This window comes from Bacillus manliponensis (assembly GCF_000712595.1).
GTDB classification, from domain to species: Bacteria; Bacillota; Bacilli; order Bacillales; family Bacillaceae_G; genus Bacillus_A; species Bacillus_A manliponensis.
Window position 1 is genome coordinate 1 of sequence record NZ_JOTN01000015.1, and the last position, 57,671, is coordinate 57,671.

At 36.2% G+C, this 57,671-nt stretch carries 55 protein-coding genes, 1 pseudogene and 4 other annotated features (1 of these 60 running past the window's edge); of the genes and pseudogenes, 42 read left to right on the forward strand and 14 right to left on the reverse strand.

The genetic code is table 11. From position 1 onward, the window contains the following. Positions 1-151 precede the first annotated feature (151 nt). Positions 152-982: a BC_2427 family protein gene (locus tag BAMA_RS16150; protein WP_034641128.1), complete on the forward strand. Its 831-nt coding sequence runs from the start codon at positions 152-154 to the stop codon at positions 980-982. Positions 983-1,349: 367 nt separating this feature from the next. On the opposite strand, the pseudogene BAMA_RS16155 reads toward BAMA_RS16150, so the two are convergent. Further along, positions 1,350-1,730 (reverse strand): annotated as a pseudogene (locus BAMA_RS16155) (hypothetical protein); the annotation flags it as partial. Positions 1,731-1,816: 86 nt separating this feature from the next. Between BAMA_RS16155 and BAMA_RS16160 the strand changes: the two are divergent. From BAMA_RS16160 to BAMA_RS16205, 10 genes are all read left to right on the forward strand, one after another. Then, positions 1,817-2,464, forward strand: coding sequence for an HD domain-containing protein (locus BAMA_RS16160; RefSeq protein WP_034641129.1), 648 nt, complete (start codon positions 1,817-1,819; stop codon positions 2,462-2,464). Beyond that, entirely contained in the window at positions 2,461-4,353 is a 1,893-nt protein-coding gene (locus BAMA_RS16165; protein WP_034641130.1) for an ABC-F family ATP-binding cassette domain-containing protein, read from the forward strand. The genes BAMA_RS16160 and BAMA_RS16165 overlap by 4 nt, the downstream gene beginning before the upstream one ends. A gap of 76 nt (positions 4,354-4,429) precedes the next feature. Beyond that, the gene (locus BAMA_RS16170) at positions 4,430-5,161 is read left to right on the forward strand and encodes a Bax inhibitor-1/YccA family protein (RefSeq protein ID WP_034641131.1); all 732 of its coding nucleotides are present in this window, start codon (positions 4,430-4,432) and stop codon (positions 5,159-5,161) included. Positions 5,162-5,318: 157 nt separating this feature from the next. Next, a complete protein-coding gene (locus tag BAMA_RS16175; RefSeq protein WP_034641132.1) occupies positions 5,319-5,657 on the forward strand; it encodes a single-stranded DNA-binding protein in 339 nt (112 codons plus the stop codon). A 62-nt stretch (positions 5,658-5,719) separates the two neighbouring features. After that, positions 5,720-6,847 carry a conserved virulence factor C family protein gene (locus tag BAMA_RS16180; RefSeq protein ID WP_034641133.1) on the forward strand — a complete coding sequence of 376 codons (1,128 nt, stop codon included), beginning with the start codon at positions 5,720-5,722 and terminating at the stop codon, positions 6,845-6,847. A 3-nt stretch (positions 6,848-6,850) separates the two neighbouring features. Then, complete coding sequence (locus BAMA_RS16185; protein ID WP_034641134.1) at positions 6,851-7,234, forward strand: thiol-disulfide oxidoreductase DCC family protein; 384 nt, start codon at positions 6,851-6,853, stop codon at positions 7,232-7,234. An 83-nt stretch (positions 7,235-7,317) separates the two neighbouring features. Further along, a complete protein-coding gene (locus BAMA_RS16190; RefSeq protein WP_034641135.1) occupies positions 7,318-7,752 on the forward strand; it encodes a BrxA/BrxB family bacilliredoxin in 435 nt (144 codons plus the stop codon). 48 nt (positions 7,753-7,800) lie between these two features. Then, positions 7,801-8,577 carry a class I SAM-dependent methyltransferase gene (locus tag BAMA_RS16195; protein WP_034641136.1) on the forward strand — a complete coding sequence of 259 codons (777 nt, stop codon included), beginning with the start codon at positions 7,801-7,803 and terminating at the stop codon, positions 8,575-8,577. A gap of 363 nt (positions 8,578-8,940) precedes the next feature. After that, positions 8,941-9,155 (forward strand) — a binding site (T-box leader). Positions 9,156-9,201: 46 nt separating this feature from the next. Next, complete coding sequence (argS, locus tag BAMA_RS16200; RefSeq protein WP_034641137.1) at positions 9,202-10,890, forward strand: arginine--tRNA ligase; 1,689 nt, start codon at positions 9,202-9,204, stop codon at positions 10,888-10,890. An 82-nt stretch (positions 10,891-10,972) separates the two neighbouring features. Next, positions 10,973-11,161 carry a hypothetical protein gene (locus tag BAMA_RS16205; protein ID WP_034641138.1) on the forward strand — a complete coding sequence of 63 codons (189 nt, stop codon included), beginning with the start codon at positions 10,973-10,975 and terminating at the stop codon, positions 11,159-11,161. Between the two features lie 248 nt (positions 11,162-11,409). Here the strand turns inward: BAMA_RS16205 and BAMA_RS16210 are convergent, their stop codons facing one another. From BAMA_RS16210 to BAMA_RS16220, 3 genes are all read right to left on the reverse strand, one after another. Beyond that, complete coding sequence (locus BAMA_RS16210; RefSeq protein ID WP_034641139.1) at positions 11,410-11,724, reverse strand: DUF3784 domain-containing protein; 315 nt, start codon at positions 11,722-11,724, stop codon at positions 11,410-11,412. A 291-nt stretch (positions 11,725-12,015) separates the two neighbouring features. Next, positions 12,016-12,198, reverse strand: coding sequence for a hypothetical protein (locus BAMA_RS16215; protein ID WP_034641140.1), 183 nt, complete (start codon positions 12,196-12,198; stop codon positions 12,016-12,018). An 82-nt stretch (positions 12,199-12,280) separates the two neighbouring features. After that, entirely contained in the window at positions 12,281-12,979 is a 699-nt protein-coding gene (locus tag BAMA_RS16220; protein WP_034641141.1) for an SDR family oxidoreductase, read from the reverse strand. A 518-nt stretch (positions 12,980-13,497) separates the two neighbouring features. On the opposite strand from BAMA_RS16220, the gene BAMA_RS16225 reads away from it, so the two are divergent. Together BAMA_RS16225 and BAMA_RS16230 are read left to right on the forward strand one after the other, a co-directional pair. Beyond that, positions 13,498-13,995 carry an SRPBCC family protein gene (locus BAMA_RS16225; protein WP_034641143.1) on the forward strand — a complete coding sequence of 166 codons (498 nt, stop codon included), beginning with the start codon at positions 13,498-13,500 and terminating at the stop codon, positions 13,993-13,995. A gap of 86 nt (positions 13,996-14,081) precedes the next feature. Continuing rightward, complete coding sequence (locus tag BAMA_RS16230) at positions 14,082-14,570, forward strand: SRPBCC family protein (RefSeq protein WP_034641146.1); 489 nt, start codon at positions 14,082-14,084, stop codon at positions 14,568-14,570. A 428-nt stretch (positions 14,571-14,998) separates the two neighbouring features. Here BAMA_RS16230 and BAMA_RS16235 read toward each other — a convergent pair whose 3' ends face one another. Beyond that, positions 14,999-15,238 (reverse strand): hypothetical protein, encoded by a 240-nt coding sequence (locus BAMA_RS16235; RefSeq protein ID WP_034641148.1) that lies wholly within the window; start codon positions 15,236-15,238, stop codon positions 14,999-15,001. Positions 15,239-15,737: 499 nt separating this feature from the next. Further along, positions 15,738-15,978, forward strand: a binding site (T-box leader). Between the two features lie 52 nt (positions 15,979-16,030). Here BAMA_RS16235 and ileS point away from each other — a divergent pair. Then, positions 16,031-19,132 (forward strand): isoleucine--tRNA ligase, encoded by a 3,102-nt coding sequence (gene ileS, locus BAMA_RS16240; protein ID WP_034641150.1) that lies wholly within the window; start codon positions 16,031-16,033, stop codon positions 19,130-19,132. Between the two features lie 60 nt (positions 19,133-19,192). After that, positions 19,193-19,406 (forward strand) — a binding site (T-box leader). Between the two features lie 107 nt (positions 19,407-19,513). Continuing rightward, complete coding sequence (aspS, locus tag BAMA_RS16245) at positions 19,514-20,806, forward strand: aspartate--tRNA(Asn) ligase (protein ID WP_034641153.1); 1,293 nt, start codon at positions 19,514-19,516, stop codon at positions 20,804-20,806. A gap of 91 nt (positions 20,807-20,897) precedes the next feature. Here aspS and BAMA_RS16250 read toward each other — a convergent pair whose 3' ends face one another. Further along, the gene (locus BAMA_RS16250) at positions 20,898-21,674 is read right to left on the reverse strand and encodes an alpha/beta fold hydrolase (protein WP_034641155.1); all 777 of its coding nucleotides are present in this window, start codon (positions 21,672-21,674) and stop codon (positions 20,898-20,900) included. A gap of 565 nt (positions 21,675-22,239) precedes the next feature. Between BAMA_RS16250 and BAMA_RS16255 the strand changes: the two genes are divergently transcribed. The 9 genes from BAMA_RS16255 to BAMA_RS16295 all read left to right on the forward strand — a co-directional run bounded on the left by BAMA_RS16255 (position 22,240) and on the right by BAMA_RS16295 (position 32,070). Next, positions 22,240-23,424 carry a glycerate kinase family protein gene (locus tag BAMA_RS16255; RefSeq protein WP_034641346.1) on the forward strand — a complete coding sequence of 395 codons (1,185 nt, stop codon included), beginning with the start codon at positions 22,240-22,242 and terminating at the stop codon, positions 23,422-23,424. Positions 23,425-23,459: 35 nt separating this feature from the next. After that, positions 23,460-24,851 carry an SLC13 family permease gene (locus BAMA_RS16260; RefSeq protein WP_034641347.1) on the forward strand — a complete coding sequence of 464 codons (1,392 nt, stop codon included), beginning with the start codon at positions 23,460-23,462 and terminating at the stop codon, positions 24,849-24,851. A 161-nt stretch (positions 24,852-25,012) separates the two neighbouring features. Then, positions 25,013-25,699: a response regulator transcription factor gene (locus BAMA_RS16265; protein ID WP_034641158.1), complete on the forward strand. Its 687-nt coding sequence runs from the start codon at positions 25,013-25,015 to the stop codon at positions 25,697-25,699. A 3-nt stretch (positions 25,700-25,702) separates the two neighbouring features. Continuing rightward, complete coding sequence (locus BAMA_RS16270; RefSeq protein ID WP_034641161.1) at positions 25,703-27,064, forward strand: ATP-binding protein; 1,362 nt, start codon at positions 25,703-25,705, stop codon at positions 27,062-27,064. A gap of 13 nt (positions 27,065-27,077) precedes the next feature. Beyond that, complete coding sequence (locus BAMA_RS16275) at positions 27,078-28,016, forward strand: PepSY domain-containing protein (protein WP_034641162.1); 939 nt, start codon at positions 27,078-27,080, stop codon at positions 28,014-28,016. 125 nt (positions 28,017-28,141) lie between these two features. Beyond that, entirely contained in the window at positions 28,142-28,594 is a 453-nt protein-coding gene (locus tag BAMA_RS23580) for a PepSY domain-containing protein (protein ID WP_051759001.1), read from the forward strand. Between the two features lie 272 nt (positions 28,595-28,866). After that, positions 28,867-29,214, forward strand: coding sequence for a hypothetical protein (locus BAMA_RS16285; protein ID WP_051759002.1), 348 nt, complete (start codon positions 28,867-28,869; stop codon positions 29,212-29,214). A gap of 91 nt (positions 29,215-29,305) precedes the next feature. Continuing rightward, positions 29,306-29,554: a binding site (T-box leader), on the forward strand. A 116-nt stretch (positions 29,555-29,670) separates the two neighbouring features. Further along, the gene (locus tag BAMA_RS16290) at positions 29,671-31,011 is read left to right on the forward strand and encodes a sodium-dependent transporter (RefSeq protein WP_034641164.1); all 1,341 of its coding nucleotides are present in this window, start codon (positions 29,671-29,673) and stop codon (positions 31,009-31,011) included. 138 nt (positions 31,012-31,149) lie between these two features. Continuing rightward, complete coding sequence (locus tag BAMA_RS16295; RefSeq protein ID WP_034641165.1) at positions 31,150-32,070, forward strand: alpha/beta fold hydrolase; 921 nt, start codon at positions 31,150-31,152, stop codon at positions 32,068-32,070. A 45-nt stretch (positions 32,071-32,115) separates the two neighbouring features. Here BAMA_RS16295 and BAMA_RS16300 read toward each other — a convergent pair whose 3' ends face one another. The 3 genes from BAMA_RS16300 to BAMA_RS16310 are packed head-to-tail and all read right to left on the reverse strand — an operon-like array spanning position 32,116 to position 34,331. Next, entirely contained in the window at positions 32,116-32,688 is a 573-nt protein-coding gene (locus BAMA_RS16300) for a nucleotidyltransferase family protein (RefSeq protein ID WP_034641167.1), read from the reverse strand. A 17-nt stretch (positions 32,689-32,705) separates the two neighbouring features. Continuing rightward, positions 32,706-33,497, reverse strand: a complete 792-nt coding sequence (locus tag BAMA_RS16305; protein WP_034641168.1) for an aminoglycoside phosphotransferase family protein — start codon at positions 33,495-33,497, stop codon at positions 32,706-32,708. 36 nt (positions 33,498-33,533) lie between these two features. Further along, positions 33,534-34,331, reverse strand: coding sequence for a lipid II flippase Amj family protein (locus BAMA_RS16310; RefSeq protein WP_034641170.1), 798 nt, complete (start codon positions 34,329-34,331; stop codon positions 33,534-33,536). 239 nt (positions 34,332-34,570) lie between these two features. On the opposite strand from BAMA_RS16310, the gene BAMA_RS16315 reads away from it, so the two are divergent. From BAMA_RS16315 to BAMA_RS16350, 8 genes are all read left to right on the forward strand, one after another. Beyond that, positions 34,571-36,010, forward strand: a complete 1,440-nt coding sequence (locus BAMA_RS16315) for a GntP family permease (protein ID WP_034641171.1) — start codon at positions 34,571-34,573, stop codon at positions 36,008-36,010. Positions 36,011-36,078: 68 nt separating this feature from the next. Next, positions 36,079-37,512, forward strand: a complete 1,434-nt coding sequence (locus BAMA_RS16320) for a GntP family permease (RefSeq protein WP_034641173.1) — start codon at positions 36,079-36,081, stop codon at positions 37,510-37,512. Positions 37,513-38,016: 504 nt separating this feature from the next. After that, positions 38,017-39,555 carry an ABC-F family ATP-binding cassette domain-containing protein gene (locus BAMA_RS16325; protein ID WP_034641176.1) on the forward strand — a complete coding sequence of 513 codons (1,539 nt, stop codon included), beginning with the start codon at positions 38,017-38,019 and terminating at the stop codon, positions 39,553-39,555. A gap of 23 nt (positions 39,556-39,578) precedes the next feature. Continuing rightward, entirely contained in the window at positions 39,579-40,772 is a 1,194-nt protein-coding gene (locus BAMA_RS16330) for an MFS transporter (RefSeq protein ID WP_034641178.1), read from the forward strand. A 116-nt stretch (positions 40,773-40,888) separates the two neighbouring features. Next, positions 40,889-41,578 carry an aspartate/glutamate racemase family protein gene (locus BAMA_RS16335; RefSeq protein WP_034641180.1) on the forward strand — a complete coding sequence of 230 codons (690 nt, stop codon included), beginning with the start codon at positions 40,889-40,891 and terminating at the stop codon, positions 41,576-41,578. A 123-nt stretch (positions 41,579-41,701) separates the two neighbouring features. Further along, positions 41,702-42,169 carry an SAM-dependent methyltransferase gene (locus BAMA_RS16340; protein WP_034641182.1) on the forward strand — a complete coding sequence of 156 codons (468 nt, stop codon included), beginning with the start codon at positions 41,702-41,704 and terminating at the stop codon, positions 42,167-42,169. 2 nt (positions 42,170-42,171) lie between these two features. Further along, positions 42,172-42,612, forward strand: a complete 441-nt coding sequence (locus BAMA_RS16345) for a GNAT family N-acetyltransferase (RefSeq protein ID WP_034641184.1) — start codon at positions 42,172-42,174, stop codon at positions 42,610-42,612. 21 nt (positions 42,613-42,633) lie between these two features. After that, positions 42,634-43,194 (forward strand): DUF3267 domain-containing protein, encoded by a 561-nt coding sequence (locus BAMA_RS16350; protein WP_235184467.1) that lies wholly within the window; start codon positions 42,634-42,636, stop codon positions 43,192-43,194. A gap of 63 nt (positions 43,195-43,257) precedes the next feature. Here BAMA_RS16350 and BAMA_RS16355 read toward each other — a convergent pair whose 3' ends face one another. Together BAMA_RS16355 and BAMA_RS16360 are read right to left on the reverse strand one after the other, a co-directional pair. Then, on the reverse strand, positions 43,258-43,800 hold the full coding sequence (locus BAMA_RS16355; RefSeq protein WP_034641187.1) for an HAD-IIIA family hydrolase: 543 nt from the start codon (positions 43,798-43,800) through the stop codon (positions 43,258-43,260). Between the two features lie 14 nt (positions 43,801-43,814). After that, the gene (locus BAMA_RS16360) at positions 43,815-44,249 is read right to left on the reverse strand and encodes a GNAT family N-acetyltransferase (RefSeq protein ID WP_034641189.1); all 435 of its coding nucleotides are present in this window, start codon (positions 44,247-44,249) and stop codon (positions 43,815-43,817) included. A 197-nt stretch (positions 44,250-44,446) separates the two neighbouring features. Between BAMA_RS16360 and BAMA_RS16365 the strand changes: the two genes are divergently transcribed. From BAMA_RS16365 to BAMA_RS16390, 6 genes are all read left to right on the forward strand, one after another. Beyond that, entirely contained in the window at positions 44,447-45,193 is a 747-nt protein-coding gene (locus BAMA_RS16365) for a glucose 1-dehydrogenase (protein WP_034641191.1), read from the forward strand. Positions 45,194-45,614: 421 nt separating this feature from the next. After that, positions 45,615-46,190 (forward strand): YpjP family protein, encoded by a 576-nt coding sequence (locus tag BAMA_RS16370; protein WP_034641192.1) that lies wholly within the window; start codon positions 45,615-45,617, stop codon positions 46,188-46,190. A 92-nt stretch (positions 46,191-46,282) separates the two neighbouring features. Then, entirely contained in the window at positions 46,283-46,915 is a 633-nt protein-coding gene (locus tag BAMA_RS16375; protein WP_034641194.1) for an HAD-IB family phosphatase, read from the forward strand. Then, positions 46,912-47,298, forward strand: a complete 387-nt coding sequence (locus BAMA_RS16380; RefSeq protein WP_034641196.1) for a VOC family protein — start codon at positions 46,912-46,914, stop codon at positions 47,296-47,298. Before BAMA_RS16375 ends, BAMA_RS16380 begins: the two co-directional genes overlap by 4 nt. A gap of 10 nt (positions 47,299-47,308) precedes the next feature. Then, positions 47,309-48,238 carry an aminoglycoside phosphotransferase family protein gene (locus BAMA_RS16385; protein ID WP_034641198.1) on the forward strand — a complete coding sequence of 310 codons (930 nt, stop codon included), beginning with the start codon at positions 47,309-47,311 and terminating at the stop codon, positions 48,236-48,238. Between the two features lie 487 nt (positions 48,239-48,725). Beyond that, complete coding sequence (locus tag BAMA_RS16390) at positions 48,726-49,715, forward strand: aldo/keto reductase family protein (protein WP_034641200.1); 990 nt, start codon at positions 48,726-48,728, stop codon at positions 49,713-49,715. Positions 49,716-49,820: 105 nt separating this feature from the next. Here BAMA_RS16390 and BAMA_RS16395 read toward each other — a convergent pair whose 3' ends face one another. After that, positions 49,821-50,720 (reverse strand): LysR substrate-binding domain-containing protein, encoded by a 900-nt coding sequence (locus tag BAMA_RS16395; RefSeq protein WP_034641353.1) that lies wholly within the window; start codon positions 50,718-50,720, stop codon positions 49,821-49,823. 556 nt (positions 50,721-51,276) lie between these two features. Beyond that, positions 51,277-52,737: a serine hydrolase gene (locus BAMA_RS16400; RefSeq protein WP_034641201.1), complete on the reverse strand. Its 1,461-nt coding sequence runs from the start codon at positions 52,735-52,737 to the stop codon at positions 51,277-51,279. Between the two features lie 241 nt (positions 52,738-52,978). Between BAMA_RS16400 and BAMA_RS16405 the strand changes: the two genes are divergently transcribed. Then, complete coding sequence (locus BAMA_RS16405) at positions 52,979-53,935, forward strand: thymidylate synthase (protein WP_034641204.1); 957 nt, start codon at positions 52,979-52,981, stop codon at positions 53,933-53,935. 13 nt (positions 53,936-53,948) lie between these two features. Beyond that, a complete protein-coding gene (locus BAMA_RS16410) occupies positions 53,949-54,437 on the forward strand; it encodes a dihydrofolate reductase (protein WP_034641207.1) in 489 nt (162 codons plus the stop codon). Between the two features lie 33 nt (positions 54,438-54,470). Here the strand turns inward: BAMA_RS16410 and BAMA_RS16415 are convergent, their stop codons facing one another. Next, positions 54,471-55,172 carry a CPBP family intramembrane glutamic endopeptidase gene (locus BAMA_RS16415; RefSeq protein ID WP_051759003.1) on the reverse strand — a complete coding sequence of 234 codons (702 nt, stop codon included), beginning with the start codon at positions 55,170-55,172 and terminating at the stop codon, positions 54,471-54,473. Positions 55,173-55,336: 164 nt separating this feature from the next. Here BAMA_RS16415 and BAMA_RS16420 point away from each other — a divergent pair, with 164 nt between their 5' ends. Both BAMA_RS16420 and BAMA_RS16425 read left to right on the forward strand, forming a co-directional pair. Further along, positions 55,337-57,331 carry a penicillin-binding transpeptidase domain-containing protein gene (locus BAMA_RS16420; RefSeq protein ID WP_034641210.1) on the forward strand — a complete coding sequence of 665 codons (1,995 nt, stop codon included), beginning with the start codon at positions 55,337-55,339 and terminating at the stop codon, positions 57,329-57,331. Between the two features lie 192 nt (positions 57,332-57,523). Next, positions 57,524-57,671, forward strand: partial view of an FMN-dependent NADH-azoreductase gene (locus BAMA_RS16425; RefSeq protein ID WP_034641213.1) — the 5' portion only. Its footprint extends 488 nt past the window's final position; 148 of the gene's 636 nt are visible here — the first part of the coding sequence; the start codon lies at positions 57,524-57,526; its stop codon lies beyond the right edge, outside the window.

Consider the following 57,671-nt stretch of genomic DNA (forward strand, 5'->3'; position numbering starts at 1 on the left):
TCTATTGACTAGATTGTTTTTCAACAGTATGGGACATTGTCTTTATTAAAAAGACAATGTCTTTTTTATTATTATAAAACATATATAATGATGAAAATGGTCGTGTACAAAAAATATTTTTATGAATTTCATCAGATGGGGGTAGATGGTGATGAATAAGCCATGGGTTGGTAAGGGAATATGGAACGAAATTTACAAGGGGAAAAAGCCGAATATTCACGATGATCCATGCGAAAAAAGAAAAGCAAAAGATAATTTAGTTTCTGAATTAGAAATAGAAACTTCAGTACGTTCAATGGTAGTGAAAACCCCATTTTCTATTATTTCGGAAGTGTCTAGTTTTTTAAACTTTCCTAATATAAGTGGGAAGAATCAAGAAGTATTTGTATTTCATACTGAAAAAAATACAGAGTGTCGTGAATTAGATGCAAAGCTATTAACTACAGTACATCATTATCATGGAGGGGCTTATTGTAATTTAGTTTCTTCAAATCTTTATGAAAAAAGAGTGCTTTTAGAATTTCCTAGTCAAAAAGAAAAAGGTGATATTAAAGAGAATAGGATAGAGACATCTTCGTGGGTTCCTATCCACAGTGCGATATTAGAGAAGGAAAGAGAAGGAGAATTAAATAATTATATAACAGCGAAATTACCAATAGAAATAGGGAGGTATAAAACTGAAATTAATTTACGAGAAATGGTGGTATTTAAAGAAAAAGTCAGAAGAATAAAAGAGGTGTCACAGGAAATTATTTTGACAAAAAGTAAAATTTTATTACCAAAAATAATAAAGACGGGACAGGATCCGATTACAGTTGAAAAAGGAATCTTATTTGTAGAAGGCTATATCTTTCAGTGTATTGAATATATTATAGAACAAAGTACATCTCATGATAATGTGTACCAGTTAGTGCAAAGTATTGTATTAGAATTAATCATTCAAGTATTACAGGAGCAGGAAGTACGAGTGAAAATTCTATAATTCATATTAGACTTTACGCAGGTTCGTAAATGAGAACGATAATATATGATTGTAATAAAAGGCTTATTGTGGTGATTTATATTTAATTAACAATTTTTAAAGTGAAATTTAATTAACATTGTTTAATAAAAATACTGTTATTTGTTCATATTTTGCTCACAAATGATATAACAATCAGTGAAAAAAATATGAAATGTATTTTTACAAAAAATATAATATAACAAATGAAAAGTGTCATAAACGCTTGTTTAACAGGCATTTATGACACTTTCATAGTTTTAACATCTTCCGAAAGAAGTCCTCTTCTTCAAACAACTTGAAAGAGTGTTAAGGAGGGGTCATTCACTGTTTTATGAAATGAGCACCCTCAAAACTGTTCATCTTTCTCCCAAGATTCTACAATATAATGAGCAATCGTAGGATTATAGCCTTTTCCAACTAAAAACATAATAGCTGCAACCTCGGTCATTGCGTGCTCGACAGATGTATATTTCGATTCTTTCATTCCATAATCAACCCATGGTTTTACAAAGTCTAATACTGGCTTTTTTAAGTTTAAGAATTGTGTGCCGACTACTTGCTGGATTTGCTGTGCCGTAGGTTCGACTGGTGTTGTTGGACCAGGTGGTGAAACGCGTGGATCGTGTTGGGATTCATATGTTTGTTGCTGCGGATAAGGTTGTGGTTGATTTGGCGTATACGTATATGGATTATGATGGAACATATTTACTTCCTCCTTCGTGACAGTTCATACAACAATAGCATATGGGCGGACGAGAAAATATGTGATGAAAAAATGGTACCATGGTACAATAAGAAATTGGGTGAAGATAAATGAAAACAAACGGGAAAATTCAAGAAACGATTCTTTTTGTGAAAAACATATTACAGAACGATGCAAGTGGACATGACTGGTATCATATAGAGCGTGTACATAAATTAGCAGTTGCTTTGAATGAAAAAGAGCGGGGCAAGCGTTTTATTATTGAAATGGCAGCTTTGCTTCATGATGTAGCGGATGAAAAGCTAAATGAGAGTGAAGAAGCTGGTATGAAAAAGGTTACAGATTGGCTTGAGAAGCTAGAGGTAGAGCAATCTGATATGGACCATATCTTACATATTATTGCGAACATGTCGTATAAAGGTGGACACGGTGGAAAAGTTGAAACGCTAGAAGGGAAAATTGTACAAGATGCAGATCGTCTTGATGCGCTTGGGGCAATTGGAATTGCGAGAACATTTGCGTATGGTGGTGCAAAAGGACGCTTAATGTATGACCCTAAAGTTCCGCCGCGTCAAGAAATGACAAAGGAAGAGTACCGAAAAAGTAATGATCCGTCATTAAATCATTTTTACGAGAAATTACTGAAGTTAAAAGATTTAATGAATACAGAAGCGGGTAAAGCAGAGGCAGAAATTCGTCATCGTTATATGGAAGAGTTTATTGAACAATTTATGAAAGAGTGGAATGCAAACGTATGAAAATGTTAACAGTCGAAAACGTATCAAAATCATATGGGGATAAACCGTTATTTAATGGATTATCTTTTAGTATCGGCGAAGGGCAACGCATTGGGATTATCGGTGTAAACGGTACAGGGAAATCAACGTTATTAAAAATTATTGCAGGTGTGGAAATTCCAGACACAGGAGATATGACACATACGCGAGGTTATACAATTAGTTATTTATCACAAAGACCAGAGTTTAAAGAGAATTTGACGGTATTAGAGCAAGTATTCCATGGTGATACACCGCTAATTCGTCTTCTTCGTGAATATGAACAGGCCTTACTCAATTTAGAGAAAGATCCAACGAATGAAAAGGTGCAGGAGCAGTTATTTGTCGTTCAGCAGCGTATGGATGCGATGAACGCATGGGAAGCAAATGCAAGTGCAAAAGCATTGCTTACAAAGCTAGGTATTACGGATTTCTCACAAACAGTTGGAAACTTATCAGGTGGACAAAAGAAACGTATTGCGATGGCGCAGTGCTTCATTCAAACGCCAGATTTATTAATTTTAGATGAGCCAACGAACCATTTAGACCATGAAACAGTTGAGTGGTTAGAGGAATATTTAGCACGTTATACAGGCTCTGTGTTACTTGTTACACATGATCGCTACTTTTTAGATCGTGTAACAAATGGTATTTTTGAACTAAATAACGGTAATTTATACACTTATGAAGGAAATTACGGTGCCTTTTTAGAAGCGAAAGCACTTCGTGAAGAACAAGAAATGGCGCAAGAAGCAAAACGTCAAAACTTATATCGCCGTGAACTTGCATGGATTCGCCGCGGTGCAAAAGCTCGTTCTACAAAACAAAAAGCACGTATTCAGCGTTTTGAAGAACTGAAAAGTCAAGAAGGGCCAGCTGCAAAACAGTCTGTTGATATCGCTCTTAGTGGTAGCCGTTTAGGGAAAAAAGTATTGGAATTAAAAGATGTAACAAAATCATTTGGTGAGAAAATAGTATTACAGAACTTTAATCATATCGTAAATCCTGGCGACCGTATTGGTATTATTGGTGCAAATGGTAGCGGTAAGTCTTCTTTATTAAATATGTTAGCGCAAAAAATCACACCAGATAGCGGTGAAATTGAAGTTGGTCAAACGGTGAAAATTGCGTATTATACACAGGAAAATGAAGAAATGAATTTAAACCAACGTATGATTGAGTATATAAAAGAAGTTGCAGAAGTCATTCATACGACAGATGGGAAAGTAATTGGGGCATCGCAAATGTTAGAGCGATTTTTATTCCCTCCGCATTCACATGGTACGCCGCTTGGAAAGTTATCAGGTGGAGAAAGACGTCGTCTATATTTACTACGCATTTTAATGGGAGAACCAAATGTTCTTCTATTAGATGAGCCAACAAACGATTTAGATACACAAACATTAACGGTACTTGAAGATTATTTAGAAGAGTTTCCTGGTGTTGTCATTACCGTATCGCATGATCGTTACTTCTTAGATAAAGTTATTGATGAATTATTTGTGTTTGCTGGAAACGGTGAGGTGCGCACATACTTAGGAAGTTATAGTGATTATTTAGAGCTCCAAAAGACAGAAGCTTTACTTGAAAAAGCGGAAGTGAAAAAAGAAAAGAAAATAGAAGAGGCGCCGAAACAAAATAGAAAACGAAAACTTTCTTATAATGAGCAACGTGAATGGGAAACGATTGAAGATATAATTGCACAGTTAGAAGAGAAAATTGAAGAATTGGCAGTACAATTAGAAAAAGTAGGTGCGGACTATACGAAAGCACAACAACTGTCTGAAGAGCAGCAGCAAACGGAAGAAGAGTTGGAAAAAACGATGGAAAGATGGAGTGAACTATCTGATATTGTTGAAGGTTTAAAGTAAAAACAAGCTGCATATGTTGAAATGTAAAGAAAAACGCTTTACACTAAGAGTGACAAGTACTTTTAGGAGGGAAAAGATGAGAACATCTAATCCAATGATGAAAAAAGAGACGTTCCAAAAAGCAGGCGTCGGTACTTCCGGAATGACAGTTGGAGGTACAGTTGGTAAAACATTTATTATGCTGATTTTGTTATTAGGAACAGCAGTGTATGCTTTTATGCAAATGATTGACGGTAAAATGCAATCTTCCGTTTTAATTGGTGCGGCAATTGTTGCATTAATTCTTGCGTTTGCTTCTGCATTTGTACCACGTATTGCTCCTTTTACAGCGCCGATTTATGCAGCGGTAAAAGGAATTGTATTAGGTAGTATTTCGGCTATATATACGATGCGTTTTGGAGATTTTATCGTATTACATGCGGTATTATTAACGATTTCTATTTTGCTAGCAATGTTAGTTTTATATGCAACGCGCCTTGTAAAGGTAACAGATAAATTCCGTACAGGTGTAATGGCAGCAACGTTTGGCATTTTCATCATGTACATCACTGTTTTTATTTTACAACTATTTGGTGTAGCGGTACCGTTTTTACATCAAGGTGGTACAATTGGTATTATTGTAAGTGCAGTTATTATTGTTGTAGCATCACTAAACTTACTATTAGACTTTGATTTCATTGATGGTGGTGCACGTAGCGGTGCTCCAAAATATATGGAGTGGTACGGTGCTTTAGCTTTAATGATGACGTTAGTTTGGTTATACTTAGAAATTTTACGCTTTGTATCTTATTTCACGAGAAGTGATTGATGATTAAAAAATCCTGCATGTTTGCAACATGCAGGATTTCTTTTTGGATATTTTTAAGAAAAAAGTAGACTTTTAATCTGGTAATTATTCGAATTTACATATTTTACGAATTTCTTATCTTTTTCTACAATGAAGAAAAAATAAGAGGTGATGGTTAATGATGAATCGTGTTGTCCTAATTGGTAGATTAACGAAAGATCCAGAACTGTACTATACGAAACAAGGTATTGCATATGCTCGTTTATGTGTGGCGGTAAATAGAGGGTTTCGAAATAGTTTAGGAGAGCAACAAGCTGATTTTATTCATTGCATCATTTGGCGGAAATCTGCAGAAAATGTAACGTTGTACTGTAAAAAGGGGTCGCTTGTTGGAGTGACAGGACATATTCATACGAGTCACTATGATAATGAGATGGGAAAAAGAGTTTATAAGACGGAAGTTGTCATTGAGAGAATTACGTTTTTGGAGAGGAAAAAAGAAGAAGCACCAAAGTAGGAGTATAATGCCTAGGCATGTTACAATACAGGTAACAACAGCAATAAAGGAGAGACATTTTTGTGAAGATTAAAGGTATTGAACCGACACCGAGTCCAAATACGATGAAGGTGATTTTAAATGAAGTATTACCAGCAGGAGCACGTACAAATTATACGCGTGAAAATATGGAACAAGCTCCAAAAAAGGTGCAGCAAATCGTTCAAATTGAAGGAGTAAAAGGTGTGTATCACGTTGCCGACTTTTTAGCGGTAGAGCGTAATGCAAAATATGACTGGAAAAATATTTTACAGCAAGTGCGTGCTGTATTTGGTGAAGAAGTTGTTAAAGATGGTGAACAAGAACAAAATGCATCTTTTGGTGAAGTAAAAGTGTTTGTTCAAATGTTCTTTACAATCCCGATGCAAGTCAAATTAACGGATGGTACAACAGAAGAACGTGTTGGTTTACCAGACCGCTTTAAAGAAGCAATTATGAAAGTGCAAATGTCAGCACCAAACGTTGTGAAAGAACGCAAATGGGTAGAGCAAAGTACACGTTATGGTGAGTTTGAAGAAATCGGTAAAGAAGTAGTAGATGAGATCGTTGCAGCATATCCAGAAGAGCGTGTGTCGACAACTGTACAAGAGTTACTTCAGCAAGCAGGTGCAGAGGAAGTAACAATTACAAAGCGTGAGCCATATGAAGTAACGATGGAGATGATAAATGATCCAGACTGGACGAAACGTTATGCGGCGCTTGATCAGATGGATCCGAAAGAAGAAGATATCCCTGTACTAGAGAAAGCGTTAGAAGATGAAAAGGTTTCAATTCGTCGCTTAGTGACAGCATACTTAGGAATGATTGGTGGAAAAGCGGTACTTCCTGGTTTATATAAAGCGATGCTGGATCGTTCTGTTAGTGTGCGCCGTACAGCAGGTGACTGTTTATCGGATGTTGGTGAACCAGAAGCGATGTTTGTAATGATTAAATCATTAAAAGATCCAAGCAAACTTGTGCGCTGGCGTGCAGCAATGTTCTTATTTGAAGTAGGTGACGAAAGTGCAGTTCCTGCACTTCGAGTTGCAGAAGAAGACCCTGAATTTGAAGTGGCGATGCAAGCACGTTTAGCGCTTGAACGTATTGAAGGTGGAGAAGAAGCGAAAGGCTCTGTTTGGAAGCAAATGACGGAGTATCGCAAAGGAGAATAAAAGATGATTGTCTTTTATGATAGTTGGTGCCCGATGTGTACAGCAGTGGCAGAGCGTACGAAAGGATTAGATAAAAAGGGAAAGATAAAATTTCTTTCTTTTCGTGATCCGAAAATTATCAAGGAGTACGAACTTTCTGAGGAGAAGCAAAAGAAAATGGAGCAGCACCTTTATATATATAAAGATGGTCGTTCTTATAAAGGGATTAAAAGTGTATATGTTCTTGCGAAAGCAATCCCATCTTATTGGGGAATAGTTCCGTTTATTAAACTTTCAATTGTACTAGGGTTTGGGCATAGATTATATGATTACATTGCTAAAAATAGAAAAATCGTGCCGACTGGACATTGTAAAGACGGTGTTTGTGAATTGCCGCAGAAAAAATGAAAAAAGTACCAATGTTTCTTTTGCGTCAATTATTAGAGCGTGATATGATGAAGCAGGAATGAAAGTTGAAGGAGAGATTTAACATGTCAAATGCATACGAAGAATATATGCGTCAAATGGTAATGCCAATGCGTCAAGAATTAGTACGCGCTGGATTTGATGAACTAACAACAGCAGAAGGTGTACAAGAGTTTATGGAAAATGTAGAAGGAACAACATTGGTAGTTGTGAACTCTGTTTGCGGTTGTGCTGCAGGTTTAGCACGTCCATCAGCTGGCCAAGCGGTTGTTCGTTCTGAAAAGCAACCAAACAACCTTGTAACAGTATTTGCTGGTCAAGATAAAGAAGCAACTGCAATGATGCGTTCTTACTTTGATGAGATTCCACCATCTTCACCATCAATGGCTTTACTAAAAGGAAAAGAAGTTGTTCACTTCATTCACCGTCATGAAATTGAAGGGGCAACAATGGAAGCAATTATTAACAATTTAGAAGAAGCTTTTGAAAAGCATTGCTAAAAAGGGAGAGAGTTTTCTCCCTTTTTTTGTATATAATGAGGTGACAGTATGATTGTAACAACAGCGGGACGTACAAGTGAAGAAATGACCGCATATGCAAAAGAAGTAGCTGCCGATTTAGAAAGTAAGTTCGTTGTAAGGAATGAAGTGCCTATTTATGAATTACATAATACATATAACGAGGACGTACTTGTCGCGGGAAAAAACCGCTTAGCTATTTATCCAAACGGAACAGAAGAATCATTTTTCTTTCATCCAAACTCCGCGATGTTCCGTGTGAAAAGGCTCATGCGCGGGGAACATGATCCATTTTTACAAGCAGCGCAGCTTAAGGAAGGCATGAAAATGCTAGATTGTACGCTTGGCATGGCATCTGATAGCATCGTTGCAAGTTACGCAGTTGGTAATAGCGGAAAAGTTACAGGGTTAGAAGGTAATCGTTACATGGCTTATATTATGGAAAAGGGCTTAAAGCAGTGGGATGCAGGCACTTTGGAAATGAACGAAGCAATGAAGTGTATTACAGTAAAGTATACAGAGCATTTAACATTTCTAAAGCAGTGCGAGGATAGCAGTTACGACGTTGTATATTTAGATCCAATGTTTGAAGAAACAGTATTAGAGTCAGATGGTATCCGTGGTTTAAAATATTTTGCACTATATAATGATATTACGGACGAAACGATTGAAGAAGCAAAGCGAGTAGCAAAACAACGTGTTGTATTAAAAGATCATTTCCGGAGTAGCCGTTTTGAAAAGCATAATTTCTTTGTGTATAAAAGAAAAAGTGCAAAATTTCATTTCGGAATAATTGAAACTTGCTAATTATCAGATTATATGTATAATTAACGGTAATAAAGTGAAACTTCAATCAGTGGGGGCTCTATCCCCCGCTGATTGTTAGGTGAACCAATTGGGCTTTTACTGGCTGTTAATGCGGGATAAATAAAACCTTTCTTTTTTTGAGTAAGGAAGAGAGCACCCATCCGTGGATAGTAACGGTCAGTGCCCTTTTTGGCCTCGTACGAAATGAAAACAAAAGTATGTAGAGAAGTGGTTTTCTTACTAATATGCGTGGTCACAATTTAGAGGTTTGGAAACAGAAAGTTAATTTGATGGTTAGTGATTTTTCCTGAAGTTAGATACAAAGTATGCGACTGAGTTAGTTGCTGGAATTTTAAACTAAATCAAAAATCTGAGATGAAGAGAGTAGTTATTTTCAGAAGCGATAGCGAGCTAGGGGTGGTGGAAGCCTAGTGCAGAGAAAATAATGAAGCGCACTTCGGAGATGCTTCTTGAACGGTTAGTAGAGTAAGCCGGGGATCCCTCACCTCGTTAAAAACGGGAAAGTGGTTCGTAATGAACAACAAGGGTGGTACCACGGGCTTAAACTCGTCTCTTTTTAAAAAAAGAGGCGAGTTTTTTTATTGAAGAAAAGGAGGAGTAGAAATGAACTATAAAATGGAGTTTACTCATCATATAGGTGAAGTATTAAACGGTGATTTATTAATTGAACAAATTCATACGCTTATTGAAACGCCAAAACAAGATGAGTTTGGTGACGCCGCATTTCCATGCTTTACACTTGCAAAACAATATAAAAAAGCACCTGCTGTAATTGCTGAAGAATTAGCAGCTAAATTATCACATCCGTTATTTACAAAAATAGAGGCAGTAGGTCCTTATGTAAATGTATTTTTTAGTCGCCAGCAATTTAGTCAAGGAGTACTGCAAAAAGTTTTAAGTGAGAAAGACAAATATGGACAGCTTTATTTTGGCCGAGAAAAAACAGTTGTAATCGATTATTCTTCTCCAAATATTGCAAAACCATTTTCAATGGGACATTTACGTTCAACGATGATTGGGAATGCATTAAAGCATATTGCTGAAAAGTGTGGTTATGAAGTGGTTGGTATTAACTATATTGGTGACTGGGGTACTCAGTTTGGGAAACTTATTACTGCCTATAAGAAATGGGGAAATGAAGAACTTGTAAAAGAAGATCCAATTCGTGAGTTATTTAAACTGTACGTTCGTTTCCATGAGGAAGTAATAGATTATCCAGAACTAGAAGAAGAAGGGCGCGCAGCGTTTAAGCAGTTAGAAGATGGTGAAGAAGAAGCGGTTCATTTATGGAACTGGTTCCGCAACGAATCGTTAAAAGAGTTTTCACGCATTTATGATTTGCTTGGGGTACAGTTTTCAAATTTTCAAGGCGAGGCATTTTATAATGATAAAATGGAAGACTTCGTTTCAATTTTAGAAGAAAATGATTTGTTAGAGGAATCAGATGGTGCACAAGTTGTTAATTTAGAAGAGGAAGGCATGCCACCTTGTTTAATTAAAAAATCAGACGGTGCAACGTTATATGCGACACGTGATTTAACAGCGGCATTATATCGCCAGAATACGTATGAATTTGATAAGGCGTTCTACGTCGTTGGAGAAGAGCAAAGTTTACATTTCACGCAATTTTTCACCGTATTAAAGAAATTAGGTTTCGATTGGGTAGATGGAATGGCTCACATTCCGTTCGGACTCATTTTGAAAGACGGTAAAAAAATGTCGACTCGTAAAGGGAAAGTTGTTCTTCTTGAGGAAGTGTTGGAAGAAGCGATTGCACTTGCAAAACGAAATATTGAACAGAAAAATCCAGAGTTAAAACAAAAAGATGAAGTCGCACGAAAAGTTGGTGTTGGTGCAATTATTTTCCATGATTTGAAAAATGAACGTATGCATAACATTGAGTTTTCACTAGAAAATATGCTCAAATTTGAAGGGGAAACAGGACCATATGTACAATACACATATGCTCGTACTTGTTCTTTGCTGAAGAAAAGTGAAGAAGAATTAGAAATTGAAACAGTACAAGTGACAGATAACATCGGATGGGCGGTTGTAAAATTATTAGAACGCTTCCCGGCTGTCATTGAAACAGCATTCGCAAAATATGAACCATCTCAGATCGCAAAATATTTACTCGATGTCGCACAAGCATTTAATAAATATTATGGTAACGTTCGTATTCTAGAAGATAATGAAAAAAAAGAAAGTCGCCTAGCACTTGTATATGCAGTGATGATTGTATTGCAAGAAGGATTACGTTTACTTGGAGTGGAAGCGCCTGAGGAGATGTAAGGAGTCTGTAAGAGACATCACCATTCACTTGTCAATTAATATATGGTAATATTTTCTTGTAAGGGGATGTGGAGGTGTGAAAATGAACATAAAGACAAAATTTATCATTGCTCTTATTGGTAGTTTCTCGTTATGTAGTCTTGGAACATATCGAATTGTAACAGATATGCTTCCTGAAATGTCTTTAATTGTTGCTTACATCTTTGCAATTACAGGTTTCATAGGAGTAATAGCGAATGGGATTGCCTTAAAGAAAGTGCAGTCTACATGAATAGTGATGGATAGAGGAACTTCTAAAATGAAGTTCTTTTATTTTTGGAGAAAAGCGATAGGGTGAATGATACAAGTTTTTTCTTTATTAATTTAATTATTAGGAATACCCTGATTTTTAAGTTGTATCAATGTAAATAAATATCGAATATTTCCAATCTGCTATTTGTAAATAACATAGGAGATAACTTTTTAGAAAAGTCCGGGACATAAATCCCTTTTCTTTCTGTCTATTTGATAGGGAGACAATTAGCTCTCTTCTTTTTTAAAACTATCTCCAAATTTAGAATATACTAAGCTAAATATAATAATACTTGCAAATAAAATGAAACCAATAATGAATAGTAAATTGTTTTGTAATATGTCGCTTAATAACCAAAATACCATGCTTCCTGACAAGGCTAAAAATGTTTTCCCATAAAATCTACTCAGTGCCAGCTTATCATATTTTGTTTTTTCTTCTTTAGGTAATGTGTTAAACCCTGCAATAAGAAACGTTCCTTTTCCATTTAATAAAAAGACACCTAAAACAGTAAATAAAAAAATGCCAATACTTAATCTCATGGTAACACCTCTGTAAAGTATATCAATATGTATTAATTAAACTCTTCGATTCAAATTTGTGAAATCCTTCTCGTCAATGATAACTTCAATAGAAGATAGCATAGGATATAAATTTGTGAGTAGAACATCAGTATAAAAAATTAGAATGAATTAATCAGGTAAAGACTACTAACAATGAGTTTCTATGTCTAGTCTTTATTTACTTTATGTATCTAAGTTAGGATAGTAGTTGATAACAAATGATAAAAGCGATAAAAACTTCTAATGATAGGAAGTTTTTATCGCTTTTTTTTATGAGCTTTTATTGAATTGTCTCCATATTAAAGCAACAACTAAAAGGATAACACCAATTGAAATACCGATAATTTGATCTAATAAAATTTCACCAGTTTTCCAATAACTTATCGCAAACGTTCCTCCAAAAATAATGATAATTAAAAGTGCTAATTTAATGAGTTCAGCATTTCTTTTCAATAACTTAATCCTCCTTGTCCGACAAACACAGTATCATTTTATCGTAAAATATGCAGAGTACCAAGTTATTGTTCTGTAAGTCCTATAAAACTTCAGGACAAGTTAATGCCTTCCCATGATCTTTTCGTGTAATAGAAAGAATATATTGGATAGCTACATGTGACCAATCTTCAGCAGTTGGTGAACTAGCTATATACTCTGGTGCACATGCATGAAGCATGGGTGTGTTGATACCACCGCCGGGATCTAACGAAACAACTGTTAATTCTTCTGGCAATTCTAGTGCTAATGACTGGGTTAATCCTTCTACTGCAAACTTAGAAGCGCAGTACGGTGCCAATTCTGCTTCGCCAGCACGTCCCCAGCTGGAGCTAATGTTAATAATTGTTCCACGTTTCTTTTCAATCATCGCTGGTACGTAAGTGCGTATTACATTGACGGAACCGTTCACGTTGATATTCATGACATTTTCAAATTCTGTTGCAGAAATCTCCCAAAGAGGAGCGTTTTTATTAATGGTAGAGGCGTTATTAATGAGTAGATTCGGTGCACCGTATTGCTTAAGAATATAATTGCTCCAACTATGAACTGCTTGTGCATCGGAAACATCTACAACTTGAAAATCATGTTTATTATGAAACTCGCTTTGGAGGTGTTTTATTTTCTCTGCTGAACGACCGCATCCCACAATCATCCAGTCTAATTCAGCAAAACGATTAACTAACGCACGTCCTAAACCTTGTGTGACGCCAGTAATGACAACAAGTTTTTGCTTAGTCAAGATTATCGCTCCTTTTGATACATATATTTACTTTTATTGTATATGATTTCTTTGGGGAAAGCTTGCTATATAAGAGTGAGAGTGTTCTACATATTTAGTATGAGTTTTGTAGGTTTAGTTGTTTAACATTCTCCGAAAGAAGTTCTCTTCCTCATTAAGGAATGAGGAGGGGGAAGCCTAGTGAGTAGGGAAGGGATGAATTTCGGTTGGCGTTAGCCAAAGGATATCTTTTGCATGTTTTCCTTGTTATGTACTATAATAGAAATGAGTTAACGAACAGGTGTTCTTTGTTTATAGGTAGATTATTTTCTCCTTGTTACGATGTGAATTTGGACTGGAGCTGATGACAGTGTTATTGAATCAAAAATATGAAATGTTTCCAACAGAAGAACAAAAAGAAACGCTAGACCGTTTGGTGTAATACTGTCGTCAAACATACAATCCGTTTGAATCTGCTGAAAAATGAGTTAGTAAAAGCAAAAAAGAAAGAACATTAAATTACATAAAGGAGTAATACAATGAACAATTATTCAATAACGACTTTAACTATGAAAAGAAATTTTGATGTAGCACCTGAGAGAGTTTTTGATGCATGGCTAAATCCTGAAATGATGAGAAAATGGCTCTTTACACTAGAAGGAACAAATAAAGTAACAAAAAATGCCCCTCAAGTAGGTGGTACTTGGGAAATTGTTGATCATCGTGGTGGTAAAGATTATCGAGCGATAGGAGAATATATTGAGATTGATTTTCCGAACAAATTAGTATTTACATTTAAAATGCCGCAGTTTAGTGAATCAGAAGATACGATTACAGTTGAGATGAAAGAAATTTCAGGAGGTTGTGAAATGAAATTTTCACAACATATTATCGTTCCTCATGAAGAAAATTGGACAGAAGCGGATATCGAAAAAGTTCTTGGAGAGTATCACGATGGATCTGAACACGGTTGGAATTTAATGTTCATGGGACTAAAAGAGTTAGTTGAAACAGGACAAGTTAGTTATAAAGGTTAAATGTTGTTTCGTATCATAAAAAAATGAATGTCCTTTTTAATCAATAGATTAGTACAGGGAAATGTAATGATAAGGAGGAGTTATAATTGTTAGCTGTAATTGAAAAGGTAGAAGATGGTTATATAGCCCGTTTCGAACGACATTTTAAATATTCTGTAGAAAAGGCATGGGCAATGTTAACAGAGAATGATGAACTGTCAAAATGGTTTGCAAATCTTCGAATCGATGATCTCCGTGAGGGTGGAATTATAAAGTTTGACATGCAGGATGGTAGCTTTGAAGAAATGGAAATTTTAGAGCTCAAAACGTATTCAGTGCTAGAATACACTTGGGGCGAGGATAAAGTTCGATTTGAGCTGTCTCCAGATTCAGAGGGGTGTCGTTTCGTTTTAACAGAAAAGATAAATGTAATTACAAATCATACCCCAAAAGATCTTGCTGGTTGGCATGTATGTTTGGAGGTTATTCAAGCATTACTAGATGACAGAACTTTAGTGTCTAGAAAAGATGAATGGAAAAAATGGTATGAAAAATATGTTCAAGCGATAGCGAAAGTATCTGAAAATCAACAATAAGGTTTATTAACGAATGCTTTACTTCAAATAGGAGTAAAGCATTTTTCCTATTCAACGAAATGATTAAATTTTATTTGATAACTATAAAATTGTAGCTTTGAAAAAATATAGAAAGATTAAGTAAATCTAACAAAACCCACATATTTACCTCTGGATAGATAACATAATTATTATTCACTATATTAAATGTCTCTTTTTATTTTTATTCTGTAATAAGGTACACAATTCCTTTTTATATGCGGTTTGCTCGTAGTAAGGAAGATTTATATTAGAACTAGAAAAAATAGATTCATTACTCCAATCATGATTGAAGTAATATAAAGTTAAAAGGAATGAGTTCTGCACCATATAGAACTCATTCCTTTTAAGTCGCCTAAGCATATGTGCCTAATTTTTTAATTCACTTTGCCGCTTTTTTTATATTTAGATTACGATTGATGAAAAAATCCTAACGCATATTTTACAGCTTCATGAATGTCAGTTGTTTCATATGCTAGTAATTCGTCAGCGGTGATGTTTAATTTCACATTTTTTAATTCATAACCACTATCTAAATCGATATTTAACAACACTTCATACCCATCTGCGCTTGAATTTGCTTCAATAATATCAAAAGTTTGAATCGCCGTCCCAGTTTCATATTGAATTGGATCTAAAAAGTCTGCCATTATTGCACCGTCCTTTCTTTTTAAAGTAGTTTGTCGTATGTAAAGATACGTCAGTAGTGTAACCGCTATGGCTGCTTATATGCATTTTTGATTTATCTTTTTAGCCCGCATTAACGGGCTGTAAGACTCCCACCTCAAAACTTGAGAGAAGCGAAGAAGTTTAGGTGGAAGATAAACAGCCCGAATCTAGCTACGACTCCTAAGCACTCGAGCCACAAGCTAATCCTTTCTGTGGCAAACTTCGCCACGCCAAGGCTTATCTTGTGCTTGTCGTGCTTGAACAGTCGTCTTCGCTTTTGAATGTAAAAGCCCGATTGGTCGGGCTAACACTCAGTGGGGAATGGAGAAAACCCCCACTGAGTGAAGTTTCACTTTATATGAAAGATTGTTTGTATAACAAATATAGTAACAGGGAATAACATATAATGATTAGATATTTAATTCTGAATTCATTGACAAAAGAAGTGGGATTCACATACAATAACTGTTAACAAAGTATACAAATCTGATGACGAGAACGAGTAAAATATAGGACTGTTCCCCAGAGAACCGGTGTATTGCTGAAAGCCGGTGTTCGGTATATATTTGAAAATCATCTCCGAGGAGTCGGGCTGAATGGAGTAAGTTCGAACGGTTGTCTGCCGTTACAAAGAACACGTATGATTGTACGTTGCTGAGAGCTATTGATGCATGAGTATCAATAGAAGTAGGGTGGTAGCGCGGGTAAACCCGTCCCTAATGATATAGGGACGGGTTTTTGTGTGCTTTTCAATATAAAGGAGTGGATTGTAGATGAAGAAAGTAGATGTAAAAGAGTCAGCTGTAAGGAGAGAAGCGCGAATTCGCCAGCAGTGGCAAGAGCAGGATACTTTTATGCAATCGATTCGAAATCGCGAAGGGACACAATCGTTTGTATTTTATGAAGGACCGCCAACTGCAAATGGTCTTCCTCATGTCGGGCATGCACTCGGACGAACAATTAAAGATGTTGTTGCAAGATATAAAACGATGACAGGGTATAAAGTATTGAGAAAAGCGGGCTGGGATACACATGGATTACCGGTTGAGTTAGGGGTCGAGAAGCAACTTGGCATCTCTGGTAAGCATGAAATTGAAAAATATGGTGTAGAAGATTTTCTGAAAAAGTGTAAAGAAAGTGTATTTACGTATGAAAAGCAGTGGCGTGAATTTACAGAAAGTATCGGTTATTGGGTCGATATGGATGCACCTTATATTACACTTGAGAATAACTACATTGAAAGTGTTTGGCATATTCTTGGGACGATTCATGAAAAAGGATTGTTATATAAAGGGCACCGCGTTTCACCATATTGCCCAAGCTGCCAAACGTCGCTAAGTTCGCATGAAGTAGCGCAAGGGTATAAGACGGTGAAAGATTTAAGTGCGACTGTAAAGTTTAAGGTGAAAGATAGAGACAATGAGTATTTCCTTGGTTGGACGACAACGCCTTGGACACTTCCGGCTAACGTTGCACTCGCTGTTCATGCCGAAATGGAATATGTAAGGGCGCAGCAAGGAGAGAACGTATATATCGTTGCGAAAGAGTTAGTAAAAAAAGTATTACAAGGGGAATATGAGGTGTTGTCTGTCCATAAAGGAAATGAGCTAACAGGACTTTCTTACGTCGCTCCGTTCCAATTTGTACAGGTGGAAAAAGGGCACGTTGTTGTAAGTGCGGACTTCGTAACAGCAAACAGTGGTACCGGCATTGTTCATCTTGCACCTGCTTACGGAGAAGATGATTATAAAGTTGTAAAGGAACATGATTTATCGTTTGTAAACGTTGTAAATGGGAAAGGAGAATATACAGAGGCGGTTCCATTGTTACAAGGAAAGTTTGTAAAGGAATGTGATGTAGAAATCGTCCGCTATTTAGCGCACCATAACCTTTTGTATACAAAAGAAAAATATGAACATAGCTATCCACATTGCTGGCGCTGTGATGCACCACTTTTGTATTATGCGAGTGAAAGTTGGTTCATTCGAACAACTGCGTTACAGGAAAAGTTTTTACAAAATAACAATGAGGTTATTTGGCATCCGGATCATATTAAGCATGGCCGCTTCGGTAACTTTTTAGAAAATATGGTCGACTGGAATATTAGTCGAAATCGGTACTGGGGTACGCCGCTTAATGTATGGGAATGTAAAGGATGCGATCATCAGTTTTCGCCAAGAAGTATTGCCGAATTAAGAGAGCATGCTGCTCATGATGTTGATGAACAGATTGAACTTCATAAGCCATATGTTGATAACGTTACAGTTCGCTGCACGAAATGTGATGGAGATATGAAACGTACACCAGAAGTTATTGATGTTTGGTTTGATAGTGGATCGATGCCATTTGCGCAGCAACATTATCCGTTTGAAAATAAAGAACTATTTGAAGAACAGTTCCCAGCAGATGTAATCGCAGAAGGAATTGATCAAACGCGCGGGTGGTTTTATAGTTTGCTTGCAGTGTCGACGCTCTATACAGGAAAAGTACCATATAAGCGTGTATTATCACTTGGTCATGTGTTAGATGAGCATGGACAGAAGATGTCAAAAAGTAAAGGGAATGCGTTGGATCCAATTGAGTTAGTAGAAAAGTTTGGAGCAGATGCGCTAAGATGGGCTTTACTTGTTGATAGTGCACCGTGGAATCCGAAGCGCTTTTCTGAGCGAACAGTGGCAGAGGCAAAGTCAAAACTTGTTGATACGTTATTAAATGTATATAGCTTTTATGTACTGTATGCGAATTTAGATGGATATAAGCATGGGGAAGCGGATAATCTAAAGAAAACAAAATTAGATGAATGGGTATTATCGAGATTAAATAGTACTGTTCAAAAGGTAAGAGATTCATTAGAAGAGTATCAGTTTACAGCTGCTGCACGTGATATTGCATTGTTTGTGGAAGAAGTAAGTAACTGGTATGTAAGACGTTCCCGTAGTCGTTTTTGGGAAGCTGGTATGAGTGCTGAAAAATTAGCCGCATACGATACGCTTCATACCGTACTTGTTACAGTAAGTAAATTGCTTGCACCTTTTACACCATTTTTGGCGGAAGATATTCATGCGAATTTAGAAGGAAGTAGCGTACATGTAGCGGATTATCCAGTATGTGAACAGTCATTGTTAAATGAAAGGCTTGAAAAAGAAATGGCAGCTGTATTAGCAGTTGTAGAGCTTGGACGCAGCGTACGAAATGAACATAACTTGAAAGTAAAGCAACCGTTAGCAAAGCTTGTTGTATTAGAGCATAAAGAGAAAAATATGAGCTGGGAGTTCTATCAAGATATTATTCAAGATGAACTGAATGTGAAACAAGTTACAGTGGAACAAAATGATGAAGAACACGTATCGTATCAGCTGAAATTAAACTTTAAACAAGCTGGACCGAAATTCGGAAAAGACGTAAATATCGTCAAAAATTGGCTACAAAACTTATCAAGTGAAGAGGTCCAATTATTTGTTCAAAATCAAGAAATGGTATGCCTATTATTACAAGGAGAAAATCGTGTTATTACAGAAGCAGATGTACATGTTGAAAAAGTAACGAAAGCTGGATTTGCAGATGCAACAAATGGAGAGTATACCGTTATTCTTGATACAAATGTAACAAAAGAGTTATTAGAAGAGGGAATGGCACGTGAATTTATTCGTGCAGTCCAAGATTACCGGAAGAAATTAAATTTACCAGTGAATTTACGAGTAAACATCGAACTTACAGCAGATGAGGAGTTACAATCTGCTGTAACGAAGCATAAACAATTATTGCAAGAAAATTTATTGATGAAGCAGTTATTACTCCATGACTCTTTGGAGCAAGGAGAAGAAATAGAAGTGGGAACGAAAAAGGTGTGTATGAAACTAAGTCCAGCTAGTTGAAAAAAATTTGAAAAAGAGCTTGCATTTTTGGAATTAAAAGAATAGAATATTCTGTAAATATAAAAAGTGATGAACAGGAAAAGTACATGATGAACTGATCTACAGAGAGCAATCAGTAGCTGAAAAGATTGCGGTGCGGCATGATGGAAAGACACCTGTGAGCGTTACTTTGAACGTGAACAACTAGTAAAAGTAAACGGCGCCTGCCGTTATCAGGTATAGAGTGGTCAATGATGACAATTTGGGTGGTACCGCGGTTCAATCCGTCCCTTGTAGAGGGGCGGATTTTTGTGTTTTTTGAAAGGGGGTGAGCGGCCGTGGATGATGACGATGACAACAATAATAATCGCATGACAATACAAATAGTAGGAGGAAAAAGAAATGAACAAACAGTTGAAGCGGTCGCTTACAGCGGAATGTAAAGAAAATACAACGGTAATGATACAAGGATGGGTGAAGAAGATTCGTCATCTTGGCAACATTAGTTTTTTACTACTTCGTGATAGATCAGGTGTAATGCAGTGCATTTTAGAACATGAATGGGCTGGATATAAAGTAGAAACGGAAAGTGTTGTACAAATAATTGGGAAAGTAGTTGCAACTGATAAAACAGAGCTTGGCATCGAATTATTAGTAGAAAACATTCAGCTTTTAAATAGCAGTGAGCCAATTCCGTTTGAGGTAAACAAAAAGAAACTACAAGTTGGTTTAGATCAAATGCTTCATGCTCGCACACTATCTTTCAGACATGAACGAGTAAAGGCGATTTTCGCCATTCAATCCGCACTTGCGCAGGCATTTAGTGAATATTTATTAGAGCAAAGTTTTACAAGGATTTTTACACCAAAACTTGTTTCACAAGGAGCAGAAGGCGGAGCAAATGTATTTCAGATTGAATATTTCGGAAAAGAGGCATATTTAGCACAGTCACCGCAGTTTTATAAACAAATGATGGTCGCAGGTGGATTAGAGCGTGTATTTGAAATTGCTCCTGTATACCGGGCGGAGCATCATAACTCTTCTCGTCATTTGAATGAGTATATTTCATTAGACGTAGAGCTCGCTTTTATTGAAGATGTATATGAAGTAATGCAACTTGAAACAGACGTGCTTCGTTATATGTTCCAAAAGGTAAAACAAATTTGTGCGAAGGAACTAGAACTTCTGCAAATTGAAGTTCCTGTTATTACAGAAATTCCGAAGTTAACGGTTGCAGAAGCGCAAAGTATTTTACAAATGAACTATAAGAAGGAATCTCCGTTTGGTGACTTAGACTCTGAAGGGGAAAAGTTACTTGGCAAATATGTAAAAGAGACCTATAACAGCGATTTTGTATTTATTACTCATTACCCAAAAGAAACGCGCCCGATGTATACAATACCAAATAAAGAAAACCCGTCTATAACAGACTCCTTCGACTTGCTATATAAAGGATTAGAAATTACGTCAGGTGCGCAGCGTATTCATGAGTACGATATGTTAGCTCGTTCCTTTGAAGAAAAAGGTTTACACATCGAAAATTTCGAATCCTATATGGATACGTTCCGTTATGGATGTCCTCCGCATGGTGGATTTGCAATCGGTTTAGAACGACTCGTATATAAATTGTTAAACTTATCAAATGTTCGCGAGGCAAGTGCATTTCCGAGAGACTGCACGCGTTTAGTACCATAAGAAAAATAATGATTTGTATCGAAAATTCTTGTGAATGAAGTGGTTACTAATACACAATTAAGGGCTGTAAGTACAGCCCTTAATTATGTATTTAGTTCATTACTTGTATTTCTTTTGGGAGAGAGGAATGTCCAATCCAACTCTCAATTAAATGGTGAAACAGTATGGGGTTTGCTAGAGAGGTACCATGTCCGATTTCAGAAATGATAACACCTTTACAATTTGGATTATTTTGAACGATTTCAGTCATTGAATCTTTCATGATCCGTTTTTCTTTTTCTCCAACAGTGGCTAATATGTTACTCTGGGCATTTTTGAAGGTGTTTGGGATTGTAAATGACATGTTTTCTACCATTATTTGAGCTAAAAGATCTTTGCTCATGTGACACACTTCTTCGTAATATGTTTCAAAATAATCGTTATTTATGTACATAGATTCGGCTTGTAGTTTAGCTAACTTCTTATTTTTTATAAGGGGATGCACAAATGTAACTGCTCTTTTTAGCATGTTAGCAAAAGGTATAGGTTTTACTAAGGCACTGTTAATCATAGCGTAATGAATGAGATTAGGTCTCATGCTAAGCATAGCAATTAATATTTGAGCACCTAAAGAAAAACCGATGACGATAACTGTCTTACCTTTGCTTTTCTCTTCAATTAATTGAATAATTTGTTCAGCGCTATCATTTATTGAAAAGTAACGGTTCTCATTACTTTTTCCTTGCCCCGGAAGATCAGGAACTAAGCAATGGAAATTCTTGAAGTGCTCAATTTGTTTATCCCACATCCACCCACTAACTCCGCCGCCATGAAGAAAAACCATAAGCGGTGAGTTTTCATTTTTTATCTCTTTATAATGTAAATTCATATGTGTATCATTCACTCCTTTTAAGGTGGTTAATCCCAAACTTTAAACCTAAAATATTCCATATATCTATCATTATATGAAAAAATAACCATTTGAACTACTCTTACACCATACGTAATTTTATCCCGCATTAACGGGCTGTAAGACTCCCACCTCAAAACTTGAGAAAAAGCGAAGAAGTTTAGGTGGGAGATAAACAGCCCGTAAAAGCCCGATTGGTCGGGCTACACTCAGTAGGGGATGAAGAAAACCCCTGCTGAGTGAAGTTTCACTTTATCTTTACTCCATAATAGATACGTTAGCGTGAGTTATATTCCTATGTTTAAATTCACATGGCACGAAGCAGTCAAAGGTTCTGACCGTCACTATGCATGTCTAGTCGCAGTTGCTCTGTCTAACCAAAAAAGAAAAGGTTTTTAATCTCACTATATTTTCCACATCTTCTCATCATTTTCTAATCTTTCTCTAACTCCCTTCTTTTTTTATAGCTTTAATATAAGTATCAGAAAGATAAATAAACAAAAAACATATATAAATTGGGGAATTTGAAGGGAGCTTGTATATGATGAGAGTTTTAGTTGTGCCTTCGGGCTTTAAGGAAAGTTTAGATGCGGAACAAGCAGCACAGTGCATGCAAGAAGGGATTAAAAGAGTAATGCCACTTGCAAAAGTGCAAATGTTACCAATGGTTGACGGTGGAGAAGGGTTTACAAAAGCACTTGTGAAAATTACAGGAGGAAGCATTTATAATGTGACGGTTACAGGACCAGTTGGGCAGGAAGTGAATTCTCACTTTGGCGTATTTACTAGAAAAGGAGAAGGACGCACAGCTGTAATTGAAATGGCAGCTGCAGGCGGTCTAAGGCTTGTGCCAAGAGATATGCGTGACCCAAGAAAAACAACAACACACGGAGTTGGAGAATTAATAAAAGCTGCTTTAGATACAGGTGTTGATCGTATTTTAATTGGCTGTGGTGATTCTGGAACGAGTGACGGTGGAGCTGGTATGGCAGAAGCGTTAGGTGTGAAGTTTTTTAATGAAAAAGGGGAGATAATTAAGATAAAGGGCGGCATCTCACTTTCTGAAGTACATCGTATTGATACGTCAAGTCTTGATCCAAGGCTTGCATATGTACAAATTGATGTAGCATGTAACTGGTTTAACAAATTATGCGGAGAAAATGGTGTTGCACGTGTGTTTGGTCCGCAAAAAGGAGCAACGGAGGAACAAGTTGTGCAGTTAGAAAAAGGATTAGAACAATATGCAGCTGTTATAAAAAAACAGACTGGGCTGGATGTTCGTGAAATGCCAGGAGGCGGTGCATCAGGAGGACTTGGAGCTGGATTACAAGCATTAATTGGTGCGAAATTACACCCACGTTACGATATTATTATGAAATATATTCATTTAGATCATTTGTTAAGAGAAACTGACCTTGTTTTCACTGCAGAAGGTAGCATTGATTTTCAAACGCCTCGTGGGAAAATTCCAGCAGAAGTAGCGCAGCGGGCGAAAAAATATAATTTACCAGTTGTTGCGTTAGTTGGAACGATCGGTAAAGGAGCAAGGTTAAATTATGACTATGGTATCGATGCATATACGAGTATCGTACCGATGCCAGCAACGATAGAAGAAGCATTTATTAACGCAGAAAAATGGTTAACAAACTGTACAGAAAGCGCAATGCGTACCATTTTAGTAGGGTATCAAATTGCATCGCGGATCAATAAGAAGGGGCGAGTTTCATGACTGTTGCATTACAAACAGAACAAACAAGGGTAGGAATGAGGAGTTCAAAACGACGAGCTCCTTATCTTCTACCAAGTTTATTAATAGTTATATCAGCTGTACTTGTTGTCATTCCGACGTCACTTTCTATAGAAGGAAAATGGAGTTTATTTGGCTTTCTTTGCGCTGTTATTTTATGGACAACAACAAAGATTAATTCTGCATATATTGCGCTCGGAACAGTTTTATTTTTAATTGTCACCGGGGGAACGAAGCAGGAAGTATTATTTGAGTCATTGGCATCGGACATTATTTGGCTGATGATTGGTTCATTTATATTAGGGGGAGCGTTGCAAGTAACAGGGTTAGCGGAAAAGTTAACAAATGCTGTTGTAAGTAGGGCTGATAACGTTGGAAATATCTTTTGGTTATTAACAGCAATGATTCAAATTTTAGCGTTTTTTATTCCATCAACATCAGGGCGTGCAGCAGTTGTATTACCGGTATTTCAATCGCTTTCAAATGAAATAGGAAGTAAAAGAATTACGAAAGCAATGGCGATCTTAATTCCGACGATTATTTTAGTGTCAACAAGTTCTACCATTATCGGAGCAGGATCACATTTTATTGCCTTAGATTTGTTAAAGGAAATTAGTAATAAGGATATTTCGTTTGTGCAGTGGGTATTATGGGGATTACCATTCGGTATGGTAGCAAGTGCGGTCTCATGTAAAATTATTTTATCGATGTTTTTAAAGAAAGAAGAAGTAAAACAAGGCTTATGTTATGAAAAAGTAGAGTTCCATTTATCCAAAAATGAAAAGTATACGTTAATTGTTTTAGCGGGGATGATCTTACTTTGGCTATCTGAAAGTTTACACGGAATTGAAATTGCAACAACAACAATTATTGGTGCATTTCTTCTTACGTTACCTGCGTTTGGTGTACTGTCATGGAAAGCAGGGGTAAAATCAGTATCTTGGAATTTAATTATATTTGTGGCAGCTGCCATGGCGCTTGGAACGGCACTCATTGAAAGCGGGGCAGCTGATTGGATTATGAAAGGGCTATTTTCGTTCACAGAGCATGCAAAAGGGGAGTCCACATTTCTTGTTCTTCTCGTCTTAGTTTTCCTCTCTGTTACATCACATTTATATATGACTTCTCATACAACGAGAGCAATCGTATTTGTTCCGCCGCTTCTTTCATTTGCAGCTAGTATGGGTTTAAACGAAGTAGCGGTACTTTTTATCGGGATTGTTGGAATGAACTATTGTTTAACGTTTCCAGTAAGTTCAAAAGCGATTTTATTATTTCAAGAAAATGATGGAGAAACGTTCCAACCGAGGGATCTGCTCCGTTTAAGTGGATTTGTAGGTATTGCTTATGCAGTTTTAATGGTTGTCTTCTACTATGGATATTGGAAATGGGCCGGGCTTGCATTATAACGTTGTACAGGTGAAATTAATGAAAAAGAAACAACATATCTTCCTTCTAAACTTTTTGTAAGGCAATTTTCTTACTTTCTTCCTTTTTAGCCTTTTAGCAGTAGCAAATTATTGCTAAACTAATACAGTGTAGGAAATGATTGAGAGTTTAGGAGGATTTTATGTCTGAAAGAATTTTAATTGTAGAAGATGAAGAGAAAATTGCCCGTGTTATCCAATTGGAGCTAGAATTTGAAGGGTACACAAGTGAAGTTGCAAATACAGGTTTAGATGGCTTAACAAAATTTCGTGAGGGACAATGGGATTTAATATTATTAGACGTTATGCTTCCGGAACTAAATGGAATGGAAGTCCTTCGTAGAATACGAATGCAAAATGAGACAGTGCCTGTTATTTTATTAACGGCACGAGATTCTGTTGTTGATAAAGTAAACGGTTTAGATCAAGGGGCAAATGATTATATTACAAAACCTTTTCAAATTGAAGAGTTGCTTGCCCGTATCCGTGTATGTTTAAGACTTTCTCAAACAATGACGAAGAAAGAAGAGAATAGTAGTTTGCAAATAGGGGATTTACATCTTGATGAGAAAACGCGAGAAGTAGTTCGAGGTGAGAAACAGATTGAACTTACGCCACGTGAATTTGATTTATTACTATTCTTAATCCAAAACTGTAATCAAGTGTTAAACCGAGAGCAAATTTTAACAAATGTATGGGGATACGATTATTATGGAGATACAAATGTTGTAGATGTGTATATTCGTTATTTACGAAAAAAGATAGATCGTGACTTTGATTCTCCACTCATTCATACAGTTCGCGGTGTTGGCTATATGATGAAGGAGTAGTCTATGAAAATAAAAAATAAAATCCATCTTTTTTCTACTGTATTTCTATTAGTTCTGCTCATTACTGTTAATGGATTCATCTACCTGTTATTCACAACTGTAGCAACAAACGAAGAGCTAGAACGTTTAAAGCGTGATGCAATTCATATAACAAATGGTATTCATAGAGAAGATGTAAGTCATATTGATCCAGGGGTTTTATTGCAGCCGTATTTACCATCAAACGGAATGATTCGAATTATCAATGAAAAATCAAAAGTTATTGTGCAGCAAGAAATGAATGTAGAAAAACCAATTTCACCACAAAAAGCTAAGTTCGAGCGGAAAGAATCAGAAGGGACATACGAAGCGAAAGGTGTAACATATGGTTATGTAAAAATGCCAATTATATGGCAAGATGGTACAGTTGTTACGTTGGAAATAACAGAAAGTTTAGCCTCAACACAGAAGATTTTAAGTGTATTGCAAAAAGTATTAATCTTTGCATCACTCTTCATATTAGTTCCTGCATTTTTTGCAGGTCATATGTTAAGTAAAATTATTTTGAAGCCAATTAATTCAATGATTCAGACGATGGAAGATATACAAACACGCGGTATTTTTAAGAAAATCCCAATGGGAAATCGTTCTGAAGATGAGTTGTATAAGATGGGGAATACATTTAATAAAATGATGGATCTCCTGCAACAAAACTTTGAAAAGCAGCAACAATTCGTTTCTGATGCTTCACATGAATTAAAAACACCTTTAACGGTGATAGAGAGTTATGCGAAGTTATTAAAACGCTGGGGCACAAAGAAGCAAGATGTAATGGAAGAGTCGGTAGAGGCTATTCATTCTGAAGCTGTTCGTATGAAAGATATGACAAAGCAAATGTTGTTATTAGCTAATAATAGTGCCGAATGGAATTTAGACATGAAGAAAGTTGATTTGACAGCTATTTGTCGTACAACAACGGATCAATTGGAAAAGGCATATGGAAGAAAATTTAGGCTTCTTTCTAGTGATACACCAGTACACACGATAGGTGATGAACAAAAGCTAAAACAAGTATTAGTAGTGTTGTTAGATAATGCGATGAAATATAGTGCATCGCATATAGAAGTTAATACAGGAATAGAAGAGAATCGAGTGTTTTTTTCTGTTAAAGACTTTGGGATGGGGATTCCAAAAAGTGACTTACAAAAAGTGTTTGATCGCTTCTTCCGAGTGGATAAAGCACGAAGTCGTAGCACTGGCGGGACAGGGCTTGGCTTATCAATTGCAAAACAAATCGTTGATGCGCATGAAGGATGGATTAAGTTAGAAAGTGAAGAGGGAACTTGGACGACAGTTACTGTATCACTGCCGTTAGTAAGAAAGTAAGAGGGGGCTATGTATGAAAAAAGGATGGATTATTGCGATTGCAATTTTTATAACGGTTGTATGTGCTGGATTTGGGACGCAGCATATTATGGCAAATCAAAATAATGAACAGTTAACAAAAGAAGAGGTAAAAGAAATTGTGCATAAACAATATAAAGGTACCTTTCAGTCTATTAAGCTTGTAGGTAAAGATGATAAAAAAGTATACGAAATCATAATGGAAACGAAGCAAGGAACATATAAAGTTGTTGTTGATGCTTATAGTGGTGAAATTATCAATTTAAAGGAAATAGAGAGAAAGAAAGAGAAGAAAATTACAGAGGAAAAAGCAAAAGAAATTGCATTAGCAGAGGTTGCGGGAACGTTTAAAACAATTAAGCTTGAAGATCGAGAAGGAACGGCAGTTTATATCGTTGAGATTGAAACAGAACCGGGGATTGTTACAGTTGTTGAAGTTGAAGCGAAAAAAGGAGCGATTATTGGTCAGTATGTGAATACAGAACATGAGCCAGAGCAGCCCCCGCAAACAGTCATTACAGAACAACAAGCAAAAGATATTGCTGTTCAAAGCGTTCCAGGTGCTGCTGTTTCTTACGTAAGTACAGCTGAGACAAATACAGGACTTGCATATAAAGTGACATTGCAACATGGAACGCAGCAAATTGATGTGCTTGTGCACAGTATTACAGGCGAAGTAGTCGCAAAAACAACGATTAGTACGGGCGACGATGATGACGATGATAATGAAACAAACCAGCCAGCGAGTGGTGGTCAAAATCAGCAAAATAACAATCAGCCAAGTCAACAACCATCGCATAACAATGGATCAAATCAACAAAATAATAATAATCAACCAAGCACGCCGCCTCCGAGTCAAGGTCAGCAAGATGACGATGATGATGGCGGAGATGATCAAGATGATAGCGGTGACGACGATGGAGATGATGATTAAGAGAAAAGTGATGCAAATTTGCATCACTTTTTTCATTTTCTCATCAAATTTTAATCTTTCTCTCCTTTTTTCTTCATTTTCATATTTTATGATATAAGTAACAAATCAGTAGGGGGAATTAAAAAATGAAAAAAGTAGTTACAGTATTATTAGCAGCGGGACTAACACTTGGAGGAGTTGCATATGGCGTAAGTGCAAATGACGATGCACCGAAGAGGGAGGAAGCATCCGTATCGACTATGAAACATGAAGAAGCAAAACAAATTGCACTTGAAAATGTAAACGGTAATGTAACAGATGTTGATGTAGATAATGAGAATGGTGAGTATGTATATGAAGTAGAAGTAGCAACAAATGAAGGTGAAAAAGAAATTCATGTAAACGCACAAACAGGCGCAGCAGTTGTGAAGAGTGATGATCAATACGATGATCAAGATGACCAGCAAGATGACTGGAATGACGATCAGTACGATGATCAAGATGACCAGTACGATAACGACAATGATGACGACCAAGATGACCAAGATGATAATGACAATGATGACGATCAAGACGATAATGACAATGATGATGAATAATCATTTAAGTATATACAGAAAATGGGCTTAGCACTTTGTGTTAGGCTCATTTTTTAAGGTTGTAATATAGATTTATCCCGCTATTTGTGGGCTGTAAGACTCCCACCTCAAAATTTGAGAAAAAGCGAAGAAGTTTAGGTGGGAGATAAACAGCCCGTAAAAGCCCGATTGGTCGGGCTAACACTCAGTGGGGGATGAAGAAAACCCCCACTGAGTAAAGTTTCACTTTATTTGATATGATAAATGCAAACTATGGTATAGGAGAGAGAGTATTGCAGAAACGAAAAAATAAGATTTTAGTAGTTATTAGTTTGTTGGTACTGATAATAGGTTTTGTATTTGGTACGTATCGCTCCTCTACTGTTCAGAAAGGGTTTCCAATTCCGGTATTTGCGAAACAAATAGAAGGAGATGAGAAAGAAGGTTGGGAACAGTATGAGTGGTGGCTTGCTTCAGAAGAAGACGGTCTTCCAAAACATTATAGAATTGTGATTGCATTATGGGGATGGAATGAAATAGAAGAGGAGCAAATGGGGGCAAGGGAGGTCTTTGAAAAGGATGGACAAAAAATATTTGTCATTTCTGTAACAGATGAACTAGTAATATCTATAAAGGGATAGATTATCGTTTCGTCTAAAAAAGAATGTTGACATTTAAAAATAGACGATATATAATTCGAATTAATCTTAAAACAAGTTATTTTCTAAATATTGAAATGCGTTGAATAGGAGTAGTAAGGACATGTGTTTGTACAGAGAGCTATGGGTTGGTGTGACATAGTCAAATGACATCCTGAACTCGCCTAGGAGCAATAAGGTGGAACGGAATAAACATTCTCATTATATCTTAACGATTAACCTACGATAACAGGTTTGTAATCAAACGATTACTACTAAGTGGATTCATGATTGAATCAATAAGAGTGGTACCGCGTTAAGTAAATGGCTTAGCGTCTCTTTATAAGGAGATGCTAAGCCATTTTTTTATTATAGAAAAGAATGGAATGGAGGGTTATATCGATTAATTAACTAAATTTTAATATTTATATAAATTGATTTTAATGGGAGGAAAAGAAGATGAAACAGACGGAGCAATGGACGTCAAAACTAGGATTTATTATGGCAGCAGCAGGATCAGCAATTGGTCTTGGAGCGATATGGAAGTTTCCTTATATTGCAGGAACGAGTGGTGGGGGAGCGTTTTTCTTCATATTTTTACTCTTCACAGTGTTAATTGGATTACCGTTATTACTTGCTGAATTTATGATTGGAAGAAGTACACAAAAGCCAGCAGTTGCTGCATTTAAAAGCATTGCACCAAATACAGGGTGGCATTGGATTGGTCGTCTTGGCGTTGCAACTTGTTTTATTTTACTATCGTTTTATAGTGTTGTAGGTGGATGGGTACTGATTTACTTATTTAGGGGAGTAACAGGACAGCTGATTACAGAAGGAGAAAACTACGGAACGCTATTTACAGATACAATTGGAAATCCGGCATGGGCAATTATAGGTCATCTGGTCTTCATGCTTATTACAATTTTTGTAGTCGCAAAAGGTGTACAAAATGGAATTGAAAAAGCGAGTAAATACATGTTACCTGGTTTATTTGTACTATTTATCGCACTTATCATTCGTTCATTAACATTAGATGGTGCAATGGAAGGTGTAAAATTCTTCTTGCAGCCAGATTTCTCAAAAATTACGTCTGAAAGTATTCTATTTGCAATGGGACAATCATTCTTCGCGATTAGCATTGGGATTTCGATTATGATTACGTACAGTTCATATGTGAATAAAAAGGAAAGTTTACCAAAATCAGCAGTAACAATTGTTGGATTAAATTTATTTGTTTCTCTATTAGCAGGTCTTGCGATTTTCCCAGCAGTATTCTCACTAGGGATGGAACCGACAGAAGGAGCTGGACTATTATTTATTGTGTTACCATCTGTGTTTAGTCATATTCCGTTTGGTAGTGTATTTTTAACAGTATTTTTAGCATTGTTTACATTTGCGACATTAACATCTGCTTTTTCGTTGCTTGAGACGGTTGTATCGTCTATAACGAATGGACAAGTAGAAAAGAGAAAGAAAGTTTCTTGGCTTGTTGGGGTTTCTATTTTCTTAGTTGGTATACCATCCGCTCTTTCTTTTGGAATATGGAGTGATGTGACAATCTTTAATAAAAATATTTTTGATGCAGTAGACTTTTTATGTAGTAACATTTTAATGCCACTTGGTGCACTAATTATTAGTATATTTGTTTCGTTTAAGATGGAGAGAAAAGTACTAGAAGCAGAATTTTTTGTAGGTGAAAATTATGGAAAGTGGTTATTTACTTGTTGGATTTTCTTACTTCGATTTGTCGCTCCATTTGCGATTGTCATTGTATTCTTAAATGTAATTGGTATTATTTAACTTAAATTGTTATAATATTCAGAAATGAGGAGTGAAGGGTAAATGTATGCTTATTTAACTGATACGTAACGTGTATGTATTCGAGGCCCTCCGAATCTATCGTTATATAAAAATAAAAACTATTCTGGAGGGAAAATAATGAAAAAAGAAGAGATGATGTTAGCGAACGGTAAAATGATAAAAGTGAGTGGGAAAGAACTATATGTAGAAACATATGGATCACCAGAAAAGCAAGCTGTTTTATATTTACATGGTGGGCCTGGTGAAATGTGTTATGACTTTTCTTATCATCAAGCACATCGGTTACAGGACTCTTTTTATTTAATTATGATTGATCAGCGGGGAGCAGGTCGTTCAGAAGTAATCCGTGATGAAGAGAATTTTAGACTTGTTGATATTATTGAAGATTGTGAGGAATTACGAAAGATATTAGGCATTGATCGTTGGTCGCTTATTGGTCATTCGTTTGGTGGATTTCTTGCTTTATTATATGCAAAGATGTATCCAGAATCGCTTCATAAAATTATTTTTGAGGGTCCAACGTTTGATTTTGAGAAAACAGCAAGAGCGCTCCTAAAAAGAACAGCCGAGTTATATGAGAAATACGGTAAACCTGAGCTAGCGAAGGAATGTATATCCATGTCTAAACAAGAACTCTCACCGAGAGAGCTCGTAGAAGGATATATGGATAGAAGAGATGAACTTGGTGATAGAACGATGGAAATATACACATATAAATTCCATGATTCTACTAATGAAGATAATATGTATACAGAAGAGCAGTGGGATGAATATTGGGATCGCTCTGAAATTCACTATGATCGTCTAAGGGAAGAAGGGGAAGTATTTCAATCGTTATTACCGGTAATTAAAACGGTTTCTCATCCGATGTTATTAATCCTTGGTGATTATGATGTTGTGACATGTGAAGAGCAGGTTGAAACTTTTAAGAGAGAAGCAAAGAATGGAAAAGTCATTTTGCTCGAAGAAAGTGGTCACACACCACATTACGAAGTGGCCGATGCATTTGCGTATACTGTGATTGAATTTTTGAAATAAGTTAGAGAAAACGAGGTTCTCATAGAGAGGACCTCGTTTTCTTAATTATATATGTACATGAAAGAGTGTAATATTAGACCACGTTGCTTTCCAATTTTTTTCACACAATCTTTCTTCATACAAATGCATGAGTTCATCCGTTTTAATATGTGGTGCGGGTTTTACTTCAAGAGCAAGAAGGTCTTGTATCCCATTTGGAGCAGAGAGAATAACGTTCCCATTCTCATCTAATTTTGCCCCTAAAGCAGTTACCGTTTCTGGAAACTTAGACATTGCATCAGTAGATGAGATGTAAGGGGGAAGATCATTTGCAAGATGCATCCTTGCTTGGTTCTTGACGGACCATGGGATTGTAGAATTTATGATTTGTAGCTTTTGTTCTAGTTGTTTCTCTATTTGTTCATCTGTATTTGTAGCGTCAAAATAAATAATATCTATATCAGGTAAAGGTGTCCGTTCTTCGAATCCATGAAGAACGTCCCACACTTTCGAGCGCACAAAGCCAGCGCATACCCACCAATCTGGAAGTTGTAAAGAAGCAGCAGTTTGTAGTATATCCATCATCCACGTATCATTTTGAATGAGAGTAATGATATCTTGTTTATCTTTGAGTTTCATGTTATATCCCGCCTTTTTTAGAGGAGTTTCATAATTTCTTCATATAATATAGATTTCTCTTCATTTTGTATGTCTTCCATTAGTCTTGCCGCCATAATTGGTAACATCCATTGTTGCACGTCTTCCCACTTTCCTTTTGTTAGGTATAAATAGTGCGTAATATACTCATCACAAAACATGTGCCGCACAGACTGTATTTTTGTTGTAGAAAGGGAAGAGACATTAATAACTGCATAACGGAAAATTATAACAGTCCGCGCTACATCTGCATATGGATCACCCGAACGAACTGTCATCCAATCGATTACAGTAGGATGCTTATGAGATAGAATAATATTTTTAGGATGGAAATCCATATGACAAACCTTTTGTTTATTTGGTAGTTTTTCTAGGTGACTGTAAATGATATTTTTTTGTTCTTTTGTCAAAATATTGATTGACTCAATATTAACTTTTAGCATTGATTTAATTTCAAGGAATTTCGTAGTTGTGAACTGATGAATATAAAAATGTAATTCAGCAAACATCATAGCGAGTTGTGAAACTTCTTTTGGGTGATGAACAAGATATTCCATTAAGCTCTTGCCTATAATTTTCTCGTAAATAATACCGACTTTTCCGTTAAATGAAGCAATCTCCTTTACTTTCGGAACAGGTAAACCAAGTCTATAAATCTCTTTGCTATACATAAATTCTTTATCAATATAAGCTTGTTTTATGTGTGGATAAAATAGTTTTAAAACGTCGTGATTCGTATATTCATAAACTTCAGCTGTGTTTCCTTCACCTATTTTCTTCTTTAGTACCATATATGTTTCACTACTTTCTGCTATATATTACCCATATTAATTCATAACTTCAATAATCCACAGTATCCAATGTGCACCTGGAACAAATAATAGTTGTGCTAGTAACGTCCCAAAGAACCTTGAAATCATAAGCCATCCAAACATTTTTCCCATTGTTTCAGCACCTGTTTCAGATTGCAGGGCACGTTCTGTTAACAAGGCGATACGTGGATCCAATAAAACGGTTAGTAAAATGGTCGCAAATCCGTTCACAAGTCCGGAAGCTGTACTCGCATTTGTTGCGTATTCTGGATTTAAGTATGAAGCATATAGGGCAGATAAAACACCTGCTGTATAAATAGCTGTAGCGAACATGTTGATAAGCATAATACGCTTCGGAATACCGCCGATTCGCATGCGATGAATCATTTCAAATTTTGGGAAACGTACATATTTTTGTGTGTATTTTAACTTTTGTACATTCGTTGTGTTCATCATTCGAACAAAAGATCCTTCTGTTTCAAAGTTTTGAATGACATAGCTAAATAATTTTGTAAGTGTCGGATATAAAAAGATGGCAAGTAATGTACCTACAGAGGCAGCAAATAAAATAAGGCGAATGGTTCCTTCTACATCAATCGAAGAATCCAGTTTTGCTTTGTCGATAATGCCTCCGAATAAAAACGCTTGTAATAAGTTCGATGTTCTTGAAATGAGTAATACCATTCCAACTACTGATATTGCAACAGCAAGCTTTTTTAAACGTACACCTGCAAGGCGAATGCTGTATGAGCTTGTTTCAATCGCATGAATGATAATTGTAAAAAGAATAATAATAAGTATTTTTGTTGTCATATTTTGTCACAGCTTTCTTATGTTATAGAATACATCATATAATAAATGGTGTTTTTTGTATATTTTTTGGTTTTTAAAGGGATTTTTCTCACATGGTAGAATGTTAATAATATGTATAAATATTTTGTTAGAAAGAGAGGGGGATAGAGAAAATCTGATTTCTACATATAGAAATTTATCTATCAAAAAATTACGTTCTAAAAAGATTGAAATTTCAGTTATTCGTGGAGGTAAGAGATTTGGAAATCGTTATTATCTTATTAGCACTAAGTTTACTCATGTTTGTTGCATACAGAGGATTTTCTGTTATTTTATTCGCACCAATTTTTGCACTGTTTGCCGTGTTTTTAACAGAGCCTAGCTTTGTACTACCGTTCTTTTCAAATATATTTATGGAGAAGATGGTTGGTTTTATTAAGTTATATTTTCCAGTTTTCTTATTAGGGGCTATTTTTGGGAAGGTAGTAGAAATGTCAGGAATTGCTGATTCGATTGCGAAAACGATTATTGATTTAGTAGGTGAAAAACGAACGATTTTAGCAATTGTGTTAATGGGTGCAATTTTAACCTACAGTGGTGTTAGTGTGTATGTTGTTGTATTTGCAATTTACCCGTTTGCTGCGAAGCTATTTTATCAGGCGAATATTCCAAAACGACTTATTCCAGCAGCAATTGTTCTTGGAGCTGCTACTTTTACAATGGATGCACTTCCTGGATCACCGCAAATTCAAAACGTTATTCCAACGACGTTTTTTAAAACAGATATATACGCAGCTCCGATTCTTGGAATTGTAGGGGCAATTTTCGTTTTTGGTTTAGGGATTCTATATTTAGAAAGCCGTCGGCGTAAAGCACAACAAGCCGGTGAAGGCTATCACGGTTTTCAACAAGGGAACAATGAGATGGCAGCAACAGCAGCAGTTGCAGATGTAGCAGAACGACAAAGATCAACAATTCAAGTGACGAAATTACAGCAAGTCATTGCTTTCATCCCACTTGTGTTAGTAGGAGTCATGAACAAATTTTTTACAGTATCCATCCCAAAATGGTATCCGAATGGCTTTGACTTTTCAAAAATAGGATTAGAACCATTTGGTACGGTTCAGCTATCGTCTGTTGTTGGAATTTGGTCTGTAGAACTTGCACTTATTATTGGGATTTTATCAACGCTTTTATTATATTGGAAACGTGTTTTAGAAGGAATCCAAGAAGGATTAAACAAAAGTATTGGCGGTGCGTTATTAGCAACAATGAACACAGGTGCTGAATTTGGGTTCGGAGGAGTCATTGCAGCATTACCAGGGTTTGTTATTATTCAAGAGGCTATTTCATCAACATTTACAAATCCACTTGTGAACGGAGCAGTTACCACAAACTTACTTGCCGGTATTACAGGTTCTGCATCAGGCGGAATGGGAATCGTTTTAAGTGCGATGGGAGACAAGTTTATTTTAGCAGCAGAACAATTTAATATCCCACTTGAAGTTATGCATCGAATTGTTTCAATGGCCTCAGGTGGAATGGACACGCTCCCACATAACGGTGCAATTATTACAATTTTAACTGTTACAGGGTTAACACATAAACAATCGTACGGTGATATATTTGCGATAACAATCTTAAAAACGGTAGCTGTATTTTTAGTAATTGCTTTCTACACGTTAACAGGGATTTATTAAGAAAGTGCAGAAATAAAAGACTGAAAATTCTTTTAATATTTCCAAGGAAATGAAAAGAGGTGAAGGTATTGGAGTTAGTTATTATTTTGTTGTCGTTAAGTATGCTTATGTTTGTTGCGTACCGAGGTTTTTCTGTTATTTTATTTGCACCAATTTGTGCGTTATTTGCTGTGTTATTAACGGAACCAAGTTATGTACTACCATTCTTCTCAAATATATTTATGGAGAAAATGGTTGGCTTTATTAAGTTGTACTTTCCGGTATTTTTACTAGGCGCCATTTTTGGTAAAGTAGTAGAAATGTCAGGGATTGCAGCGTCTATTGCAAAGACAATCATTCAAGTTGTTGGTGAAAAGCGCTCAATGCTTGCAATTGTATTAATGGGTGCAATTTTGACTTATAGCGGAGTGAGTTTGTTTGTTGTTGCATTTGCGGTCTATCCATTTGCAGCAAATTTATTTAGGGAAGCAAACATTCCAAAACGTCTCATTCCAGGAACCATTGCGCTTGGAGCAATGACATTTACAATGGATGCGCTTCCAGGATCGCCTCAAATTCAAAACGTTATTCCAACGACATTTTTCAAAACCGATATATATGCGGCGCCGTTACTTGGTATTGTCGGAGCGGTATTTGTATTTATACTAGGGATGATGTATTTAGAGAGGCGACGTAAACAAGCACTCGCAGCTGGAGAAGGATACATGGGGTTTAATGATGGAGAAATGGCAGCAACGACTGAAACGGAACAACAAGTACAACCATCTGTTCAGCAACCTGAAATTACACCACTCAGGCAAGTACTTGCATTTGTTCCGCTTATATTAGTAGGAGTCATGAACAAATTTTTTACCATAATGATTCCAAAATGGTACCCAAATGGGTTTGATTTTGCTTCTATCGGGCTTGATACATTTGGAAAGGTGGAACTCTCTGGTGTATTAGGTGTATGGTCAGTAGAGTTAGCACTTATTATTGGAATTATTACGACACTCCTTTTGAATTGGAAACAAGTATCTACAGATTTTCAAACGGGTTTAAATGCAAGTATTGGCGGTGCATTATTAGCTGCGATGAATACAGGTGCAGAATACGGATTTGGTGGTGTTATTGCAGCTTTACCAGGATTCGGAGTTATTCGTGATAGCATTTCAACGACATTTACGAATCCGCTCGTAAATGGTGCAGTTACGACGAATATACTTGCTGGGATTACAGGCTCTGCATCTGGAGGGATGGGAATTGCATTAAGTGCAATGTCAGATAAATATATTGCTGCAGCAGAACAATTTAATATTCCATTTGAAGTCATGCATAGAGTTATTGCAATGGCGTCAGGTGGTATGGATACATTGCCACATAACGGTGCAGTTATTACATTGTTAGCTGTGACAGGACTAACGCATAAACAGTCGTACCGAGATATTTTTGCGATTACGATTATTAAAACAGTTGCAGTATTTGTTGTAATTGGTGTTTATAGTTTGACAGGGATTGTATAAATAACAGGGGCGAGTATGCTCCTGTTATTTTGTTGAGTTTGATGGTGTATTTATGTTGAGATGTACCTTGTTCCAAATAAAAACATATGCTAAAATCCTTTTTAAGGAAGGTGCTGAAAATGTTTTATATTAAATATGTAAAACTTGTTAGAGAACTTTGCTCCGCACAAATGTATACGATGAAGCGTTGTACGGAGCTTAATCAGGAAGCAAAATAGACTGTTTCCTATATTCATCGGCTGAATAGTCTTTTGAAAAAAGTATAGATTTTCTATGCTTATTTCGTTATGACTATTTGCTGATGAATGATAGATAGATTAAGGGCCATAGACAATGCTTTGTCTATGGCCCTTTGTGTGCGTAGCTATTTCAATGCGTCTTGAAACGAGTTGGATTAGTATACGTTTGTATCTATATAGGTACAGCACGATAAAGCAGAGGGCTAACGTCAAACATGACGTTACCCTCTGCTTTTTTATATTTTTTAAGAAAAGAGGAATGATGATGAGTTTACTTAAAGTTGAAGGTTTATCACATTGTTTTGTAGATAAGAAATTGTATGAGAATGCTTCCTTTCATTTATATAAAGGCGAGCATATGGGGATTGTTGGTCAAAATGGAGCAGGGAAGAGTACGTTAATGAAAATTTTGATGAGTGAACTAATTCCTGACGCAGGATTTATACAATGGCAGTCCCATATTCAAATTGGACATTTAGATCAATATGCAGAAGTAGATGGAAATGAGACGATTTTGGCATACTTGAAAACAGCTTTTAGACATTTGTTTGAAATTGAAAAAAGAATGAATGAATTATATGAAGAAAGTGCACTTACTGGAAACGAAAAGCAACTACTTCAAGCAGCTAAGTATCAAGAGCAGCTTGAAGTACATGACTTTTATTCTATTGATAACAAAATTGATAAGGTTGCTTCTGGTTTAGGGATTTGTGCAATTGGAGTTGAGCGCAAGATGCAAGTGCTAAGCGGAGGACAACGGGCGAAAGTCATTTTGGCAAAATTGTTACTGGAAAAGCCAGATGTTCTATTGTTAGATGAGCCGACAAACTTCCTTGATAAAGAACATGTTGAATGGCTTGCAAATTATTTAATAGCGTTTGAAGGAGCGTTTATCGTTGTTTCCCATGATTTTAGTTTTTTAGAAAAAATCACAACTTGTATATGTGATGTGGAATTCGGAACGATTAAAAAATATTACGGAAAGTATTCAGATTTTGTAAGGCAAAAAGAACATTTACGAAAAGATTATATTCGTCAATATGACGCGCAGCAAAAGAAAATTGAAAAGACGGAAGCATATATTCGAAGAAATATCGCTGGAGTCAATTCTAAAATTGCACAGGGGCGTAGAAAACAACTGGAAAGAATGGAACGAATTGCACCGCCCACATTTACAACTAAACCATCGATTCAGTTTCGAGAGTTACCTTGTCCAGCGCAGAAGGTTCTTACTGTAAATGAACTTGAGGTTGGTTATCAAGTCCCCCTTTTACCGAAGTTAAACTTCGCAGTTAATGGTGGGGAAAAACTTGTGATCACAGGGTTTAATGGGATCGGTAAATCTACGTTATTAAAAACGTTAATGGGACATATCCAAAGTATTTCTGGTGATTTCCGTTTTCAAGAGCAAATTAAAATTGGTTACTTCGAGCAAGATTTGAGGTGGGAAAATGATAGGATGACACCAATTGAGATGATTGCAGAGCAGTTTCCTAATATGAATATGAAAGAAATTCGTCATCAATTGGCGCAGTGCGATGTGAAAGATACGCATGTATCAAGAGAGATTCATACATTAAGTGGTGGTGAACAGTCAAAAGTAAAATTATGTCGTCTATTATTGACTCCATGTAACTTCTTAATATTAGACGAACCAACCAATCATTTAGACGCGGAAGCAAAAAAATCTTTGCAAAACGCTTTAATACAGTTTCGAGGAACGCTAGTACTGGTGTCACACGAGGAAAGCTTTTATAGAGACTGGGCGCATCGTATTTTTAACGTAGATAATGGAGTAATGTAAATAGAAAGAGGAGTATAACCACTATGTATGATAACAATTGGAAAATGAAAATCATCTTGTTTTTAATGGCACAAACGATCTCATTGTTTGGCTCATCGTTAGTTCAGTACGCGATTATATGGTATATCACGTTAACGACTTCATCAGGGTTAATGATGACAATCGCAACAGTTTGTGGGTTTCTTCCCCAAATTGCAATTTCTTTATTTGCAGGTGTTTGGATTGATCGTTACGACCGTAAAAAAATGATTATATTATCTGATGGAATAATAGCATTAGCAACTTTTGTTTTAGCGATGTTATTTTTCATTGGTTACGAAAATGTTTGGTTATTGTTTATTGTATTGTTCATTCGCTCAGCTGGAACGGGAATACAGACACCAGCTGTTCAGGCATTAATACCACAAATTGTTCCGAAAGATAGTTTAATGAAAGTAAATGGAGTGAACAGTAGTATTACATCTTTCATTATGTTTCTTTCACCAGCAATTAGCGCGGCCATTTTAGCTGTTACTACAATTGAAATGACATTTTTAATTGATGTGATTACAGCGACAATCGGCATTAGTCTGATGAGTATCATAAAGGTACAAACTTATATAAATGAAGAAAATAAACATAAATCGAATTTGCAAGGTATAAAAGAAGGTTTTGTTTATTTAAAAGAAAATCAATTTATTAAAAGATTACTTGTTTTACTCATTATTGTTATGATTTTAATTAGTCCAGCAGCATTTTTAACGCCGTTACTAGTAACTCGTTCATTTGGTGCTGAAATGTGGAGACTTGCAGCAAGTGAAATGACTTTTAGTGCTGGAGCTGCGCTTGGAGGAGTTCTCATTGCAGTATGGGGCGGATTTCAAAATCGCATGAAAACAACAGCACTAGCTTGTGCTTTATATGGATTGTTTATGATAGGTTTAGGTATTGCGCCAATATTTTTCGTTTATTTACTATGTAATTTCTTAATTGGAATTACGATGCCCTGTTTTAACACGCCGATTACAGCGTTATTACAGGAAAAGGTAGAGCCTTCGATGCACGGTAGAATGTTTAGCCTTGTACACATTGCAAATTCTTGTGCCCTACCATTAGGGATTGCAATATTTGGACCCCTTGCTGATGTTATACAGATAGAAAGTTTATTGCTTTTTGCTGGGGTGTTGGTAGTACTTTGTGCGGTTTATACGTTACGCAGTAAGCACTTTCCTGAATAGAATAGTGGGAATTAAAAGGTTTCTGGAACATAGATTCATGTTCTAGAAACCTTTTTTAGAAGGGAATTATATATGGAAAAGGAATAATATAATAGAAAGAAAAAGGAGGACTATCGATGAAAACAATTGGCCTTATTGGCGGAATGAGCTGGGAGTCATCTACTATGTATTACAAAATGATAAATGAAGAGGTAAAACATAGATTAGGTGGATTACATTCAGCAAAGTGTATTTTATATAGTGTTGATTTTGCAGAAATTGAACGTTATCAAACAGAAGGAAATTGGAAGCGAGCAGGAGAGGTGTTGGCAGAAGCTGCATATTCTCTAGAGAAAGCTGGGGCGCATTTCATTGTGATTTGTACAAATACAATGCATAAAGTCATCGATTATATAGAAGAGAAAATTCATATCCCGGTACTTCATATCGCAGATGCAACAGCAAAGCAAATTCATGAACAGAACATAAAGAAAGTTGCATTATTAGGAACAAAGTATACGATGGAAGAAGACTTTTATATATCGCGTTTAGAAGAAAGTCGGCTACATGTGATTGTTCCGAATGAAGAGGATCGAGATCTTGTAAATCGAGTGATTTTTGCTGAATTATGTGTCGGTCATATAAATGAACAATCGCGAATGGAGTATAAGCGAATTATACAATCGCTTATAGAAGAAGGGGCAGAGGGAGTTATACTAGGGTGTACAGAGATTGGCTTATTAATGAAGCAAGAGGATGCATCTGTTCCATTATTTGATACGACATATATTCACGCAGTAGAAGCAGTAAATATGTCTTTAAACTAATTATATATAATTTTATTATGTAAACAAATATGTTGGTTTTCATAACAAAATAATAAAGTGTTTTTGTAGAAAAATTTCAGAAAAAACTATATAATGTAAGTGTTTACAAAAAGGGGTGAAGATATGTTTTCTGTTCAGCCAATTGCTTTTGTACAAAATGAAAGAAAGATAATAGAGGATGATGATTGGGGAGAAGTACGCTCGAATATTGTATTAACAGATGCATTCACAGAAGAGAGTATAAAAGGAATTGAAACTTTTTCTCACATTGAAGTCATTTTCTATTTTCATAAAGTAACAGATGAACAAATTCAATATGGTGCAAGGCACCCTCGTAATAATAAGGCGTATCCGGAAGTTGGTATTTTCGCGCAGCGCGGGAAAAATCGTCCGAATAGATTAGGAAAAACAATTGCTAAAGTTGTAAAGCGAGAAGGAAAGACGATTATGGTAGAGGGTTTGGATGCGATAGATGGTACACCGATATTGGATGTAAAACCTGTTATGAAAGAGTTTTTACCGAGAGAAGAGGTCACTCAACCAGACTGGGTAACTGATGTAATGAAAAAATATTGGCAAAGGGGAGAATAAGTGTGAATATACATAAAGCAACAATGGAAGATTTAGAGGGGATTGCAACATTATTTAATCATTACCGTATGTTTTATAGACAAGAGTCAAATGTAGAAGGTACAGCAGAATTTTTACGTGAGCGTATAGAGAAAGGTGAGTCTGTTATTTTTGTTGCATTGCAAGACGGAGAATATGTAGGTTTTACGCAGTTATATCCATCGTTCTCATCGATTTCTATGAAAAGATTGTGGATTTTAAATGACTTATTTGTGCATGAGAATAGCCGCGGAACAGGCGTTGGTAAGAGTTTACTAGAAGCAGCAAAACAATTTGCATCAAAAAATGGTGCGAAAGGATTGAAATTACAAACAGAAGTAGATAACATTACTGCGCAGCGCTTATATGCTGAAAATGGGTATATGCGAGATAGTCATTATTACCATTACGAGTTAACATTGTAAAGAGGTAAATGGTAGGGAGGAATGAAGCAGAAAATGAGCGATTACAGAGAGAAGAGGAAAGAAACAGTTGTATCCTTTTCGATGTGGAAGATACAGATTGTTGCATGTGTGGCAACAATTGTTTTTATGGTTGCTGTACTATGTTTTCAGTTCCTTCTGTTTAAAAACCTTAATTTAGAGATAACAATCTTTGGACTACTATTATTTATTGTGAGTACAATTGTTATTGTTTGTGCCCACGAAGCAATTCATTTAATAGGCTTCCGTTATATTGGCGGAGTACCTTGGAATGAGCTAGCGTGGGGAGTGAATTGGAAGTTAGGCGTTGCTTATGCGCATTCGAAACAACCAATTACAGTTGCGGCAATGAAAAAAGTGTTGTTGTTACCGCTTATTCCAACAGGGTTATTGCCAACTTTTATCAGAGTTGCAATGAATTTCACGGCACTATCGTTGCTTGGTGTTTTATTAACGGCAGGTTGTTTTGGCGATTTTATATTATATCAAAAACTTTTAACGTTCCCAAACGATGCCATGGTTATGGATCATCCAACGAAACCACAGTTTACAGTTTACGAGTAGAAATATTGTTTATAAAGAAGCCATCTTCAGTATAGTTTTGAAGATGGCTTCTTTATGTCTGTTTTAAAAGGTAACAGTTACATATTTTTCTATAATCCACTGCACAGCATCTTTGAAATTTTCTGCAATATAACTTGGTTCAATGTGTGACCATTTGTCACGGTATGTATGAAGCGCATCATATCCAGCACCTGTTTGCACTAAAATTGTAATAGCACCAACTTGGGAACCAGCTACAATATCCGTCCAACGATCGCCAACGACAACGCATTTTGTTAAGTTTAGATTATGAGTTTGAGCGGCTTGTAATAGCATCCCTGTGTTAGGTTTTCGACATTGGCAATTATCTTCATGTTTATGTTGGCATATATACACGTCGTCAAAGTCAAATGAGTATAGTTCTTTCTTAAAATCTTCTACACTTGCTAATCCATCAGCAATGCCAGGTTGATTTGTAAAAGAGAGTCGTTTAATATGATGTTTTTTTAGTTCTGCTAGTGCTGCTTTTGTAAATGGAAAAAGGGTAAATTCACCAGGATAGTGAATCGTTGTATCACCTCCGATTGTTCCGTCACGATCAATGAAAATTGCTTCAATGTTTGTCATTATAATAGTTCCTTTCATTTGAAATATTTCACAAATCGATACCCATTCACTTCATAACCTAATTGTTTGTAAAATGGATGTGCTTCTTGTCGTTGTAAACCACTGACGAGCCACGTGCCAATACAGTTATGTTCTTTTGCTAATTGTTCAGCATAGCCCATTAAATATTGACCAATTCCTTTTCGGCGTGCGTCTGAGTCTACGCTAATAATTGAAATTTCACCATACCTTGTTACATCTTCTAAATTTTCACGAATGCGAAAACCAAGCAACCCTAGTATGTTCTCTCCTTCTTCATAGACATATAAAAAATCAAACGGGCTAATCTGTACAAATTGTAGGCGGTTTTGCATATCAGTATGAGAGATAGAAGATCCTTTTAGTTCTTGAACTAAAGAACAAAGGGATTCTATATCACGTTCTGTTGCAGCTCGAATATAAGATGTCATACTATCAACTCCAAAAAATAAACTTCAACTGTTTATTATTCTGTCAAAAAGGGTATTTTCCTGCTTATGTTGAAAAGGATTTTTTAGGTTAATAGTTACATCAAGGTTAGTAAGAAACAAAAAAGTACATACTTTTTTCAGGAAGTAAAATTGTTATACTAATTGTAAGAAAGAGATATAAAGGGTGTGTAAAGACAATGGGATTTTTAAATAAAACAGTCATTATTACAGGAGCTGCCAATGGGATTGGAAAAGAAATTGCTTATTATTATGTAGAAAAAGGAGCTAATGTTGTGTTAGCTGATATAGATGAAAGTGGAGGTACACAAGCACTTCAGCACATAACAGACCAAGGCGGGAAAGCTATTTTTATCCAAACGGATGTAAGGCAAGAGTCGGATATGATTCGATTGATGGAAGTGGCAAATCAAATGTATGGGAAAATAGACATTTTAATTAATAACGCTGGTAAGACAGTGTTTAAATCGTTGTATGATGTAAAAGTAGAAGAATGGGATGATATTATCAATATAAACTTAAGAAGTGTTTTTTTAGGTTCACGAGAAGCAGCGAAATATATGCGTCATAACCAAAAAGGTGGATCTATTGTAAATATTGCTTCGACAAGAGCATTGATGTCTGAACCGAATTCAGAATGTTACGCAGCGACAAAGGGTGGGATTGTGGCGCTTACACACGCGCTTGCAGTTTCGCTTAGTGACGATAAAATTACGGTAAATGCCATTTCCCCAGGATGGATTGAAACAGGGGATTATGAGGAATTGAGCAGTAGTGATCATGAACAACATTTATCAAAACGTGTTGGGAAACCAGCTGATATTGCAAGAGCTTGTCTGTACTTAACGGCTGAAGAGAATGATTTTGTTACAGGGATTAACCTTGTTGTAGACGGTGGAATGACAAGAAAGATGATATATGAATAATATTGTTCCTAGCTATTTCTAATAGGGGGTATTCTTGCTTGTTGGTGTATGGATTGTCTTTATGCCAAGCCATAATGAAAATAGAAATGTAGCATATTAAAAGGTATATAAAACAGTAAAAGCAGAAGCACAACCTATGTGTCTCTGCTTTTTACATATAATCGTCTAATCCGTAACTGCCAGATACATAAAATACACTAATACTATAAGGCTTGCTGCTGAATAGATAAAATCAAGCGTCAAAGGAAGTTCCCCCTTAGTATCTTTTTGTTTAGTATATGAAATCTGACAATTTACTATTCAAATGAAAAAGGTATGGATAATCCATTGTTTATAAAGTGCAAAAATTAACATCATTTTGTATAATGAAGAAAACTAAGACGGTTATGACAACATGAGAAGTGAAAGGGGAGGAAACATGATGCCGAATTGGTTAAAGAAATCGTTAGTCACACTTATTACGGTATGTACATTTGGCTTAGTTACGCCTCCTTCGATTTTGCTCGACCAAGCAAAGGCGGACAAGCCTACCGGGCAGCAAAATATCGAACATGCTCCTTATTCGTATGAAGAAACGTATGAAGTTGTAACAGAAGAGTCATTTCTCACATACGCAATGGAGGAAGCTGAGAGGCAGTCGATGCAAAAATTTGGAACGAAAATTGGACCTGTTATTGAAGATGAATTTAAAGATGTCATTTTGCCAAAAGTAGAAGAAGCAATTGCCGAGTTAGCGAATGATATTGGTGAAGAATCATTACAATCATTAACAATTTCACAAAAACCAGCAGGTGGAAAACAGGAAAAGATTTTTCACATTTATGACACAAACACAGGAAACGATGTATTAAGGTTTCATGTAAGACGAGATCATCCACCGCAAGACGGTCATTATTTTAACTTCCATTATCATCGCTATGACGATGGATTTGTAGCGCATCATGAATTAGGAGATATTTATTGGAATAAAAATACACCACCGCAATGGTTATCGTAAGAAAGAACAAGGTTTCATCACCTTGTTCTTTTTTGTGAAAGGATATTAGAAAATGAGAAACGAATGTGTAATGGAGAAGAGGGGGAAAAGAGATGGTGAAATATATTATTTTTGATTTTGATGGTACGTTAGTAGATTCAAAAGATGTCTTTTTAGCGTCATACAATCAAATTGCAACAAAACATAATTATAAAGTAATAGAAAAAGAGGAATTAGAAGGGTTACGTAAAATTTCAATTCGAGAGCGTTGTAAACTGTTGAAAATCCCGATGTACAAAATTCCGTTTTTCGTGAAAGAATTAGGGAGCTTATATAAGCAATCCATCGGAGAAATTATCTTAGTTGACGGCATCAGGCCAATGTTACAGGACTTAAAAAATAAAGGTTATAAAATAGCAATTATTTCATCGAATAGAGAAGAAAATATTCGCCAGTTTTTAAAAAATCATGACATTCATGATGTACATGATGTATTTTGCTCAAGCAATATTTTTGGAAAAGATAAGGTGATGAAACAGTTTTTAAAAGAAAAGAAGTTAGGGAATGAAGAAGTGTTGTATGTTGGTGATGAAGAACGAGATATTGCAGCATGTAAAAAAGTTGGCATCGCAGTTGCTTGGGTAGGCTGGGGCTATGATGTGTTGGAGACTATACAAGAGTCTTCTCCAGATTATGTTGTGTATAAGCCAGAAGAACTTACGCAAGTTGTGGCATCGATAAAATGAAACAGTTTAAACCAGGGATACACCATATTGAATTTTGGGTAGCAAATTTAGAAGAATCGATGAACTTTTATCGTAAATTGTTCTCGATTATTGGCTGGAAACAATTACATGATACTGCATTTAGTACTGGGGAAACAGAAGTGTATTTTAAAGAAATGAATGCAGAAATTGTGAGAACGTTAGGGCCGCACCATATTTGCTATCAAGCAGTAAGTCGCTCTGTAGTCGATGAGGTTGCTCATTTTTTACGTGATATGGAAGCAAAGGTTATTCGAGGACCAATTGAAATGAATCATTATTCGGAAGGATATTATACAATTGATTTTTATGACCCGAATGGATTTATAGTAGAAGTAGCATATACAGGAAATATGGAACTATAGGAGAAACAGGATGGATAGGACATTATTTCAGAAACAGATACATATTTTACAAGATGCAAAAGGGATAAAAGAATTATCAAAAGGTTTATCAGAAGATAAAAAATATGTAGTCACACTTGCTAATGATGAAAAAGTATTGCTGAGGATTGGAAGCGTGGATGTGTATGAACGAAAGAAAATAGAATTTCAAATTTTACATGAAATGCAGAAGCGTCACGTTCATGCGCCAAAGCCGATTGAAATGGGAGCAATAGAAGAGATAGAGTCTTATTATAGCATCGTTTCTTATGTAGAAGGAGAAGATGCGAAAACAGCATTACAATCTTGTACTCTTGAAGAACAATATAATATTGGCGTGCAAGCAGGAGAAGATTTAGCAAGAATGAATACGTACGAGGCACCGAAAGAAATCGGTTCTTGGTATGAACGGGCGATGGCGAAGCATAGAAGGTATTTAGATGAATACAAAAAATGTGGAGTGACAATTGAACAAGACGAGAAAATCATACGATTTATTGATACATATGAACATTATTTGAAAAATCGTCCAAATCGCTTTCAGCATGATGATTTTCATTTGGAAAACATTATTGTAAAAGGTAATGCATACGCCGGAGTCATTGATTTTGATGGCTATGATTGGGGAGATCCGCTTCATGATTTTGTGAAAGTTGCATTGTTTGCAAGGGAAATTAGTATTCCGTATTGCATGGGACAAATTGACGGATATTTTCAAGGAGGCATACCGGATGATTTTTGGACATTGTATGCTGTCTATGCAGCGATGACTGTTTTCTCTTCTGTCGTCTGGTCATTAAAAGTAGCACCGCACATATTCGATGATACGATGGAGCGGTTATATACTGTGTTAGACGATCATCAATATTTTGAACTTATGAAGCCAAAGTGGTTTCAGAGAGAATTGTTTGTTGAAAAATAGGGGTAATTGAGTAAGACAGATGAAGAAAAGAATTTTTAATAAGATAGCGATTTGCATAGAGAAATAAGCCACGAAGGTACGGTGTTGATTAATAATAAAATTTGATTAAAAATCACTCTAAGATCTTGATTTCTTTATATAAAGGATGCCAACGTTTTGAATAAAGTTTAATCAAAACGTTGGCATCTTTTAATTTCAGGAACTGTTTTTTATAAAAAAGATTGATTATTTTGATCTATTATTACTTATTTTGATTCTTCATTACTTATTGGGGTCCTACCACATGCCCATGCCAAATAAACCTAGATAGACATTATTAACTTGTTAGCGATGTGGTAATGACCAACAGCCTTGCAAACTTCTGAGTACACAGAAGGATACTGTAGTCTTATATGAATTTTATATTAGTTCATTATTAATAATATATTATCCGTATTAAAATGTGATCTTTATAATGAAGATATCACTTTTACAAGGAGGGACTAGAATGGAGTTTAGTAAACTTGGTAATAGCGGATTAACAATAAGCAAGATTGCGTACGGAAACTGGATAAATCATGGGGGTAAAGTAGATGAGGATACTGCAAAAGAGTGTGTTAAAGCAGCGCTAGATGTCGGTATAACAACATTCGATACTGCTGATGTTTATTCAGACACTAAAGCTGAAGAAGTACTTGGCCGGTCTTTACATGGTATACGACGGGAGAGCATTGAATTATGTACAAAGGTGTGCCATCCGACTGGGACTGGACAAAACGATAGAGGTTTATCACGTAAACATATTCTAGAAAATTGTAATGCATCTTTGCGTCGGTTACAGACCGACTATATTGATGTCTATTATGCACACAGATTTGACCCAACTACTCCTCTTGAAGAAACGATGTTAGCTTTCGCAGATCTTGTAAGACAAGGTAAAGTGCTTTATATCGGTGTAAGCGAGTGGACAGCAGAACAAATCACCCGTGGTGCAGCACTTTCACGGGAATTGAATATTCCGCTCATTGCTAGCCAACCCCAGTATTCGATGTTGTGGAGAGTTATCGAAACCGATGTGATACCAACCTGTCAACGTGAGGGGCTTGGGCAAGTAGTTTGGTCGCCTCTGGCACAAGGTGTTCTTACTGGAAAATATCATCCAAAAAAACCAGTACCAACTCAATCACGTGCTAATTCTCCTGCTGGCAAACCATTTTTTCATAAACTTGCACAACGTTGGATGAACGATAATGTGCTCACTGCTATCCAAAATCTCAAACCCATCGCACAAGAGATGGATCTTACCCTTGCTCAACTCGCAGTAGCTTGGGTACTACAAAACCAGAATGTTTCGTCAGCAATTATCGGTGCCTCGAGTCCGGAACAGGTAAGAGAGAATGCGTTCGCTTCTGGTGTCAAACTGGAACCGGAAATAATGGATCAGATTAACCAAGTACTAGAAGGTTTCATTGAGTACGATCCGAGTAAAACAGGTTAAGTTTTTGCACGTGACTTAACTAGAAGTATATACAAAATCTTTGTAGTCTTACTTTAAACCTTAGATTAAGTTAGAATTCTTATTTCATTCTATCAGGATGGGCTTTTATTTTTGGGAATCAAGTTGTAAAATCGAATAAACCTCCCTAACAACGGTTAAGAAATGATCTACTATTGCAGATTTTTCATTTTGCCTCCATCCAACATATAAATTTACTTTTGGTGTAGTCTCTTGGAATTTTTTATAGATAACCCCAGGATGTTTATAGCTTTCTACTGACGATGGAACGACAGAAACTCCCATTCCTGTTGCAACTAAATTAACAATAGTTTGCATTTGTATAGCTTCTTGAACAACATTTAAACTTACACCATGATGCCAAAAGTAGCTAATGATTAGATCGTAAAAATTTGGACCTAAGTGACGTGGAAACAAAATAAATGGTTCATCAATTAACAATTTGAGTGGAATTTCGGGCAATGAGGCGAAAGGGTGATCTTGATGTAAAACCAATCTTAAAGATTCCTCGGCGCAAACTTCAGAAGATAGAATCCCGTTGTTCTGTTTAGAACGAATAAATCCAATATGAATTTGTTTTTCATAAAGTGCTTTTAGTTGCTGCTCCGTTGTCATTTCATGTAATATAAGATGGATTTTAGGAAAGCGTTTTCGGAATTTATTAAGAACTTCTATAACAATTTCTGTGGAATCGACAAAACCGATTGTTAAGTTCCCTATTTTCCCTTCAGCTGCAAGTTGTGTTTCTTGTATGACTTTTTCTAATTGAAACAGTGTGTGTTGAGCCCCTTCTAAAAATATCTTTCCAGCATCCGTAAGCTCAACCATTCTTTTTGTTCGATGAAACAGTTGAACTCCCAATTCCTCTTCTAATTTGCGAATTTCTTGGCTTAGAGGAGGTTGTGCCATCCTAAGACGTTCAGCTGCACGACTAAAATTCAATTCTTCTGCCACCATTATGAAATATCGCATCTTTCTAATATCTATTTCCATCCATCCCTTCTACTAAAATCCAATAAGGACTTCTCTTTTATTATCAAACTCATTTAGGTGCCTAGTATTTTCGTAGACATGCTTTTTATATTTTACGGCTCTTTAGTATTAAGGAGAGGGGATGTTTTAGAGTTTATCCCGTAAAAGCCCGATCCGTTCCATAGATAAAGAAAAATACCTTTCTTCAAATAACTTGTCAGTTAGCTAAGTAATTACCCCTATTTTAACATGATAGCCTATTTTGAACCGGAATTTTCTGGATATATAATAGAAGGAAAAGGTAGGTTAAAAGTCTTTCTCCTTCTGCAATTAATCTGCATCGTTAGTGTAAGTGCATTTTTTCACAATTTTCATAGTAGTATTAACATAAATATCCAATGAGAAGCATAGACAATCTGCTTGTGTTTTAGAGTAAGGGAGAAATGAACAGTCCTTTTAAATAAAGAGCATGTTTTAAAATGGGATACGTTCAAAGATCTTGTTTTCTATGCAATTTTTAAAGAAGAGTATATGAAAACAATCCACGAATAAATCTCGTGGATTGTTTTCATTATTGCTGTTTCTTCGTAAATGTAAGTGGTTCTGAACTTAACATCGCTGGCATGTGCAAGTGAATAGTTTCGAATTCTCCTTTTGTATTCATATTGTATGACAGTAAGATTGTCATGTCATTTTGAAATAAATTGAACTGGGTGACAAACATGTCATAGTGATGATGCTGTAACGGAATATCCATTTCCATAAAGCGTGCATATAGTTGTTCATTTCGTTTGTATACTTCTAATGTTTCATAAGCAGGGTGTTCGAATGTTCCTACATAGTCTTTCAATGGATGAGAAAGAGTTGTATTTTCGACTTGTTTTGGAAACCATTCATTCATCGTTTGCATCATTTCTTTTAATTTCTCAGTATCTTTTACAGCACGTGTATGCCAATCAATTTCTTCTAATCCTAGCAGGGTATCATAAATATGATTGGTTATATACATAGGGAATAGTGAACTTGTTGTATTGGTTAGTACGACAATACCGATATTTTCGTTTGGCATAAAGGAAGCAAATGCTGAGAATCCATCAATCCCACCGCTATGGTGAATCATTTTGTAACCACGGTAGGCGCTAATGAACCAACCAAGGCCGTAGGAGTTTACTGGTGATTCAGGTGTAGAGAAGATTGGTTGATCAGGAACCGGGTTGTGTGGTGCGTACATTTCTTGTAACAATTCTTTAGAAATAAGCTCGTGTTCTCCTGCTTTTCCTTCGTTAAGATGGAAAAGAATCCATTTAGACATATCTTCAATCGTTGAGTTCATACATCCTGCAGCGCCAACGACATCAATGTTACGAAATGGTATTTCGGTGATGCATTCTTCTTTTGAAATGTAAGGAAGCGCATAGTTGTCGGTGCGCTGTGAGTCCGTCACAGAGAAGTTTGTTTGATCCATTTGAAGTGGCTCTAAAATATGTTCTGTCACATATTCTTCCCAAGTTTGGTTTGTAATGTTTTCAGCAATGTAACCGAGCGTCGCATATGCTAAATTATTGTATAAAAAGGCGCTGCGAAACGGTGCATTAAGCGGTAAATGCTTCATTTTTTCAGCGATGTCTTTTCGTGTAAGAGAAGAATTGGCCCAAAGGATGTCATGGCGGTCAATGCCTAAGCGGTGACAAGCAAAATCACGTGCGGTAACATGTTCACTTGCAAGCGAATCGGAAAGTGCGAAAGAAGGGATATAAGATCGTACTGGGGCGTCCCATTCAAATTTTTGTTGCTGTGCTAATAAGCTTAAAGAAAGGGTACCAAACGCTTTTGTGGTGGAACCAATTGCAAATCTTGTTTGCGGTGTGACAGGTTCTTTCTTTTCTAAGTTTCGATAGCCAAAACCTTTTGAAATGATTACCTCACTATCTTTCATCACCGCTACAGCGGCACCAGTAACATGTAAATCTTTCATCATTTTTTCTATCATTTCATATAGCTTCCCAACAAGAAGAGTTCCAGTTTTCGTCATGCGCGTTACCTCCAAATATGAATTTTACTGCCACCTTATAGTTTCGGGGTGAGTGGGAGAAAACCTTTTGACAGGAAGTAGAATTAAGAAATTTGTAAGAATTTATAGAGGAAAGCACGTGCAAGAAATCATTTTTTGAAAAGAACAATAGAGAAAATTTTAAAAGTATGCTTTCTATCATTATGTGGTCATGTATGATACACTCCAATAGAAAAAGTTGCGAAAGAGGGTTTTCTTACATATGAAACATGCAGAGTATGAATATCTAGATTTATGCCGTCACGTAATGGAGAACGGAACAAAAAAAGAAGATCGTACAGGAACTGGTACGGTTTCCGTATTTGGTTATCAAATGCGTTTTGACCTGAGTAAAGGGTTTCCGTTATTGACGACAAAGCGTGTTCCGTTTCGCTTAGTAGCAAGTGAGCTTCTTTGGTTCATGAAAGGTGATACAAACATTCGTTACCTACTGCAGCACAATAATAACATTTGGAACGAATGGGCTTTCAAAAACTGGGTAGAAAGTGATGCGTATGATGGACCAGATATGACAAACTTTGGCCTTCGTTCACAAGAAGATGAGGCGTTCCGAATTCAATATGAAGAGCAGATGGAAATCTTTAAAAAAAATATTTTAGAGGATGATGTGTTTGCGGAGCGTTACGGTTATTTAGGTGATGTATACGGAAAGCAATGGCGCGCATGGAAAACAACTGCAGGAGAAACAATTGATCAGTTAAAGGACGTTATTGAAATGATTAAGAAAAATCCTGATTCCCGTAGGCTAATTGTTTCTGCATGGAACCCAGAAGATGTACCAACGATGGCATTACCGCCTTGCCATACATTATTCCAGTTTTATGTGGCGGATGGGAAGTTATCTTGTCAACTGTATCAAAGATCAGGTGACATTTTCCTCGGAATTCCATTTAACATTGCAAGCTATTCGTTATTAACACATCTTATTGCACACGAGTGCGGACTTGAAGTAGGTGAGTTCGTTCATACAATTGGTGATGCACATATTTATACGAACCATTTTGAACAAATTGAAAAGCAATTAGCTCGTGATCCGCGTCCGTTCCCAGTATTAAAGTTAAATAAAGATGTAACATCTGTGTTTGATTTTGAGATGGATGACCTTACATTAGAAGGATATGATCCACACCCAGCAATTAAAGCACCAGTTGCGGTATAAAGGAGGAAAATATATGATTTCTTTACTTGTAGCAATGGATAAAAATCGTGTGATTGGAAAGGACAACGACTTACCATGGCGTCTTCCTGCTGATCTAGCTTATTTTAAAACGGTAACGATGGGTCATCATATCATTATGGGAAGGAAGACATTTGAATCCATTGGACGACCGTTACCAGGAAGAACAAATGTAGTTATTACGCGTAATAAAGATTATAAGGTAGAAGGCTGTCAAGTCATTCATGCAATTGATGATGTGAAAAAAATGAGTGAAGAGACAAATGAAGAGCTGTTTGTTATTGGCGGAGCGGAAATCTTTAAAGAAGTTCTTTCATTTGCGGATCGTTTATATATTACAAAAATTGAAGAAGAATTTGAAGGCGATACGTTTTTCCCAGAAGTAAATGAGAACGAGTGGGAAGAAGTATTTATGGAACAAGGTGTTACAGATGAGAAAAATCCGTATACGTATTACTTCTGTCGATATGAAAAGAAAAAATAAAAGGAAGGTTGGTTTGATGCCAACCTTCCTTTTTTAGCTGAGTGCAGTTAAAGTTATTGCCAGTCCGTTAAAGAAAGCGTGAATTACCATCGCTGGAATGATGGAACCTGATTTTTCATATGTCCAAGCAAATACAAGACCAGAGATAAAGTTCATAGGTAACGCATTATATGTAGGAATGTGTACGAGTGTAAAGATAAGTGCGCTACATAGCAAGGAACTTGTGACACCAAGCCTACCTCGTAACCATTTATATAGAAATCCTCTGTATAAAATTTCTTCATAAAATGGTGAAATAATAACCGCAGAAATAAAAGCGATTGAAAATGTAAATGGTGTAATTTGCATTTGAAGACTATCTGTTTTACTATTTTCAGCATTAATGCCAATTATGTCCATCACAACTACAGTGGCAATACTTAAAATAACAAGTATAATGGTCCAGTATATAGTAGGGAGCCAGTATCCTTTAGGGAAGTGCAAGCCAATATGACGCCATGAGAGTTGAAATGGTTTTAAAGTAATATAGTAGATCGCAAGTAGAAATGTGACGGCCATAAAGAACCCGGTAAGAGTACCTGCGTATAATGAATTTTGAAACATTGAGTAGAGTTGTCTTTGAAGTAAATATTCTAAGAAGAACGGGACAAAGATGAAGAAGAAACTAAGAATGAGTAAAAACTCTTTTTTGGACCATTTTGTGTTTGCTTGTATTACCTGTTCTTTTACAATCATTTGAATACCCCCTTATATATGTATTATATAAAATGACGTAACGTCACTTTCAAGTAAATTAGATAGATTTTTAAATATTATGTTCCTAAGATAACTGAAGAAATTTTGAAAAGAAGTAATCTGTGGTATAATTTTCCTTGCGAACTGAAAAGGGGGAAGCTATTTTGAAAAAGATATGGGGCTCACTTCTTCTTTGCTCATCGCTGTTGTTAGTTGGATGCGGTCAAGAAGAAAAACCAGAAGAAGCATTTCATACATATATGAAAGATTGGAACAACCAAAAATTTGAAAGCATGTACGATCAGTTGTCAGAAGAGGCGAAAAAGTCGATTGAAAAAGATGCTTTCGTACAAAAATATGAAAATATTTATGGTGGTATCAAAGTTGAAAATTTGAAAGTAAAAGAGGTAAAACAAAAGGAAGCAATAGAAGTTAAAGGAGAGGCGGCTGAAATTCCTTATCAAGTAAGCATGGATACAGTCGCAGGAGAAGTGACATTTAAAGAAACAGCGAAGTTAGTAAAAGAAAAAGATGGTAAAGAAGAAGCATGGAAAGTAGAATGGGATCCGTCGTTTATTTTTCCAACTATGAGAAAAGACGATAAAGTCCGTGTGAAAACTGCACCAGCAAAACGCGGCGAAATTTATGACCGAAATGGTGAAGGGTTAGCGGTTAATGGGCAAGCACAGGAGTTTGGAATTATTCCAGGTGAATTAGATGAAAACGCACAGCAGACAAAAGAAGAATTAGGAAAGTTACTTCATATGTCAGTTGAAGAAATTGATAAGAAACTTTCTGCAAAATGGGTAAAACCTGAATATTTTGTGCCACTTGGTATGTTGCGAGATGGTTCAGAGAATACAGATCTTTTATCAAAGCCAGGGGTGACGTCTCGTACTGTTGAGGTACGTACATATCCACTCGGTGAAGCGGCAGCACATTTAACAGGTTATATGGGTAAGGTAACCGCAGATGACTTAAAGACATTAGAGAAAAAAGGATATCGAGCAGACGAACCTGTTGGGAAAACAGGTCTTGAGAAAGTACTAGAGGATAAGTTGCGCGGCGAGGATGGCGGGCGTATTTATATTGAAGATGGAAATGGGAACGAAGTGAAGGAAGTTGCGAAAAAGGAACCAAAAGATGGAGAAAGTGTAACGTTAACAATTGACGGTACTCTGCAGCAAAAAGTATTTCATGAAATGAATGGAGAAGCAGGATCTAGTGCAGCCGTTCATCCGCAATCTGGTGAAGCGTTGGCACTTGTAAGTAGTCCTTCTTACGATCCGAACATCATGGTTCGTGGTTTATCACAAGAGCAGTGGAATACGTGGAATAATGATCCGAAAAAACCAATGACGAATCGTTTTACGAAAGCATACGCTCCCGGTTCCGTATTTAAACCAATTACAGGAGCAATCGGTCTTGAAACAGGAAAGCTGGATCCGAAAGAATCGCTTGAAATTCAAGGTTTACAATGGGCGAAAGATTCGTCTTGGGGTAAGTATTATGTAACACGCGTGAAAGATGCAAGTCCAATTGATTTTGATAAAGCAATGATGTATTCGGATAACATTTATTTTGCACAGCAAGCGCTAAAAATGGGGAAAGATACGTTTGTGAAAGAAGCGAATAAGTTTGGTTTTGGTGAGAAGTTACCAATTGAATATGGATTCCAAGCTTCCCAATTAGCGACAGATGGTATTAAAAACGATATTCAACTTGCTGATTCCTCATATGGTCAAGGAGAAGTGTTAATGACAACGCTTCATATGGCACTAGCATATGCACCGATTGTAAATGAAGGAAATATCTCTTCTCCACACTTGATGAAAGATGAGAAGAACATAAAAGTATGGAAAGAAAACCTTATTTCAGAAGGGAATCGCGAAATCTTAAAAAATTCCTTAATAAAAGTAATTAATGATCCAGAAGGAACTGGGAAAATTGCGAAATTAGAAGGAGTTACACTCGCTGGAAAAACGGGTACGGCCGAACTAAAAGAATCAAAAGAGGCTGAAGGAAAAGAACTTGGGTGGTTTGTGGCGTTTGACGCAAACGAACCAAATATGATTGTTTCGATGATGATTGAAGATGTAAAAGGACGCGGCGGTAGTAATGTTCCTGGAGAAAAAATAAAGCATATTTTTGAAAAGTAATGAGGAGAGATGCCTATGTTGATGGGCATCTCTTTTTTAACATTACCAACTTACTTTAAAAAAGTAACTATTTTTTGTTGACATGTAAAACTTCTTTTTGTATTATTACTTATGTAAGGTAAGTCAATTACTTTTTGAAATGAAATCTCGAATTAAAGATAATTAACTTGAAGAAAAAGGGAGAGAGCAGTTATGAAAAAAGTATTATTTATTACAGCAAATCCAAACGGTGCAGAAGCATCATTTAGTATGGCAGCAGGGGAAGCATTTATAGAAGCATATAAATCTGCGAATCCAGCAGATGAAGTCACAACAATTGATTTGTTTAACACAGTTGTAC

Bases quoted from the DNA above. Each gene is read 5' to 3' on its own strand.
- BAMA_RS16150 (WP_034641128.1), top strand. From the start codon at position 152: ATGAATAAGCCATGGGTTGGTAAGGGAATATGGAACGAAATTTACAAG.
- BAMA_RS16160 (WP_034641129.1), top strand. From the start codon at position 1,817: ATGAAAACAAACGGGAAAATTCAAGAAACGATTCTTTTTGTGAAAAAC.
- BAMA_RS16165 (WP_034641130.1), top strand. From the start codon at position 2,461: ATGAAAATGTTAACAGTCGAAAACGTATCAAAATCATATGGGGATAAA.
- BAMA_RS16170 (WP_034641131.1), top strand. From the start codon at position 4,430: ATGAGAACATCTAATCCAATGATGAAAAAAGAGACGTTCCAAAAAGCA.
- BAMA_RS16175 (WP_034641132.1), top strand. From the start codon at position 5,319: ATGATGAATCGTGTTGTCCTAATTGGTAGATTAACGAAAGATCCAGAA.
- BAMA_RS16185 (WP_034641134.1), top strand. From the start codon at position 6,851: ATGATTGTCTTTTATGATAGTTGGTGCCCGATGTGTACAGCAGTGGCA.
- BAMA_RS16190 (WP_034641135.1), top strand. From the start codon at position 7,318: ATGTCAAATGCATACGAAGAATATATGCGTCAAATGGTAATGCCAATG.
- BAMA_RS16195 (WP_034641136.1), top strand. From the start codon at position 7,801: ATGATTGTAACAACAGCGGGACGTACAAGTGAAGAAATGACCGCATAT.
- argS (WP_034641137.1), top strand. From the start codon at position 9,202: ATGAACTATAAAATGGAGTTTACTCATCATATAGGTGAAGTATTAAAC.
- BAMA_RS16205 (WP_034641138.1), top strand. From the start codon at position 10,973: ATGAACATAAAGACAAAATTTATCATTGCTCTTATTGGTAGTTTCTCG.
- BAMA_RS16210 (WP_034641139.1), bottom strand. From the start codon at position 11,724: ATGAGATTAAGTATTGGCATTTTTTTATTTACTGTTTTAGGTGTCTTT.
- BAMA_RS16225 (WP_034641143.1), top strand. From the start codon at position 13,498: ATGAACAATTATTCAATAACGACTTTAACTATGAAAAGAAATTTTGAT.
- BAMA_RS16235 (WP_034641148.1), bottom strand. From the start codon at position 15,238: ATGGCAGACTTTTTAGATCCAATTCAATATGAAACTGGGACGGCGATT.
- ileS (WP_034641150.1), top strand. From the start codon at position 16,031: ATGAAGAAAGTAGATGTAAAAGAGTCAGCTGTAAGGAGAGAAGCGCGA.
- aspS (WP_034641153.1), top strand. From the start codon at position 19,514: ATGAACAAACAGTTGAAGCGGTCGCTTACAGCGGAATGTAAAGAAAAT.
- BAMA_RS16250 (WP_034641155.1), bottom strand. From the start codon at position 21,674: ATGAATTTACATTATAAAGAGATAAAAAATGAAAACTCACCGCTTATG.
- BAMA_RS16255 (WP_034641346.1), top strand. From the start codon at position 22,240: ATGAGAGTTTTAGTTGTGCCTTCGGGCTTTAAGGAAAGTTTAGATGCG.
- BAMA_RS16260 (WP_034641347.1), top strand. From the start codon at position 23,460: ATGAGGAGTTCAAAACGACGAGCTCCTTATCTTCTACCAAGTTTATTA.
- BAMA_RS16265 (WP_034641158.1), top strand. From the start codon at position 25,013: ATGTCTGAAAGAATTTTAATTGTAGAAGATGAAGAGAAAATTGCCCGT.
- BAMA_RS16270 (WP_034641161.1), top strand. From the start codon at position 25,703: ATGAAAATAAAAAATAAAATCCATCTTTTTTCTACTGTATTTCTATTA.
- BAMA_RS16275 (WP_034641162.1), top strand. From the start codon at position 27,078: ATGAAAAAAGGATGGATTATTGCGATTGCAATTTTTATAACGGTTGTA.
- BAMA_RS23580 (WP_051759001.1), top strand. From the start codon at position 28,142: ATGAAAAAAGTAGTTACAGTATTATTAGCAGCGGGACTAACACTTGGA.
- BAMA_RS16290 (WP_034641164.1), top strand. From the start codon at position 29,671: ATGAAACAGACGGAGCAATGGACGTCAAAACTAGGATTTATTATGGCA.
- BAMA_RS16295 (WP_034641165.1), top strand. From the start codon at position 31,150: ATGAAAAAAGAAGAGATGATGTTAGCGAACGGTAAAATGATAAAAGTG.
- BAMA_RS16300 (WP_034641167.1), bottom strand. From the start codon at position 32,688: ATGAAACTCAAAGATAAACAAGATATCATTACTCTCATTCAAAATGAT.
- BAMA_RS16305 (WP_034641168.1), bottom strand. From the start codon at position 33,497: ATGGTACTAAAGAAGAAAATAGGTGAAGGAAACACAGCTGAAGTTTAT.
- BAMA_RS16310 (WP_034641170.1), bottom strand. From the start codon at position 34,331: ATGACAACAAAAATACTTATTATTATTCTTTTTACAATTATCATTCAT.
- BAMA_RS16325 (WP_034641176.1), top strand. From the start codon at position 38,017: ATGAGTTTACTTAAAGTTGAAGGTTTATCACATTGTTTTGTAGATAAG.
- BAMA_RS16330 (WP_034641178.1), top strand. From the start codon at position 39,579: ATGTATGATAACAATTGGAAAATGAAAATCATCTTGTTTTTAATGGCA.
- BAMA_RS16335 (WP_034641180.1), top strand. From the start codon at position 40,889: ATGAAAACAATTGGCCTTATTGGCGGAATGAGCTGGGAGTCATCTACT.
- BAMA_RS16340 (WP_034641182.1), top strand. From the start codon at position 41,702: ATGTTTTCTGTTCAGCCAATTGCTTTTGTACAAAATGAAAGAAAGATA.
- BAMA_RS16350 (WP_235184467.1), top strand. From the start codon at position 42,634: ATGAAGCAGAAAATGAGCGATTACAGAGAGAAGAGGAAAGAAACAGTT.
- BAMA_RS16355 (WP_034641187.1), bottom strand. From the start codon at position 43,800: ATGACAAACATTGAAGCAATTTTCATTGATCGTGACGGAACAATCGGA.
- BAMA_RS16360 (WP_034641189.1), bottom strand. From the start codon at position 44,249: ATGACATCTTATATTCGAGCTGCAACAGAACGTGATATAGAATCCCTT.
- BAMA_RS16365 (WP_034641191.1), top strand. From the start codon at position 44,447: ATGGGATTTTTAAATAAAACAGTCATTATTACAGGAGCTGCCAATGGG.
- BAMA_RS16370 (WP_034641192.1), top strand. From the start codon at position 45,615: ATGCCGAATTGGTTAAAGAAATCGTTAGTCACACTTATTACGGTATGT.
- BAMA_RS16375 (WP_034641194.1), top strand. From the start codon at position 46,283: ATGGTGAAATATATTATTTTTGATTTTGATGGTACGTTAGTAGATTCA.
- BAMA_RS16380 (WP_034641196.1), top strand. From the start codon at position 46,912: ATGAAACAGTTTAAACCAGGGATACACCATATTGAATTTTGGGTAGCA.
- BAMA_RS16385 (WP_034641198.1), top strand. From the start codon at position 47,309: ATGGATAGGACATTATTTCAGAAACAGATACATATTTTACAAGATGCA.
- BAMA_RS16390 (WP_034641200.1), top strand. From the start codon at position 48,726: ATGGAGTTTAGTAAACTTGGTAATAGCGGATTAACAATAAGCAAGATT.
- BAMA_RS16400 (WP_034641201.1), bottom strand. From the start codon at position 52,737: ATGACGAAAACTGGAACTCTTCTTGTTGGGAAGCTATATGAAATGATA.
- BAMA_RS16405 (WP_034641204.1), top strand. From the start codon at position 52,979: ATGAAACATGCAGAGTATGAATATCTAGATTTATGCCGTCACGTAATG.
- BAMA_RS16410 (WP_034641207.1), top strand. From the start codon at position 53,949: ATGATTTCTTTACTTGTAGCAATGGATAAAAATCGTGTGATTGGAAAG.
- BAMA_RS16415 (WP_051759003.1), bottom strand. From the start codon at position 55,172: ATGATTGTAAAAGAACAGGTAATACAAGCAAACACAAAATGGTCCAAA.